This is a genomic window from Streptomyces sp. NPDC058086 (genome assembly GCF_042885015.1).
In the GTDB taxonomy this organism is placed as follows: Bacteria; Actinomycetota; Actinomycetes; order Streptomycetales; family Streptomycetaceae; genus Streptomyces.
On record NZ_JBHVST010000011.1, the window covers coordinates 122701 to 173971 of the forward strand.

General features: G+C 71.1%; 42 protein-coding genes. 26 read left to right on the plus strand and 16 right to left on the minus strand.

Annotated elements, in window-relative coordinates:
* Window positions 1-173 precede the first annotated feature (173 nt).
* From ACFVWD_RS11605 to ACFVWD_RS11640, 8 genes are all read left to right on the plus strand, one after another.
* On the plus strand, window positions 174-1262 hold the full coding sequence (locus ACFVWD_RS11605) for a nitronate monooxygenase (protein WP_389595339.1): 1089 nt from the start codon (window positions 174-176) through the stop codon (window positions 1260-1262).
* Window positions 1259-1999: a 16S rRNA (uracil(1498)-N(3))-methyltransferase gene (locus ACFVWD_RS11610; protein WP_168508607.1), complete on the plus strand. Its 741-nt coding sequence runs from the start codon at window positions 1259-1261 to the stop codon at window positions 1997-1999. The genes ACFVWD_RS11605 and ACFVWD_RS11610 overlap by 4 nt, the downstream gene beginning before the upstream one ends.
* 112 nt (window positions 2000-2111) lie before the next feature.
* Complete coding sequence (locus ACFVWD_RS11615) at window positions 2112-2504, plus strand: VOC family protein (RefSeq protein WP_389595341.1); 393 nt, start codon at window positions 2112-2114, stop codon at window positions 2502-2504.
* Between the two features lie 111 nt (window positions 2505-2615).
* The gene (locus ACFVWD_RS11620) at window positions 2616-3197 is read left to right on the plus strand and encodes a hypothetical protein (RefSeq protein ID WP_389595343.1); all 582 of its coding nucleotides are present in this window, start codon (window positions 2616-2618) and stop codon (window positions 3195-3197) included.
* 45 nt (window positions 3198-3242) lie between these two features.
* The gene (locus ACFVWD_RS11625) at window positions 3243-6524 is read left to right on the plus strand and encodes a S41 family peptidase (RefSeq protein ID WP_389595344.1); all 3282 of its coding nucleotides are present in this window, start codon (window positions 3243-3245) and stop codon (window positions 6522-6524) included.
* A 77-nt stretch (window positions 6525-6601) separates the two neighbouring features.
* Window positions 6602-6955, plus strand: coding sequence for a histidine triad nucleotide-binding protein (locus ACFVWD_RS11630; protein ID WP_389595345.1), 354 nt, complete (start codon window positions 6602-6604; stop codon window positions 6953-6955).
* Window positions 6956-6961: 6 nt separating this feature from the next.
* Entirely contained in the window at window positions 6962-7867 is a 906-nt protein-coding gene (locus tag ACFVWD_RS11635) for a ribonuclease Z (RefSeq protein WP_389595347.1), read from the plus strand.
* 69 nt (window positions 7868-7936) lie between these two features.
* Window positions 7937-8929 carry an adenosine deaminase gene (locus ACFVWD_RS11640; RefSeq protein WP_389595349.1) on the plus strand — a complete coding sequence of 331 codons (993 nt, stop codon included), beginning with the start codon at window positions 7937-7939 and terminating at the stop codon, window positions 8927-8929.
* A 16-nt stretch (window positions 8930-8945) separates the two neighbouring features.
* Here ACFVWD_RS11640 and ACFVWD_RS11645 read toward each other — a convergent pair whose 3' ends face one another.
* Window positions 8946-10259 carry an MFS transporter gene (locus ACFVWD_RS11645; protein WP_389595351.1) on the minus strand — a complete coding sequence of 438 codons (1314 nt, stop codon included), beginning with the start codon at window positions 10257-10259 and terminating at the stop codon, window positions 8946-8948.
* 277 nt (window positions 10260-10536) lie between these two features.
* Here ACFVWD_RS11645 and ACFVWD_RS11650 point away from each other — a divergent pair, with 277 nt between their 5' ends.
* The 10 genes from ACFVWD_RS11650 (at window position 10537) to ACFVWD_RS11695 (ending at window position 24625) form a co-directional block, all read left to right on the plus strand.
* Complete coding sequence (locus ACFVWD_RS11650) at window positions 10537-11646, plus strand: carbohydrate kinase family protein (protein ID WP_389595353.1); 1110 nt, start codon at window positions 10537-10539, stop codon at window positions 11644-11646.
* Window positions 11647-11900: 254 nt separating this feature from the next.
* A complete protein-coding gene (locus ACFVWD_RS11655) occupies window positions 11901-13613 on the plus strand; it encodes a glycoside hydrolase family 31 protein (protein WP_389595355.1) in 1713 nt (570 codons plus the stop codon).
* A gap of 66 nt (window positions 13614-13679) precedes the next feature.
* On the plus strand, window positions 13680-14903 hold the full coding sequence (locus ACFVWD_RS11660) for an NEW3 domain-containing protein (protein ID WP_389595356.1): 1224 nt from the start codon (window positions 13680-13682) through the stop codon (window positions 14901-14903).
* Between the two features lie 113 nt (window positions 14904-15016).
* Window positions 15017-16876: a glycoside hydrolase domain-containing protein gene (locus tag ACFVWD_RS11665; protein ID WP_389595358.1), complete on the plus strand. Its 1860-nt coding sequence runs from the start codon at window positions 15017-15019 to the stop codon at window positions 16874-16876.
* A 30-nt stretch (window positions 16877-16906) separates the two neighbouring features.
* Window positions 16907-17767, plus strand: a complete 861-nt coding sequence (locus ACFVWD_RS11670; RefSeq protein WP_389595359.1) for a beta-galactosidase — start codon at window positions 16907-16909, stop codon at window positions 17765-17767.
* Between the two features lie 285 nt (window positions 17768-18052).
* Window positions 18053-21151 carry an alpha-N-acetylglucosaminidase TIM-barrel domain-containing protein gene (locus tag ACFVWD_RS11675; RefSeq protein ID WP_389595361.1) on the plus strand — a complete coding sequence of 1033 codons (3099 nt, stop codon included), beginning with the start codon at window positions 18053-18055 and terminating at the stop codon, window positions 21149-21151.
* 185 nt (window positions 21152-21336) lie between these two features.
* Window positions 21337-22404, plus strand: coding sequence for a PhoH family protein (locus ACFVWD_RS11680; protein ID WP_099941289.1), 1068 nt, complete (start codon window positions 21337-21339; stop codon window positions 22402-22404).
* 13 nt (window positions 22405-22417) lie between these two features.
* On the plus strand, window positions 22418-22915 hold the full coding sequence (gene ybeY, locus ACFVWD_RS11685) for an rRNA maturation RNase YbeY (RefSeq protein WP_054235448.1): 498 nt from the start codon (window positions 22418-22420) through the stop codon (window positions 22913-22915).
* Window positions 22912-24225 (plus strand): hemolysin family protein, encoded by a 1314-nt coding sequence (locus tag ACFVWD_RS11690; RefSeq protein ID WP_389595363.1) that lies wholly within the window; start codon window positions 22912-22914, stop codon window positions 24223-24225. The genes ybeY and ACFVWD_RS11690 overlap by 4 nt, the downstream gene beginning before the upstream one ends.
* Before the next feature lie 40 nt (window positions 24226-24265).
* Complete coding sequence (locus ACFVWD_RS11695; protein ID WP_168517257.1) at window positions 24266-24625, plus strand: MmcQ/YjbR family DNA-binding protein; 360 nt, start codon at window positions 24266-24268, stop codon at window positions 24623-24625.
* Here the strand turns inward: ACFVWD_RS11695 and ACFVWD_RS11700 are convergent.
* Window positions 24587-26071, minus strand: a complete 1485-nt coding sequence (locus tag ACFVWD_RS11700; protein ID WP_389595365.1) for an MFS transporter — start codon at window positions 26069-26071, stop codon at window positions 24587-24589. The two genes, ACFVWD_RS11695 and ACFVWD_RS11700, sit on opposite strands and share 39 nt — an antisense overlap.
* Before the next feature lie 144 nt (window positions 26072-26215).
* Between ACFVWD_RS11700 and ACFVWD_RS11705 the strand changes: the two genes are divergently transcribed.
* Both ACFVWD_RS11705 and ACFVWD_RS11710 read left to right on the plus strand, forming a co-directional pair.
* Window positions 26216-27037: a helix-turn-helix transcriptional regulator gene (locus ACFVWD_RS11705; RefSeq protein WP_389595399.1), complete on the plus strand. Its 822-nt coding sequence runs from the start codon at window positions 26216-26218 to the stop codon at window positions 27035-27037.
* Window positions 27038-27124: 87 nt separating this feature from the next.
* Complete coding sequence (locus ACFVWD_RS11710; RefSeq protein WP_389595367.1) at window positions 27125-27478, plus strand: cytidine deaminase; 354 nt, start codon at window positions 27125-27127, stop codon at window positions 27476-27478.
* A 526-nt stretch (window positions 27479-28004) separates the two neighbouring features.
* Here the strand turns inward: ACFVWD_RS11710 and era are convergent.
* On the minus strand, window positions 28005-28964 hold the full coding sequence (gene era, locus ACFVWD_RS11715; protein ID WP_180293975.1) for a GTPase Era: 960 nt from the start codon (window positions 28962-28964) through the stop codon (window positions 28005-28007).
* A 188-nt stretch (window positions 28965-29152) separates the two neighbouring features.
* Between era and ACFVWD_RS11720 the strand changes: the two genes are divergently transcribed.
* The gene (locus tag ACFVWD_RS11720; protein ID WP_389595369.1) at window positions 29153-30499 is read left to right on the plus strand and encodes an ammonium transporter; all 1347 of its coding nucleotides are present in this window, start codon (window positions 29153-29155) and stop codon (window positions 30497-30499) included.
* The gene (locus ACFVWD_RS11725) at window positions 30496-30834 is read left to right on the plus strand and encodes a P-II family nitrogen regulator (protein ID WP_101405245.1); all 339 of its coding nucleotides are present in this window, start codon (window positions 30496-30498) and stop codon (window positions 30832-30834) included. The genes ACFVWD_RS11720 and ACFVWD_RS11725 overlap by 4 nt, the downstream gene beginning before the upstream one ends.
* Here ACFVWD_RS11725 and ACFVWD_RS11730 read toward each other — a convergent pair.
* From ACFVWD_RS11730 to ACFVWD_RS11765, 8 genes are all read right to left on the minus strand, one after another.
* Window positions 30728-31813, minus strand: coding sequence for a WxL protein peptidoglycan domain-containing protein (locus ACFVWD_RS11730; RefSeq protein ID WP_389595370.1), 1086 nt, complete (start codon window positions 31811-31813; stop codon window positions 30728-30730). The genes ACFVWD_RS11725 and ACFVWD_RS11730 overlap by 107 nt on opposite strands.
* Before the next feature lie 86 nt (window positions 31814-31899).
* Window positions 31900-33249, minus strand: a complete 1350-nt coding sequence (locus ACFVWD_RS11735; protein WP_389595372.1) for a beta-xylosidase — start codon at window positions 33247-33249, stop codon at window positions 31900-31902.
* A gap of 277 nt (window positions 33250-33526) precedes the next feature.
* Window positions 33527-34003, minus strand: coding sequence for a hypothetical protein (locus tag ACFVWD_RS11740; RefSeq protein WP_389595374.1), 477 nt, complete (start codon window positions 34001-34003; stop codon window positions 33527-33529).
* Between the two features lie 309 nt (window positions 34004-34312).
* Window positions 34313-35122, minus strand: a complete 810-nt coding sequence (locus tag ACFVWD_RS11745) for a GNAT family N-acetyltransferase (protein ID WP_389595376.1) — start codon at window positions 35120-35122, stop codon at window positions 34313-34315.
* Between the two features lie 42 nt (window positions 35123-35164).
* Window positions 35165-36427: an MFS transporter gene (locus tag ACFVWD_RS11750; RefSeq protein ID WP_389595378.1), complete on the minus strand. Its 1263-nt coding sequence runs from the start codon at window positions 36425-36427 to the stop codon at window positions 35165-35167.
* Entirely contained in the window at window positions 36424-37752 is a 1329-nt protein-coding gene (locus ACFVWD_RS11755; RefSeq protein WP_389595380.1) for a GH1 family beta-glucosidase, read from the minus strand. Before ACFVWD_RS11755 ends, ACFVWD_RS11750 begins: the two co-directional genes overlap by 4 nt.
* 172 nt (window positions 37753-37924) lie before the next feature.
* Complete coding sequence (locus ACFVWD_RS11760; RefSeq protein WP_389595381.1) at window positions 37925-38191, minus strand: protealysin inhibitor emfourin; 267 nt, start codon at window positions 38189-38191, stop codon at window positions 37925-37927.
* 32 nt (window positions 38192-38223) lie between these two features.
* Complete coding sequence (locus ACFVWD_RS11765) at window positions 38224-39297, minus strand: M4 family metallopeptidase (protein WP_384905537.1); 1074 nt, start codon at window positions 39295-39297, stop codon at window positions 38224-38226.
* 353 nt (window positions 39298-39650) lie between these two features.
* Between ACFVWD_RS11765 and leuA the strand changes: the two genes are divergently transcribed.
* The 3 genes from leuA (at window position 39651) to ACFVWD_RS11780 (ending at window position 43559) form a co-directional block, all read left to right on the plus strand.
* Complete coding sequence (leuA, locus tag ACFVWD_RS11770) at window positions 39651-41372, plus strand: 2-isopropylmalate synthase (RefSeq protein ID WP_389595382.1); 1722 nt, start codon at window positions 39651-39653, stop codon at window positions 41370-41372.
* Window positions 41373-41558: 186 nt separating this feature from the next.
* Window positions 41559-42254, plus strand: a complete 696-nt coding sequence (locus ACFVWD_RS11775; RefSeq protein ID WP_389595383.1) for a TerB family tellurite resistance protein — start codon at window positions 41559-41561, stop codon at window positions 42252-42254.
* 147 nt (window positions 42255-42401) lie between these two features.
* Complete coding sequence (locus ACFVWD_RS11780) at window positions 42402-43559, plus strand: exo-alpha-sialidase (protein WP_389595400.1); 1158 nt, start codon at window positions 42402-42404, stop codon at window positions 43557-43559.
* A 63-nt stretch (window positions 43560-43622) separates the two neighbouring features.
* Here ACFVWD_RS11780 and ACFVWD_RS11785 read toward each other — a convergent pair whose 3' ends face one another.
* From ACFVWD_RS11785 to ACFVWD_RS11805, 5 genes are read right to left on the minus strand one after another with little or no spacing between them, the layout of a single operon-like run.
* Window positions 43623-44558 carry a dihydrodipicolinate synthase family protein gene (locus ACFVWD_RS11785; protein WP_389595385.1) on the minus strand — a complete coding sequence of 312 codons (936 nt, stop codon included), beginning with the start codon at window positions 44556-44558 and terminating at the stop codon, window positions 43623-43625.
* Window positions 44559-44577: 19 nt separating this feature from the next.
* Window positions 44578-45627, minus strand: a complete 1050-nt coding sequence (locus ACFVWD_RS11790) for an oligopeptide/dipeptide ABC transporter ATP-binding protein (protein WP_389595387.1) — start codon at window positions 45625-45627, stop codon at window positions 44578-44580.
* On the minus strand, window positions 45624-47600 hold the full coding sequence (locus tag ACFVWD_RS11795) for a dipeptide/oligopeptide/nickel ABC transporter permease/ATP-binding protein (protein ID WP_389595402.1): 1977 nt from the start codon (window positions 47598-47600) through the stop codon (window positions 45624-45626). The genes ACFVWD_RS11790 and ACFVWD_RS11795 overlap by 4 nt, the downstream gene beginning before the upstream one ends.
* Complete coding sequence (locus ACFVWD_RS11800) at window positions 47600-48559, minus strand: ABC transporter permease (protein WP_389595389.1); 960 nt, start codon at window positions 48557-48559, stop codon at window positions 47600-47602. The genes ACFVWD_RS11795 and ACFVWD_RS11800 overlap by 1 nt, the downstream gene beginning before the upstream one ends.
* Window positions 48560-48564: 5 nt before the next feature.
* Window positions 48565-50193: an ABC transporter substrate-binding protein gene (locus tag ACFVWD_RS11805; RefSeq protein ID WP_389595391.1), complete on the minus strand. Its 1629-nt coding sequence runs from the start codon at window positions 50191-50193 to the stop codon at window positions 48565-48567.
* 210 nt (window positions 50194-50403) lie between these two features.
* On the opposite strand from ACFVWD_RS11805, the gene ACFVWD_RS11810 reads away from it, so the two are divergent.
* Entirely contained in the window at window positions 50404-51153 is a 750-nt protein-coding gene (locus ACFVWD_RS11810; RefSeq protein ID WP_389595393.1) for a FadR/GntR family transcriptional regulator, read from the plus strand.
* Window positions 51154-51271: the final 118 nt, after the last annotated feature.

Here is a 51271-nt window from a genome sequence, read left to right on the forward strand (position 1 = left end):
CCGTGGGGGTTCTGGGGCGGGGGGTGGGGGGGGCTGGGGCGCGCCCCGGGGGCGTAGCCGAATATGACCCGGCCCCGCCCCCCTCCGGGGGCGCTCGACCGGCCATCCCGGTGGCCTATGCCAGGCGGAAGGCCCGATTCGGACTTGTTCGGAGGACGTGACAACATGCCGTCATGTCCACCGCACTGACCGATCTCTTCCCTCACCCGATCGTGCAGGCCCCCATGGCGGGCGGCATCTCCGTCCCGGATCTCGCGGCCGCCGTGTCCGAGGCGGGCGGGCTCGGGTTCCTCGCCGCCGGGTACAAGACCGCCGACGGCATGTACCAGGAGATCAAGCAGTTGCGCGGGCTCACGGGCCGCCCCTTCGGGGTCAATCTGTTCATGCCGCAGCCCGAGTACGCGGACCCCGCCGCGGTCGAGGTCTACGCCCACCAGCTCGCGGGCGAGTCCTCCTGGTACGAGACCGAACTCGGTGAACCGGACAGCGGCCGTGACGACGGCTACGACGCCAAGCTCGCCGTCCTCCACGACAACCCGGTGCCGGTGGTCTCGTTCCACTTCGGCATCCCGAGCCCCGACGTCCTGGACTCCCTGCGCCGCGCCGGCACACTCACCGTGATCACCGCGACCACGGCCGAGGAGGCCCTCGCCGTCCAGCGGGCCGGTGCCGACGCGGTCATCGCGCAGGGTGTGGAGGCGGGCGGCCACCAGGGCACCCACCGCGACAACCCGGAGACGGACGGTACGGGTATCGGGCTGCTGTCGCTGATCGCGCAGGTCCGCGAGACCGTGGACATCCCGATCATCGCCGCCGGCGGCATCATGCGCGGCAGCCAGATCGCCGCGGTGCTCGCCGCGGGCGCGAACGCGGCACAGCTCGGTACCGCGTTCCTCGCCACCCCGGAGTCCGGTGCCAACGCCGTGCACAAGCAGGCGCTGACCAACCCGCTGTTCGTGCGGACGGAGCTGACGCGCGCGTTCTCCGGGCGGCCGGCGCGCGGCCTGGTGAACCGCTTCATGCGCGAGCACGGCCCGTACGCTCCCGCCGCGTACCCCGAGGTCCACCACCTCACCTCCCCGCTGCGCAAGGCGGCCGCCAAGGCGGGCGACGCGCAGGGCATGGCGCTGTGGGCGGGGCAGGGGCACCGCATGGCGCGCGAGCTGCCCGCCGGGCAGCTGGTGGAGGTGCTGAGCGCGGAGCTCGAGGCGGCCAGGACAGCGTTGTCGGCCGCCGGGGAAGCGGGGGGTGAGGTCCGATGACGGCACCGGTGTTCGTGGTCGAGCACTTCGACGCGGACGGCGCCGGACGGCATGTCCTCGACGGCTCGGAGGGGCGGCACGCCGTCTCCGTGAAGCGGCTGAACCCCGGCGAGGACGTCGTCCTCACGGACGGGGCCGGGCGCTGGGCCCAGTGCGTGGTCGTCGCCACCGAGGGCAAGGACCGTCTGATCGTCCAGATGGACTCCGTGGCCGAGGAGCCGGTGGAGGAGCCCCGTGTCACCGTCGTCCAGGCGCTTCCCAAGGGCGACCGGGGCGAGCTGGCCGTCGAGACCATGACCGAGACCGGCGTCGACGCGATCGTCCCCTGGGCTGCCTCCCGCTGCATCACCCAGTGGAAGGGCGAGCGGGGTCTGAAGGCGCTCGCCAAGTGGCGGGCCACGGCCCGGGAGGCCGGCAAGCAGTCGCGCCGGGTGCGTTTCCCGGAGGTCGCGGACGCGGCGACGACCAAGCAGGTTGCGGCACTTCTCGCCAAAGCCGACTTCGCGGCCGTTCTGCACGAGAGCGGCGCCGAACCCCTGGCCACGGCCGAACTGCCCGAGCGGGGCGAGATCGTGCTCGTGATCGGCCCGGAAGGAGGCGTCTCTCCCGAGGAGCTGGCGCTCTTCGCGGAGTCGGGTGCCAAGGCGTACCGGCTCGGGCGTAGCGTGCTGCGTACCTCGACCGCCGGGACCGCGGCGACCGCGCTGCTGCTCGGGCGCACCGGCCGCTGGTCCTGAATCCACGCCGACCACGCCAACCACGACACGCGTGCCGACCACGACAAGTACGACACGCGCGCCGACCACGACACGCACGCCCGCAAGCCACGCCCACCCACGGGGGGACGCCTTGGAACTCGCCCAAGTACGGTTGCTCGTCTCGGACTTCCCGGTCTGCTACCGCTTCTACGCGGAGGTTCTCGGCCTCAAGCCCCAGTCGGGCGCGACCGAAGGGCCGTACGAGAAGTTCAGTCCCACCGTCGGTTCGGCGGGCATCGCGCTCCAGGACCGCGCGATGATGGCCCGGATACTGGGTGAACTGGGCGATTTGGCGAGCGGCCACCGCTCCCTGGTGGTCCTGCGCGTCGATGACCTGGACTCCTACTGCGAGGCCATCACCTCGCGCGGTGCCGTCCTCGTGCACGGCCCGGACTTCATGACGGACCGGATGCGGGTCGCCCACCTCAAGGACCCCGAGGGCAACCTGGTGGAACTTCAGGAGTGGCTCCTCCTGCGGACCTGACACAGTTTCACGCATATGTGTTCGACGGGGACGCACGCGGGTGTGTAGTGGCCGTATGGGGTCTACCGCGACGCCCGGGACAGTGGCACTCTGCCGTCTATGGGGGCATTGATGCGTATTCGACGAGTGGTGACGCGACTGGTGACGGGTCGTCGGGGACCGATGGTCGCCGGGCTCGCCGTGGTGAGCGCCTTCGGGGTGGCCGCGTGCGAACCGGTCGGTGGCCTGAGCGCCTCCGCGGTGGCATACACGACCGACCGGGCCGGAACCGCGGAGCTCCAGCGGCAGCATGTCGACGTGCAGTACCTGAGCTGCACCGGGTCGTACGGCGGCGGGAACAAGGCCTACACCCCGGGGCACACACCGTCGGCCTCGAGTTCCACGCCCTCCGTGGTGGAGGTGGACTGCCGGGGGCAGACCAAGGACCGGCGGGAGATCACCATCACCGGGAAGGTCACCCGTGAGGTCGAGGGCAAGTGTGTCCGCGGGGACCTGACGGCCAAGGTCGGCGGCAAGCAGTGGTTCCACGTGAACGTACTGGGCAACTGCAACGCCCCGAGCACGCCCTCGTACACGCCCCCCACCTACAACGCGCCCACCTACCGGCGCCCGGGCCCCACCACCACCGTCACCGTGACGAAGACCATGTGGTGCAAGGGCGATCCCACCTGCTGGCCCGCCCAGGGCAAGTGATCCAAACCCCTGTCGGTCGGAGCCGTCGCTGCATAGGGTGATCGGGTGACTCAGTCTGCATCGTCCGCGTCATCGGCATTGCCCGCGTATCTCCGGTTTCCGCATCTGCACGGCGAGCTGGTCGCCTTCACCGCCGAGGACGACGTCTGGGTCGCCCCGCTCGACGGCGGCGGTCGCGCCTGGCGGGTCAGCGCCGACAACATGCCGGTGAACCACCCCCGCATCTCCCCGGACGGTACGACCGTCGCCTGGACGTCGACGCGCGACGGAGCGCCCGAGGTGTACGCCGCGCCCCTGGAGGGCGGACCGGCCACGCGGCTGACGTACTGGGGGAGTTCGAAGACCCAGGTGCGCGGCTGGACCCCGGACGGGCGCGTGCTCGCGCTCAGCACCCAGGGCCAGGCCAGCCTGCGCCGCAGCTGGGCCCGGGCCGTCCCGCTCGACGGCGGACCCGCGACCACCCTCCCGTACGGGCCGGTCGGCGATGTGGTGTACGGCGATCCGGGTGTGCTGCTGCTGTCCGCTCCCATGGGGCGCGAGGCCGCTTGGTGGAAGCGGTACCGGGGCGGTACGGCCGGCAAGTTGTGGATCGACAGGGACGGCGGCGACGGGGCGGGGACCGGCGAGTTCGTACGGCTGCACGAGGACCTGGACGGGAACCTCGAATACCCCCTGTGGGTGGGGGAACGCGTCGCCTTCCTGTCCGACCACGAGGGTGTCGGAGCGCTCTACTCCTCCCTCGCCGACGGATCCGATCTGCGCCGCCACACGCCGGGTGGGGGCACCTCCCGCTCGAGCGAAGCCGAGAGTGGGGGAGGCTTCTACGCCCGGCACGCGGCGACCGACGGCGCCCGGGTCGTGTACGCGTCCGCCGGTGAACTGTGGCTCCTCGACGACCTGGACGGCGCCGAGCCGCGCCGGCTCGACCTGCGGCTCGGCGGACAGCGCGTCGACCAGCAGCCGCACCTCGTGAGCGCCTCCCGCTGGTTCTCGGCCGCCGCCCCCGACCACACCGGACGCGGCAGCGCGGTCTCCGTGCGCGGCGCCGTCCACTGGGTCACCCACCGCTCCGGACCGGCCCGCGCGCTCGCCGCCCGGCCCGGTGTGCGCGCCCGGCTGCCCCGTGCCTTCCGGGTGGAGGGCGAGGAGTACGTGGTGTGGGTGACGGACGCGGCGGGCGACGACGCGCTGGAGTTCGCCCCGGCGACCGGTCTGGCGCCCGGAGCGACCCCGCGCCGGCTCGCCGCCGGACAGCTGGGACGGGTCCTCGGGCTCGCCATGGCACCCGACGGCAGCCGCGCCGCCGTCGCCTCGCACGACGGACGGGTGCTGCTCGTCGAGCGGGAGACCGGAGAGGTGCGGGAGGTCGACCGGAGCGAGGACGGCGAGGTATCCGGGCTCGTCTTCTCGCCGGACTCCGCCTGGCTCGCCTGGTCGCACCCCGGCCCGCGCCCGCTGCGTCAGCTCAAGCTGGCCAACACCGCCGACCTGTCGGTGACCGAGGCCACCCCGCTTCGCTTCCGCGACTACGCGCCCGCGTTCACCCTCGACGGCAAGCACCTCGGCTTCCTCTCGGCCCGCTCCTTCGACCCCGTCTACGACGAACACGTCTTCGACCTCGCGTTCGTCGGGGGCTCCCGGCCGCATCTGATCACCCTGGCCGCGACCACCCCGTCCCCCTTCGGACCGCAGCGCCACGGCCGCCCCTTCGAGGCACCGGACAAGGACGAGACGCCCGACAGCGAGGGCGCCCCCACCACCCGTATCGACCTCGACGGACTCGCCGACCGGATCGTCCCGTTCCCCGTCGAGGCGGCCCGCTACTCGACCCTGCGCGCCGCCAAGGACGGGCTGCTGTGGCTGCGCCACCCGGTCGTCGGAGTCCTCGGCGCCTCCCGCGCCACCCCGGACGACCCGGACCCGAAGACCGAACTGGAGCGGTACGACCTCGCCCAGCAGCGCGTCGAACACCTTGCCGCCGACGCCGAGCACTTCGCCGTCAGCGGCGACGGCAAACGCGTCCTGCTGTGGACCGACGGCAAGCTCAAGGTCGTCCCCAGCGACCGCCGCGCCTCGAACGACGACGAGAGCGACACGAACATCACCGTCGACCTCTCCCGGGTCCGCCAGACCGTCGACCCGGCCGCCGAGTGGCGGCAGATGTACGACGAGACCGGCCGCCTCATGCGCGACAACTTCTGGCGGCCCGACCTGGGCGGGGTCGACTGGGAAGGCGTGCTGGACCGCTACCGGCCGGTGCTCGAACGGGTCGCCACCCACGACGACCTCGTCGACCTGCTGTGGGAGGTGCAGGGCGAGCTCGGCACCTCGCACGCGTACGTCACCCCGCGCGGCGGCTGGGGCGGCGGCGACCGGGCGCAGGGTCTGCTCGGGGCGGACATCTCCCGTCACGAGGACGGCAGTTGGCGCATCGACCGGATCCTCCCCTCGGAGACCTCCGACCCGGACGCCCGGGCGCCGCTCGCCGCGCCCGGCGTCGCGGTGCGCGCGGGGGACGCGATCGTCGCGGTCGCCGGGCAGCCGGTGGACCCGGTGGCCGGACCCGGGCCGCTGCTCGTCGGCACCGCGGGCAAGCCGGTCGAGCTGACCGTCTCCCCGTCGGGCGGCGGCGATCCGCGGCACGCCGTCGTCGTCCCGCTCGCAGACGAGGAGCCGCTGCGCTACCACGCCTGGGTGGCGGACCGGCGCGCCTATGTCCATGAACAGTCGGGCGGCAGACTCGGCTATCTCCACGTGCCCGACATGCAGGCGCCCGGCTGGGCCCAGATCCACCGCGACCTGCGGATCGAGGTGGCCAGGGAGGGGCTGGTCGTGGACGTCCGGGAGAACCGCGGCGGCCACACCTCCCAGTTGGTCGTGGAGAAGCTCGCGCGGCGGATCGTGGGCTGGGACCTGCCGCGCGGGATGCGGCCCTACAGCTATCCGGAGGACGCGCCGCGCGGACCGGTCGTCGCCGTCGCCAACGAGTTCTCCGGCTCGGACGGCGACATCGTCAACGCGGCGATCAAGGCGCTGGGCATCGGGCCGGTCGTCGGGACACGGACGTGGGGCGGGGTCGTCGGCATCGACAGCCGGTACCGGCTCGTCGACGGCACCCTCGTCACCCAGCCCAAGTACGCGTTCTGGCTGGACGGTTACGGGTGGGGCGTGGAGAACCACGGTGTCGACCCGGACGTCGAGGTCGTCCAGACGCCGCAGGACCACGCGGCCGGGCGCGACGCGCAGCTCGACGAGGCGATCCGCATCGCGCTGGCCGCGCTCGCGGAGAACCCGGCGAAGGCGGCACCGGAGCTGCCCGAGCTCTGATCCGCGCGCCCACCCGCGCCCACCGAGGCCGATACGATGCAGGACGTAATGATCAGACGGCGTGAGGAGGCACACGTATGTCGGGAGAACCGCAGGACGATTGTCTGTTCTGCAAGATCGTCGCGGGGCACGTTCCCGCGAACGTCGTCCGGGAGACCGACACGACCGTCGCCTTCCGCGACATAAACCCCCAGGCGCCCACGCACATCCTGGTCATCCCCAAGGTGCACCACCCGGACGTGGCCTCCCTCGCGGCAGCCGAGCCCGCCATCGCCGCGGACGTACTGCGCGAGTCCGGCGAGGTGGCGTCCGAGGAGAAGCTGGAGAGCTACCGCATCGTGTTCAACACGGGCGGCGGCGCGGGCCAGACCGTCTTCCACGCGCACGCCCACCTCCTGGGCGGTCGTGGCATGCAGTGGCCGCCGGGGTAACCGACCTTGTCCGTACGTGAACTGGTGGTCCTCGGCACCGCCAGCCAGGTCCCCACCCGGCACCGTAACCACAACGGCTATCTGCTGCGCTGGGACGGGGAGGGCCTGCTCTTCGACCCCGGTGAGGGCACCCAGCGGCAGATGCTGCGGGCCGGGGTCGCCGCGCACGACCTGCACCGCATCTGCGTCACCCACTTCCACGGCGATCACTCACTCGGCCTCGCCGGGGTGATCCAGCGCATCAACCTCGACCGTGTCCCGCACGAGGTGACCGCGCACTACCCGCGCTCCGGGCAGCGCTTCTTCGACCGGCTGCGATACGCCACGGCCTACCGCGAGACCGTCGAGCTGACCGAGGCACCGGTCGAGGCGGACGGGGTGCTCGTGACCACCCCCTCGTACACCCTGGAGGCCCGCAGGCTCTCCCACCCCGTGGAGTCCTTCGGCTACCGGCTGGTCGAGCCGGACGGCCGGCGGATACTGCCCGAGCTGCTCGCGGAGCACGGGATCAAGGGGCCGGACGTCGGACGGATCCAGCGTGAGGGCGCGCTCGGCGGGGTCTCGCTCGACGACGTGAGCGAGGTGCGGCGCGGACAGCGGTTCGCGTTCGTCATGGACACACGGCTGTGCGAAGGCGTGGACGCCCTCGCCGAGGGCTGCGACCTCCTCGTCATCGAGTCGACGTTCCTGGACGGGGATCACCAGCTCGCCGTGGACCACGGCCACCTGACGGCCGGTCAGGCGGGCCGGGTGGCGCGGGACGCGGGCGTACGGCATCTCGTGCTCACGCACTTCAGCCAGCGGTACTCCGAACCGGGAGAGTTCGAGCGGCAGGCCCGGGCCGCCGGGTTCGAGGGGGAGCTGACCGTGGCGCACGACCTGGTGCGGGTGCCGGTGCCGAAGCGGCGATGAGCCGTCGTCGCGCGAGTCGATGAGGCGTCGTCGCGCGAGATCGTCGGTACACACCCGTACGATATTTCGATGCCCCTCCCCAAAGCAGAACTGCACCTCCACATCGAAGGCACCCTCGAACCCGAGCTGGCCTTCGAGCTCGCCGCGCGCAACGGCGTCACGCTCCCGTACGCGGACACCGAGGAGCTGCGCAAGGCGTATCTCTTCGACGACCTCCAGTCGTTCCTGAACCTGTACTACGAGCTCATGGCCGTCCTGCGGACCGAGCAGGACTTCGCCGACCTCGCCGACGCCTACCTCGCACGGGCTGCCGCGCAGGGCGTACGGCACGCGGAGATCTTCTTCGACCCGCAGGCCCACATCGCCCGGGGCGTCGGCATGGGGACGGTCGTCGAGGGGCTGCACGGCGCGCTCTCCCGCAGCGAGGAGACACATGGGGTCTCCACCCAGCTGATCATGTGCTTCCTGCGCGACGAGTCCGCCGAGTCGGCGCTCGCGACCCTGGAGGCCGCGAAGCCCTACCTCGACCGGATCGTCGGCATCGGCCTCGACTCCGCCGAGGTCGGGCACCCGCCGGTCAAGTTCCGCGAGGTCTACGAGGCCGCCGCCGCGCTCGGCCTGCGGCGCGTCGCCCACGCGGGCGAGGAGGGGCCGCCGGCGTACATCACCGAGGCGCTGGACGTACTCGGCGTCGAGCGCATCGACCACGGGCTGCGCTGTATGGAGGACCCCGAGCTGGTCGAGCGGCTCGTACGGGACCGGGTACCGCTGACGCTCTGCCCGCTGTCGAACGTACGGCTGCGCGCCGTGGACGTCCTGGAGGACCACCCGCTGCCCGCGATGCTGGACGCCGGGCTGCTGTGCACGGTCAACTCCGACGACCCCGCGTACTTCGGCGGGTACATCGGCGACACCTTCCACGCCGTGCACGCGGCGCTCGGACTGGACCGGGAGCGGATGCGGGAGCTGGCCCGCAACTCGTTCGTGGCGTCCTTCCTGGAGCACGACGAGGAGCGGCGGGCGCGCTACCTCGCCGAGGTCGAGGCGTACGAGTTCGGCTAGGGCCTGTCCGGCGGGACTACCTGCTTGCGGACCCCGGTCCGGCCGCCGCTCCCGCGGTCGCCTGCCGGGGTCCTGCCGTGTCGTACGCCGTCCGGGGCGCCGGGACGGCGTCGAGCGGGATCTCCACGACCGGGATCTCCTGGGCCGGGATCTCCACGACCGGGTGCTCCTGTGGGAGCGGGGCGGTGCGCCGGGTGCGCAGGGCCACGGCGGTCATCGGGGCGGTGATCAGGAGCAGGCCGAGGGCCAGGATCACACCCATCCCCGGGTAACCCACCCGTGCGGAGAGCAGGCTGCCCGCGAGCGGGCCGCACGCAGTGCCGAGCGAGGAGGCGGAACCGACCAGGACCGCCCACCGGCCGCGCCGGTCCAGGGACGCGGCGAGGCCGATGACGTAGGAGAGCACGACCGGGTGGACCGTGTTCCAGGCGATCTCGCCCGTCGCGAAGGACGTCAGGTCGGTGGCCGCCGCGCTCAGTGCGATGCATCCGGCGATCAGGGCCGTGCCCGCGCCGATGGGCAGCGCCCGGCCCAGGCGCTGGCCGAGTGCGCCCGCGCCGATCACCCCGAGCAGCCCCGCGCCGAGGGCCACCGCGAAGACCGCGCCGACGGTCACCTCCGTCAACCCCGCCTGCTGCAGACCGATCCGGCCGCTGACACCCCAGAGTGAATTCTGGGCGAGGGACCAGCAGAGCATCGCGGCGGCGAGGACGAGACCGGCGCGGCGATGGGGGAGGGGAGCGGCGGTGGCGCGGAGGGCGCGGGCGGCGGGGGTGTGGAGGGCCTCGGGGGTCCCGGCCGTCGGGAGGCGTCGGGTCACGGGCAGTACGAGCAGCGCGGTGACGGCGATCGCGGCGAGGGGGTGGCCGTGGCCCGGGCCCAAGTGGGGGATCGTCAGATACAGCGCGCCCGCGAGGGCGGAGACGCCCAGCAGACCCAGGGTGGTGGTGCGGTGGGGGTCGCGCTGGCCGGCGATCCCGGTGGCGGCGACGGTGGTGATCGTGCCGGAACCGAGGCCGCCGGCGATCGCACCCAGGACGACCAGGGGGATGGTCGTCGTGAGGGCGGCGGTGCCGTAGCCGGCGGCGGCCAGGAGCAGGCCGACGCGGGCGAGCCCGCGGGGGCCGAAGCGGTCCACGCGGGACGCGAGCAGGAAGCCCGCCGTCGCCGAACTCAGCAGCAGGGCGCTGCCGATGGAACCGGCCTCGGTGGCGGAGAGGGGGAGGCCCGCGCTCAGCCGGCCGACGGTGGTCGGGAGCAGGTACGGGGCGAGGTACCCGGCCGTGAAAAGGGCGACGAGGGGCCAGGGTGTGGTGGTGCGGGCGGACACGGGCGTTCCCAGGGCATGCGAAAGAGCGGCTCGATAAGGGGGGTTGGGCGGCTGTCGACGGACAGGAACGCGCGGGCAATTTGTATCAAGCGGGTGGGGGCGCGACGTAGGCGGGGCGGTGTGATCCGGGTCACGTTCTGTTTGCGGTGGGAGGGTCGGGGTAGGCGAGTCGGCTTCACCCGGCCGTCGACCGGTCCGTTCCGGCCCCGACCGGCGCCGTGCCGTGTGCCGTTTGGTGCACACTGGCCTGAATCCGCACCACCTCAGGGAGCGCACCGTGATCGAGACCAACGGAGAGCGACCGTACTGCCAGGCACACGTCGACCCGCTCGCCGGTCTGCGCACCCCTCAGGACCCGCCCTGGGATGTCTACCTCACCGGCACCGTCTTCCTCGACATCATCTTCACCGGGCTCGACACCGCCCCGGTGCGCGGCACCGAGTCCTGGGCCCGCGGGATGGGGTCGAGCCCCGGCGGCGTCGCCAACATGGCGACCGCGCTCGCCCGCCTCGGCCTCAAGACCTCCCTGGCGGCGGCCTTCGGGGACGACCACTACGGGGAGTACTGCTGGGACGCCCTGGAACAGGGCGAGGGCATCGACCTCGCCCCGTCGCGCACCGTGCCCGACTGGCACTCGCCGGTCACCGTGTCGATGGCGTACGAGGGCGAGCGGACGATGGTCAGCCACGGGCACGAGCCGCCGCCGGAGGAGCCGGCGCCGGAACACGCCCCCCGCGCGCGGGCCGCCGTCGCCTCGCTGACGCCCGGCACACGCGCGCACTGGATCGCCGAGTCCGCGCGTGCGGGCACCCGGATCTTCGCGGACGTCGGCTGGGACGACACCGGGCGCTGGGACCTGGCAGGGCTCGCGGACCTGGAGTACTGCGAGGCGTTCCTGCCGAACGCGGACGAGGCGATGCGGTACACGGGGGCGGACTGCCCGCGGGCCGCCGCGCACGCGCTGACCGAGCACGTGCCACTGGCCGTCGTCACCCTCGGTGCCGAGGGCGCGTACGCCGTGGACGGCCGTACCGGGGAGACCGCCGAGGTCCCCGCGATCGCCGTGGAGGCCCTCGATCCCACCGGTGCCGGTGACGTCTTCGTCGCCGGGTTCGTGATGGGCACCCTCGCCGACTGGCCGCTCGCCGACCGGCTCGCCTTCGCCGGGCTGACCGCCGCGCTCTCCGTCCAGGAGTTCGGCGGCTCCCTCTCGGCGCCCGGCTGGGCCGAGATCGCGGCGTGGTGGCGCCGGGTCCAGTCGGTCGACGACCAGGAACCGGCCGCGCTGCGCCGGTACGCCTTCCTGGAGAGCCTGCTCCCGGAGGTGACCCGCCCGTGGCCGCTGCGGCGGGCGGTCCCGACCATCGGCTTCCGCCGGTCGGCCTGATCCACCTCAACTTCCCTGCGCGGCAACGTGGTTGACCGCCTTGCTTCACCCTGCCCAAAACCCCCACGTCACGCCTCCGAACGGAACCCGTCCTGTCGGAAGTCGTTGACAGGATGACGTTTCGTGCTCGATTATCGGCTGAATCGAGCATGATTTTGCATCTCACCTTCACCGTCTCTCGTACGCGCGCCATCTCTCGCACCGCACCCGCACCCCCGGACCCATGAGTTCCTCCTCGCCGAAGGACATGCGTCGTGCGCACACCATCACGAAGACTCAGGGTGCTTCTCGCCGTCTTCTCGACGGCGCTCGCCCTGCCCGCAGCCCTGCTCGCCCCTCAGACCGCCACCGCCGCCGACCCGAGCGGCGGCGGCCCCAAGGTGACCTCGTCGGCCGACGGGATCGCACTGACCGTCCCCTCCGCCGGGAACGCCCCCGGCTACACCCTCGCCATCGCCACCGGCCAACTCACCCTCGTCACCCGCCGGTCCGGCACCGACGTCCTGTCCACCGCCGACGGTGGCACCGGCGGTCTGCGCTTCCGTACGGGGGACACCTGGCAGCACGCCACCAAGGTGACCGGCTGGTCCTGGAAGAGCGGCGTCCTCACCCTCACCGCCGCGACCACGGCCGACGGCGCCACCGTCGCGGCCCGGATCACCCCAGCCTCGGACCGCTACCAGCTCGACTGGGACGTCGAGGGAGTCGAGCCCGACCGGTTAGGACTCGCCTATGACCTGGCATCGGCCGGGCACTGGTACGGACACGGCGAGGCCGAGACCGCACAGGGCGGCCCCGGCACCGACCAGCCCTGGCCGCTCGACAGCGGAGAGGTCGTCCATCCGTCCTTCGGCCCGGCCTCGTACAACATGGTCGACCCCTTCTGGTACACGTCCCGTTCGACCGGGCTGCGCGTGGACACCGGGCATGTCATGGATGTCGCGATCAACGAGGGCAAGGACGGTCTCGGCCGCTTCGACGTGGATTCCGCGGACACCTACAAGGCCACCGTCTTCGTCGAGTCCGCACCACTGGAGGTCTACCGCGACTACGTCGGCATCGTCGGCAAACCCGCCAAGAGCGATGCCACGTACGAGCAGTACGCCAAACCCGTCTGGAACTCCTGGGCGCAGTTCTACACCAACGTCGACCAGGCGAAAGTCCTCGACTACGCCACCGATCTGCACGACGCCGGGCTTGAGGGCCACACCGTCCAGCTCGACGACAAGTGGGAGTCGAACTACGGGAACCTGACCTTCGACAGCAAGGCCTACCCCGACCCGAAGGCCATGGCGCGGAAGATCCACGACCTGGGCTTCGACTTCGGCCTCTGGGTGACCCTGTGGATCAACCTCGACTCCGACAACTACCAGTTCGCCGTCGACCACGGCTACTTGCTGAAGGACGCGGCGGACACCTCCAAGCCCTGCACCGTCACCTGGTGGAACGGCACCGCCGGGATCATCGACCTCGCCAACCCGGACGCCAAGGCCTGGTACACGGGCCGGGTCAAGGCTCTGATGAGCGACTACGGCATCGACGGGCTGAAGTTCGACACCAGGTTCTTCGACGACAAGTGCGCCCCGCACGACGGGTACAAGCCCACGGACTACCAGCGGCTCGGCACCGAACTCGCCGACGAGTTCGACCTCCAGGGCGTAGGTATCCGCGTGCACTGGAACTCCACCGCCCACCAGGCCGGGTTCGTCACCCGCCAGGTCGACAAGGGCACCGGCTGGGAGTCCCTGCGCGCCTCGGTCTCGCAGAACCTCGCGATCTCCACGATCGGCTACCCCTTCGTCACCACCGACATGATCGGCGGCTCCGGCGGCCAGCCCGCCCCCACCAAGGACGTGCTGGTCCGCTGGGCGCAGTCCGCGTCCCTGATGCCGCTGATGTACTCCTCCACCTCACCCGTCGACACCATCGATGTGACGACCGGTCAGAAGGTCACCTATGACCAGTAGACCGTCGACCTCTACCGCGCGGCGATCAAGCAGCACGAACGCCTCGCGCCCTACATCTGGGACCAGGTGCGGCAGACCCTGAAGACCGGTGACCCGATCATGCGGCCGCTGTTCTTCGACTTCCCGAAGGACCAGGAGAGTTACACCGTCTCCGACGAGTGGATGCTCGGCCCCGCCGTCCTCGCCGCCCCGCAGCTCGGCGACCGGGCGACCCGGACCGTGCACCTCCCGGCCGGTGTCTGGTACGACGTCAACCACGACACCGTGATCCGCGGCCCGAAGAATCTGACGGGTTACGGCGCCCCGCTCGGCGTCACCCCCGCCTTCGTGAACCTGAAGGCGAAGGGCGCGGACAAGGCACTGCGCGCCCTGCGCGGCAGCGATGCCCCGGCCGCCTCCGTGCTGCTCGCCCCGGACGCGCCGGAGACCGGCTCCGGCACGCCCTTCGAGATGACCACGACGGCCGTCAACTGGAGTTCCCGGCCGCTGAAGCACGTCACGGCCGCGCTGGACGTACCGGACGGCTGGCACGCCGAGGCGACCGCCGCCTCGCGCGCCAAGTCGCTCGCCGGGGGTGCCGCACTCACCACGAAGTGGACCGTCACCCCGCCCGCCGACGCCCGCTGGGGCAGCCACACCCTCACCGGGACGGTGACGTACGACGGCGGTCCGAAGGTCTCCGACAGCCTCCCGGTGAAGGTGAAGCCGGTGCCGGGCACGGTCTCGGCGCCGTACCGCACCGCCGATACGGCGGGCGACGCCCAGTTCGCCCAGGCCGGCGACCAGCTGGCCATCTGGGCGGGTGGCCAGGACCTGTCCGGCTGGAAGGACGAGAAGGGCGCCGTGTACGAGAGCGGGGTCCTCGGCGAGCAGTCCACCGTGCGGGCACGGATCGTGTCCCAGGACGCGGTCACACCGGCCGGGAAGGCCGGGATCGCCGTCGCCAACGATCTGTCCGCGCCCGAGAAGGGCGGCTACGCGGTCCTGGTCATGACGGACAAGTACGGCCTCGAATTCATGGCCGACAGCGACGGCGACGGCGGGCTCGACACCTGGGCGGGCGGCGGAGCGACCTACCACCCGGCGTATCTGCGGCTGGTGCGCGACGGCACCACGTACACCGCGTACGCGAGCAAGGACGGTACCGCCTGGTCGACGGTCGGCTCGGCCACGGTCCCGTCGGCCTCGGGAACCGGTGACGCGGGCGTGATCGCCTCCGCCGTCAACGCCTACTACCCGGGCGAGCGGATCCAGGCCGTCTTCGACGGCTTCTCGGTCACGGGTTCCTGACCCGGCCCACGCACTCGAAGCACACCTGGCGTGACGCACCGTCAACCGTAAACCCCGGAGGGAACCTCGCCTCCCCTCCGGGGCCCCTCTCCCCGCAGAAGGGTCACCGACCCATGCCCCGTACCCGACGCATGCCCTCGCTCATCGCCTCCTTCGTCGCGGGCGCGGTCGTCGCCGCGAGCACGACCGTCGTCGCGGCCACCGGCGACGAGCCGCACCAGAAACCCACCACCACCTGGCTGACCGTGAAGGTCGCGGACGCGATGGGCACCAGGGACACCATCACCTGGGTGCCCACCGGCTCCTTCGCCGGCTCGGCCGAAGTCCGCGTCCCGCGCTATCCGATCACCGCCATCGAGGGCAAGGACACCAAGGAACTGGCCCTGGACGCCGTACGCGGAGAACAGGTCTCCGCACAGCTCGCCATCGCCTCCGGAAAGCCCCTCGACGACGTCCAGGCGAAGGTCGGCGATCTGACCGGACCGGGCGGCGCGCGGATCGACGGCGACAGCACCCAGGTGCGGTTCGTGAAGTACATCCCCGTGCAGCGCTCCAAGAGCGAGATGGACTGGTCCGCCACCATCGACCAGGTCAGCTCCGCCAAGGAGGTCTCCGGCGACCGCGATCCGGACGTCGTCGGGGACCCCTTGGAGGAGCGCGCATCGGTCGACGTCCCCGCCTACGCGGCCCAGCCGCTCTGGTTCACCTTCCACATCCCGCGGGGCGCCAAGCCCGGCACGTACAAGGGCACCGTCCGCGTCGACGTGGGCAAGGCCACGCAGGCCACCTATCCGCTGACGATCGACGTCGCCGACGCGAGCGTGCCCGCCCCCTCCGGCTACCGCTTCTTCCTCGACGTCTGGGCGCAGCCGGAAGCCATCGCGCGGGCGCACCACGTCAAGCTGTGGTCGCGGGAGCACTGGAAACTCATCGAGAAGTACAACCGCGACCTGGCGAGCCGTGGCCAGAAGGTCATCAACACGACGATCGTCGACAACCCCTGGCACCACCAGTGGTCGCTCGGAACCCGGCAGTCGCAGACCGCGACGCCGTACTCCAGCATGGTGGGCTGGAGCTGGGACGGCAGCCGGTTCTCCTTCGACTTCACCCGCTGGGACCGCTACGTCGACTCGGCCCTGCGCGACGGGCTCGGCCCGGACATCGGCGCGTACTCAATGCTGGCGTTCCAGGACCAGGAGCACCTCACCTACCGCGACACCCGCACCGGCAGCGCGGTCACCGAGAACGTCGACCTCGGCGGGGAGCGGTGGCGCACGGCATGGGGGCAGTTCCTGCGCGCCTTCGCAAAGCACCTGACAGACACGGGGCGGCTCGACCACACCTGTCTGTCCTTCGACGAGCGGCCCGCCGACACGATGAAGGTGGTCAAAGACTTCGTCCACGAGGTCGCACCCGCCTTCGACGACCGCATCGCCGTTGCCGGCTCCGTCAACACCGAGCCGATGGCCTCGAACCTCTCCGTCGACTGGGGCGGCATCGACGCCATGACACCCGAGAAGGCGGAGGAGCGGCGCAAGGCCGGCAAGAAGACGACGTTCTACGTGTACGGCTGGCCGCCGCACCCCAACACGCTCAGCTACTCGCCGGCGGTGGAGTCGCGGATGCTGCCGTGGATCGCCGCCCAGCGGAACCTCGACGGCTTTCTGCGCTGGTCGTACAACAGTTGGACCGCCGACCCCTTCTCCCAGCCTGTCTACATCTTCACGCAGGGCGACGAGTACCTCGTCTACCCGGGCGCCGACGGGCCGATGTCCAGCATCCGCTGGGAGCAGCTGAAGGAAGGCATCGAGGACTTCGAGCTGGTCGCGCAGGCCAGGGACAAGTCCGGTGGGGACAGCGACGCCCTGAAGCAGGCGCTGTCGCTCGCCACCCGTGACCTCGACGGGCGCACCAAGAACCTCACCGACATCGAGCAGGCCCGCAAGGCCGTGGTGAAGGAGCTGACGTCATGAGACGGGCGAGACTGCGGACCCCACTGTGCGGTGGCGCTCGCCGCCGGGTGCCTGTCGGCCGTGCCCGCCCAGGCCGCGCAGGCCCCCCAACAGGTCCCCCCGCAAGCCGTGGCGCAGGCCCACACGGTCACCTACGACCAGTACGCCGTGAAGGTCGACGGGAAGCCGCTGTACCTGTGGGGCGCCGAACTCCACTACTTCCGGCTCCCCAGCCCGGACGCCTGGCGCGACGTACTGCAGAAGGTGAAAGCCGCCGGGTTCAACTCGGTCTCCCTCTACTTCGACTGGGGATACCACTCCACGAGCGCCGGCTCGTACGACTTCAAGGGCATCCGCAATGTCGACCGGCTCCTCGACGAGGCCGAGCGCGCGGGCCTGTACGTGATCGCCCGCCCCGGCCCGTACATCAACGCCGAGGTGTCCGGCGGCGGCTTCCCGGCCTGGCACAAGACGCACGCGGGCGTGAACCGCACGTCCGAGGAGGCGTATCTGAAGGACGCCCGGGAGTGGATGAGCCGGATCAACCCGATCTCGGCCGGTGACGGACACCCCCTGACCATCGGCGGCACCACCTACGCCAAGGGGCTCGGCGTGCACGCCGACAGCCAGGTCCGCGTCTACCTCGGCGGCGCCTGCACCTGGTTCACGGCCACCGCCCGCGTGGACGACGAGGTCGGCGACGGCGGCAGCGTGTCCTTCCGTGCCGTCGCCGACGGCCGCATCCTCTTCACCAGCCCCGTGCTGTACGGCTCCGACGGCAGCACCCCCGTCGACGTCGACGTGACGGGCGCGCGCTGGCTCGACCTGACCGTGGACGGCGGCGGCGACGTCTCCGCCGACCACGCGGACTGGGCCGACGCCCGTCTGACCTGCGCGGGAGGTACGTCATGAGGGGGCTCCGCGCCCTGGCGGCCGTCGTGCCGCTCATCCTCCCGGCCGCTGCGCGGCGCCTTCGACAACGCGGGGATCGCCTCCGACGACGCCCTCACGGTCGCGAACATCGACGGATCCAACCCCAGCCTGTCCGCCGAGGCGCCGGCGTCGGTGGGACTGACCCCGGGCGCCACCGTCACCTACGGCGGGGTGACGTTCACCTTCGCGATGACGATCGACTGAGAGTCGCCGACAGCAGCCGATGACTTCTGGCAGTCACTGAGAGTTTCCGGAAGGATTTCCATGCAGGACAACCGAGGCGACCTCGGCAGCACGGGCGTCACCCGCAGACGGATCCTCGCGGGCGCGGTCGCGCTGGGCGGAGCCGCGCTCCCGGCCCGCCCACAGGGCGCGTACGCGGCCGACGGCGCCCTCTTCGACACCGCTCCCGCCGCGGCGGCGCTCAAGCGTCTGCTTCCCGACCACCACCGGCAGATCACCCTGCGGGCGGTCGCGGACGCGACCGACCGCTTCCGGGTCACCGGCCGGGTCGGCCGCATCACGGTGGAGGGCACCAGCCCCGCCGTGCTGCTCGCCGGTTTCCACACGTACCTACGGCGGACCGCGCACGCCTGCGTCTCCTGGACCGGCGAGCAGCTCGACCTGCCGCGCTCCCTGCCCGCGCCCGCGAAGGAGATCACGGGGACGGCGAACGTGCCCCACCGGTTCGCCTTCAACGACACCAACGAGGGCTACACCGGCCCCTACCGCGACTGGGACGCCTGGAGCCACGAACTGGACATACTGGCGCTGCACGGCGTCAACGACGTCCTCGTCTACGTGGGCGGTGACGCGGTCTACTACGACACGTTCCGTCGGTTCGGCTACTCCGACGCGGAACTGCGCGCCTGGATCCCGGCCCCGGCCCACCAGCCCTGGTGGCTGCTGCAGAACATGTCGGGCTTCGGCGGCCCGGTCTCCCGGCGGCTGCTCGAACGGCGGGCCGAACTCGCCCGGAAGATCGTCGACCGGGTGCGGGAGCTGGGCATGACCCCGGTGCTGCCGGGCTACTTCGGCACCGTCCCGGACGGCTTCGTGGCGAAGCACGGCGGCGACGCGGCCGTGGTCGCGCAGGGCACCTGGGGCGGCTTCGAACGCCCCGACTGGCTCGACCCGCGCACCTCGGCCTTCAGAGAGGTCGCCGACGCCTTCTACCGGGCCCAGACGGAGCGGTTCGGCGCGAGCACGATGTACAAGATGGACCTGCTGCACGAGGGCGGCAACCCCGGTGACGTACCGGTGGGCGAGGCCGCGAAGGCCGTCGAGACGGCGCTGCGCAGGGCCCACCCGGGGGCGGTCTGGGCGATCCTGGGCTGGCAGACCAACCCGTCCACCGCCCTGCTGGACGCCGTCGACAAGAGCCGCATGCTGATCGTGGACGGCCTCTCGGACCGCTACACCACCGTCACGGACCGGGAGAGCGACTGGGGCGGCACCCCCTACGCCTTCGGCAGCATCTGGAACTTCGGCGGCCACACCCCGATCGGCGCCAACGCCCCGGACTGGGTGGAGCAGTACCCGAGGTGGCGGGACCGGGAGGGCAGCTCCCTGGCCGGGATCGCGGCGATGCCGGAGGCCGCCGACAACAACGCGCCGGCGCTGGCACTCCTCACCGACCTGGCGTGGACACCCGGCACCGTCGACCTGGACGACTGGTTCGCCGCGTACGCCGTCTCCCGGTACGGCGGCGCGGACCCGCACGCCGCCGCGGCCTGGCAGGCGATCCGCGACACCGCCTACGGCATGTCCCGGGCCGACTCCTGGAGCGAGGCACCCGACGGTCTGTTCGGCGCCCGGCCGAGCCTGACCGCGAACAAGGCGGCGGCCTGGGGCCCGGAGGCCGACCGCTACGACACCACGACCTTCGACCGCGCCCTCACCGAACTCCTCGTCGTACCGAAGCGGTTGAGGGCGAGCTCGGCGTACCGCTACGACGTCGTGGACGTGGCACGGCAGGTCCTGTCCAACCGCACCCGGGTGCTGCTGCCGCAGATCAAGGGCGCGTACGAGACAGGGGAGCACGCCCTGTTCGGGGAGCTGACCCGGACCTGGCTGGGCTGGATGGACCTGCTCGACGACCTGCTGGCCACCTCGCGCCCGCATCTGCTCGGACGGTGGCTCGCCGACGCGCGCGCCTGGGGCGCCGACGCGGCCGAGCGGGACCGCCTGGAGTACGACGCGCGCTCGCTCATCACCACCTGGGGCGGACGCGCCGGCAGCGAGGAGGGCCTGCACGACTACGCGAACCGGGAGTGGGCCGGGCTGGTCGGCGGCCTGTACCGCACCCGCTGGAAGACGTACTTCGACGCGCTGTCCGCGGGGAGGGACCCCGCGGCCGTCGACTGGTTCGCCCTGGAGGACCGCTGGGCGCACGGCCACGAGAGGTACCCGGCCGAGCCGAAGGGCTCCCCGTACGAGCGGGCCCGCCGGGTGCGCGACCTGCTCGCCGCCACCCCGCACCAGTCCGCCGTCACCGCCGCGGCCGACCGGGGCGCGGTGGCCGAGGGCGTGCCCGCGACGGTGACGGTCACCTTCACCCACCGCAACGGCTTCGCGCCCGCCACCGCGGTGACGCTCTTCGCCGAGACGCCCGAAGGCCTGACGGCCGGCGCGCTCGACCCCGTGAGCACGGCGTCCGTCGCCCCCGGCGAGACGTTCACCGCGCGCTTCGGGATCAGCCTGACGGGCGACGCCCGGGAGCTCGTCAGCCGGCTGGTCGTCGGGGCGACGTACGCGGGCGGAGGCAGGACGGTCGCGCCGGTACGGCTGCTGGCCGCGTCCGGGGTCCGCGACCCCTACCGCACGGCCTCCTTCAACGACGCCGTGTTCGGGCAGCTCGGCGACGAGCTCGCGATCGAGGGCGCCGGGGCCGACCTGTGGGGCGGGACGAACGAGTTCGGCGCGGTGTACCGGGCCGGGGCCTACCGTGACGGGACGACGGCCACGGTCCGGGTCCTCTCGCAGGACGCCACCGGCGGCTGGGCACGGGCCGGGCTGATCGTCCGCGACGACCTCGCCACGCCGGGCGGGGGCGGCTATGTGAACCTCGCCGTCACCCCGTCCAACGGCTGTGTACTGACCTGGGACGCCGACGGCGACGGCCGTTTCGACTCGATCGCCATGGCCGGGTCGGCGACGGCTCCGGCGCATCTGCGGCTGCGCCGCGACGACGGTGCGTACACGGGTGAATACAGCATGGACGGCACGGCCTGGGTCACGGTCGGGACGGCCACGCCGGGCGGGGCCGGGGCCGCGCAGGACGTGGGCGTGTTCATGACGGCGGCCGACGGGTGGACGGGCCGAAGGGGAGCGGCCACGTTCAAGGGGCTCGCGCTTGAGTAGTCGCCGGACCAGTGCGTGGGCCGCACCGGTCGACCAGCGCGTCGACCGGTGCGGCCCACGCCGACAAGCGGCGCCGAAAAGCCCTACGGCACTGTCACCCCACCGTCGTACCCTTGGAGGCGCAAGGCTGCCCCCGTGGCAAGCGTGCCGATCAAGGAGGAAAAGCAGGCCTACAGAGCCGGCCCATGACTCAGACACCCACAGCTCACAGCCCCGCTCAGGGGCAGGCACGAGCGCACTTCACCGTCCCGGCCAAGCACCCCATGGTGACCGTTCTGGGTTCCGGAGACGCGCTGCTACGCGTGATCGAGAAGGCCTTCCCGGCGGCCGACATCCACGTCCGGGGCAATGAGATCAGTGCGGTCGGCGACGCCGGTGAAGTCGCTCTCGTCCAGCGCCTGTTCGACGAGATGATGCTGGTGCTCCGCACGGGGCAGCCGATGACGGAGGACGCAGTGGAACGCTCGATCGCCATGCTCAGGGCGAGCGAGAACGGGGAGGGCGACGGTCAGGAAACCCCTGCCGAAGTGCTCACGCAGAACATCCTGTCCTCGCGCGGCCGCACCATCCGACCCAAGACGCTCAACCAGAAGCGGTACGTCGACGCCATCGACAAGCACACCATCGTCTTCGGCATCGGCCCCGCCGGCACCGGCAAGACGTACCTCGCCATGGCGAAGGCCGTACAGGCGCTCCAGTCCAAGCAGGTCAACCGGATCATCCTCACCCGCCCCGCGGTGGAGGCGGGCGAGCGGCTCGGCTTCCTGCCCGGCACGCTCTACGAGAAGATCGACCCCTACCTGCGGCCCCTCTACGACGCGCTGCACGACATGCTCGACCCCGATTCCATCCCGCGGCTCATGGCGGCGGGAACCATCGAGGTCGCGCCGCTCGCCTACATGCGTGGTCGCACCCTCAACGACGCCTTCATCATCCTGGACGAGGCCCAGAACACGAGCGCCGAGCAGATGAAGATGTTCCTCACCCGCCTCGGCTTCGAGTCGAAGATCGTGGTCACGGGCGACGTGACACAGGTCGACCTCCCGAGCGGGACGAAGTCGGGTCTGCGCCAGGTCCAGGACATCCTGGAGGGCCTCGACGACGTCCACTTCTCGCGGCTCACGTCCCACGATGTCGTACGGCACAAGCTGGTCGGCCGTATCGTCGACGCGTACGAGAAGTACGACAGCGAGAACGGCACCGAGAACGGCTCCCACAAGAGCCGCGGCAAAGCCGGCCACAAGGGGAAGTAGACAAGCGAGCACCATGTCGATCGACGTCAACAACGAGTCCGGAACCGAGGTCGACGAGCAGGCGATCCTCGACATCGCCCGCTACGCACTCGCGCGGATGCGCATCCACCCGCTCTCCGAACTCTCGGTGATCGTCGTGGACGCCGACGCCATGGAACAGCTCCACATCCAGTGGATGGACCTTCCGGGGCCCACCGACGTGATGTCGTTCCCCATGGACGAGCTGCGGCCGCCGTCCAAGGACGACGACGAGCCCCCGCAGGGACTCCTCGGTGACATCGTGCTCTGCCCGGAGGTCGCCGAGCGGCAGGGCAAGGAAGCTCCCACGCAGCACTCCATGGACGAGGAACTGCACCTCCTCACCGTCCATGGAGTGCTGCACCTGCTCGGCTACGACCACGAGGAGGCGGACGAGAAGGCCGAGATGTTCGGTCTCCAGGCCGCCATCGTGGACGGCTGGCGCGCGGAGAAGGGCATGACGGGTCCCTCGCCGGCCCCGACCGTTTCATGAGTCCTCAGCTCGTCATCGGCGCCATCGCCCTGGTCGTGGTCGCCTGGCTCGCCGCCTGTGCGGAGGCGGGCCTCGCACGTGTCTCCAGCTTCCGCGCGGAGGAGGCCGTACGGTCCGGGCGGCGCGGCAGTGCCAAGCTCGCCCAGGTCGCCGCCGATCCGACCCGCTATCTGAACGTGGCACTGCTGGTGCGCGTGGCCTGCGAGATGGCCGCCGCCGCGCTCGTCACCTACGCCTGCCTGAAGGAGTTCGACGAGACCTGGGAGGCCCTCGTCGTCGCCATCGGGGTCATGGTCCTCGTCTCGTACGTCGCCGTCGGCGTCTCGCCGCGCACCATCGGCCGCCAGCACCCGCTGAACACGGCCACGGCGGCCTCGTACGTCCTGCTGCCGCTGGCCAGGATCATGGGCCCGATCCCGCCCCTCCTCATCCTCATCGGCAACGCGCTGACGCCCGGCAAGGGCTTCAGGCGCGGTCCGTTCGCCTCCGAGGCCGAGCTGCGCGCGCTGGTCGACCTCGCCGAGAAGGAGTCCCTGATCGAGGACGAGGAGCGCCGCATGGTGCACTCCGTCTTCGAGCTGGGCGACACCCTCGTGCGAGAGGTGATGGTGCCGAGGACCGACCTCGTCGTCATCGAGCGGTTCAAGACCATCCGTCAGGCCCTCACCCTGGCGCTGAGGTCCGGCTTCTCGCGCATCCCCGTCACGGGGGAGAGCGAGGACGACGTCGTCGGGATCGTGTACCTGAAGGACCTGGCCCGCAAGACGCACATCAGCCGCGACGCCGAGTCCGAGCTCGTGTCCACGGCCATGCGGCCCGCGACCTTCGTGCCCGACACCAAGAACGCGGGCGACCTGCTGCGCGAGATGCAGCAGGAGCGCAACCACGTCGCCGTCGTCATCGACGAGTACGGCGGTACGGCCGGCATCGTCACCATCGAGGACATCCTCGAGGAGATCGTCGGGGAGATCACCGACGAGTACGACCGGGAGCTGCCGCCCGTCCAGGAGCTCGGCGACGACCGCTACCGGGTGACCGCCCGTCTCGACATCGGCGACCTCGGCGAGCTGTACGGCTTCGAGGCGTACGACGACGAGGACGTGGAGACGGTCGGCGGACTGCTGGCGAAGGCACTCGGTCGGGTTCCGATCGCCGGTGCCTCCTCGGTGGTCGAGCTGCCCGACGGGCGCGAGCTGCGGCTGACGGCGGAGGCCGCGGCCGGGCGCCGGAACAAGATCGTCACGGTGCTCGTCGAGCCGGTCGGCCCGGTGGACCCGGAGCCGTCCGAGGAGGAGAAGAAGTCCGAGTGACGCCGTCGGCGAAGGCAACGTGGGCGAAGGAGACGTGGGAGTGAAACCGCAGCAGTTGCGTGCGTTCTGTCTGTCCTTCAACGCGGCCGTCGAGGACTTCCCCTTCGCCCCGGACATCTCCGTCTTCAAGGTGCTGGGCAAGCTCTTCGCGCTGACATGGCTGGACGCGCGCCCGCTCACGGTCAACCTCAAGTGCGACCCGGAGGACGCGGTCCGGCTGCGCGCCGAGCACCCGGGGCTGATCATCCCGGGCTATCACATGAACAAGCGGCACTGGAACACGGTGACGGTCGACGGCGAACTCCCGGACCGTCTGGTCCGGGAGCTCATCGAGGACTCGTACGATCTCGTCGTCGCCGGTCTACCGAAGGCCGAGCGCCTCCGTCTCGACCGGGCGTGAGCGGTCGCGGCCCAGTCCGGTCGCGACCAGCACCGCCGCCGCCAGGACGATCGCCGCGTCCAGGGCGAGGACCGTGTGGACACCGGCCAGCAGGTCGCCCGACGTCGTCGCCAGGACACCCAGCAGCGGGATGCCGATCGTCAGGCCGACCTGCTGGGTGGAGGTCACCAGGCCCGTGGCCAGGCCCTGCTCCTCGTCGGGAACGCCCGAGGTCACGGTCAGGCCGTACGAGATGATCGCGCCCAGGTGGCACATGCTGGCCAGCGAGACCGCGGCGGTGGCGAGCCAGACGGACCAGGTGTGGGCGTTCAGCAGCACCAGCCCCGCCACGAACAGGCCCTGACCGGCGAGCGAGCCGACCAGCGTACGGCGGGCGCCGAAGCGGCCGATGACCTTCGGGGCGTACACCCCGGCGAAGGCCGACATGACGCCCTGGACCCCGAAGACCAGTCCCGTCTCGAAGGCGGACAGGCCGAGGGTCTCCTGCAGGTAGAGCGTCAGCGCGAAGATGACCGTCGACATCATCGAGAAGGTGACCAGACCGCCCAGGTTGCCCCACGCCACCGTGCGGCGGCGCAGCATGGGGAGGCTGACGAGCGGGGCGTGGGCGCGGGACTCGACGTACACGAAGGCGGCGAGCAGGAGCACACCCGCGGCGAGGGTCACGATGACGTCCGTGCCGCCGAAACCGCGCTCGGCGGCCGTCGACAGGGCGTAGATCAGGGCCAGCAGGCCGCCGGTGACGGTGACCGCGCCGGGGATGTCCAGGCGCGGGCGGTCGGGGACGGGGGTACCTCCCATGCCTTTGAGGCTGTGGGGGAGGGACTCGGGCAGCAGGCCCGGGGCCAGCGGTAGCACGATCAGCGCGAAGACCGACAGCAGGCCCATCGTCGAACGCCAGCTCAGTACGTCGGTCAGGACGCCGCCGGCCACCATGCCGACCGTGAAGCCGAGGGAGAGGAGCGTGCCGGAGATGCCGAGCGCACGGTCGCGCGCCGGGCCCTCCGGGAACGTCGTCGTCAGCAGCGACATGCCCGTCGGTACGATCGCCGCCGCGGCGAGGCCCTGCAACGCCCGGCCCGTCAGGAACGACGCCGGGTCCCAGGCGAAGGTCGCCAGCAGCGAGGCCGCACCGAAGAGGGCGAGGCCGGTCAGGAAGAGCCTGCGGCGGCCGTACAGGTCACCGATACGGCCGAAGAGGAGAAGGAAGCCGCCGGACGGCAGCGCGAAGGCGGTGACCGCCCACTGCAGCGCGGACTGGCTCATGCCCAGGTCCTTGCCGAGCACGGGCAGTGCCACGTTCAGTACGGAGAAGTCGAGCGCGACCATGAACTGCGCGGCGCACAGCACGAAGAGGACGAGCTTGTCGCGGGTCGACAGCCGGGTGCCGAGCGGGGAGTGGACAGTTGGGGAAGCGGATGTGGTTTCGGTGGTGTCGATCGCCATGGCAAGAGCGTGCGGCCGTCGGAATATCCGTGGGGAGCGCCAACTTATGCTGGTGGTCGCACCACCAGTCACCAACAGGGGGATTCACACGTGACGGAGGACGTGCTCAGGACCCAACGACGGCGTGAGCTGCGGGACTTCCTGATGAGCCGCCGGGCGAGGGTGTCACCGGCCCAGGCCGGACTGCCGGACGGCGGGGCCCGCCGCCGCACGCCCGGGCTGCGCCGCGAGGAGGTCGCCGTGCTCGCGGGCGTCGGCGCGTCCTGGTACCAGTGGCTGGAGCAGGGGCGGGACATCTCCGTCTCGCCCCAGGTACTCGACGCGGTCGCCCGCGTCCTGCGGCTCAGCAACGCCGAACGACGCCATCTGTACCTGCTCGCCGGGCTGAACCCGCCCGCGCCGGAGGTCGCGCCCGAGGTCCGGGACATGTGCGACGGGCTGCGGCGGCTGATCGACACGTGGATGCCGTATCCGGCGCACATCATGGACCCCTACTACAACTGCGTCATGTACAACGACGCAGCCGGGATGGTCCTCGGCATGCGGCCCGACAACACGCAGAACTGCATCATCGACTTCTTCACCGACCCGCTGTACCGGGGGCAGTCCCGGACCTGGGAGAAGAACGCGCGCACGGTCGTCGCCCAGTTCCGCGCGTCGTGCGCGGCGGCGCCGGACGACGAGGGGTACCAGGAGGTACTGGACCAACTCCGGTCCGTCTCACCGGAGTTCGCCGCGCTGTGGGAGGAGCGGGACATCGAGGACGCCGGGCAGATCCGCAAGGAGCTCGACCACCCGCTCGTCGGGCTGCTCGCCGTCGAGTCCACCGCGATGAAGGTGCCGGCGCGGCCCGACCTCACGATCGTGCTGCACACGCCGTTGCCGGAGGCGAACACGGCGGCGAAGCTGGAGTGGCTGGCCTCGCCGGAGGGCCGCCGGGGCTCGATGTATCCCGTGGCCGGGTAGGCGGCGGCCGGTGGGTGTGTGCGGGTGGGGTGGTGCGTGCGGGTGGGCGCGTGCCTGCGCCTCCCGATCCCTTCGTATGCTCTGAACATGACCGACAGCAGCGCGCTTGACCCCGAGGACCGCAAGATCGTCACCCTGGCCCGTTCCGCGCGGGCGCGCAACGGGGTGCCGGAGGGGGCGGCCGTACGTGATGAGACCGGCCGTACGTATGTCGCGGGGACGGTCGATCTTCCCTCCCTGCGGTTGAGCGCGTTGCGTACCGCGGTGGCGATGGCGGTGGCGTCCGGGGCGAAGTCTCTTGAGGCGGCGGCAGTGGTGTCCGAGGCGGGGGAGGTCTCTTCGGAGGACCGGGCGGCGGTCCGTGACCTCGGTGGTCCGGCGACGCGGGTGCTGTTGGCGGGCCTCGACGGCACGGTTCACCTGACGGTGACCGCGGGCTGAGACCGCGCGCAGTTCCCCGCGCCCCCGGGCGGGGCTTCGCCCCGGACCCCTGCCTGCCCCTGGTCGCTCGGCTGCGGGCCGGTGGGGGCGGGTCGCGCAGTTCCCCGCGCCCCTGAGGCGGGGGCTTCGCCCCGCATCCCGCGTCTGTCTGGATTCGTTTGGCTGCGGGTTGGTGGGGGCTGGTCGCGCAGTTCCCCGCGCCCCTGGGGTGGGGCTTCGCCCCGGGTTCCAGGTCGTCTGGATTCGTTTGGCTGCGGGTTGGTGGGGGCTGGTCGCGCAGTTCCCCGCGCCCCTGAGGCGGGGCTTCGCCCCGGATCCCGCGCCCAGCCCTCTCCGTCGGCTGGGGGCCGCCTCGGGCCGGCCGGTGTTTGTGGGGCGAGGTCGGAGGCCGCACCCCACCCACCCCGGCCCGCGTCTTCAGCCTGTCCGGCGTTTGAGGACGAGGCCGTTCAGGTCGATCGGGGGGTCTGGGGGCGGAGCCCCCTGGGATGGGACGGGTAGGGGCGGCGGGGGCGAGGGAAAGGCGTCAGAAGCCGAGTTTGCGGAGTTGGCGGGGGTCGCGTTGCCAGTCCTTCGCGACCTTCACATGGAGGTCGAGGAAGACCGGCGTACCCAGCAGCGCCTCGATCTGCTTGCGGGACTTGATGCCGACCTGCTTCAGGCGGGCGCCCTTCGGGCCGATGATGATGCCCTTCTGGCTGGGGCGCTCGATGTAGACGAAGGCGTGGATGTCGAGGAGGGGCTTGTCGGCGGGGCGGTCCTCGCGGGGAAGCATCTCCTCGACGACGACGGCGATGGAGTGGGGGAGCTCGTCGCGCACACCCTCCAGCGCCGCCTCGCGGATCAGCTCCGCGATCATGACCTGCTCGGGCTCGTCGGTGAGGTCACCCTCCGGGTAGAGGGCCGGGCCCTCGGGAAGGAGCGGGACGATCAGGTCGGCCAGCAGGTCCACCTGCTTGTCGCCGACCGCAGAGACCGGCACGATCTCCGCCCACTCGAACCCCAGCTCCCGCCCGAGCTGATCGATCGCGATGAGCTGCTCGGCGAGCGTCTTGCTGTCGACGAGGTCGGTCTTCGTGACGATCGCGATCTTCGGCGTCTTCTTGATGGACGCCAGTTCCTTCGCGATGAAACGGTCACCCGGACCGAGCTTCTCGTTCGCGGGGAGGCAGAAACCGATGACGTCGACCTCGGCCCACGTCGTGCGCACGATGTCGTTCAGGCGCTCGCCCAGCAGCGTGCGCGGCTTGTGCAGACCAGGGGTGTCGACCAGGATCAGCTGGGCGTCGGGGCGGTGCACGATGCCCCGTACCGTGTGCCGCGTGGTCTGCGGCTGGTTCGCGGTGATCGCCACCTTCTGGCCGACCAGAGCATTCGTGAGGGTGGACTTGCCCGCGTTGGGGCGGCCCACGAAGCAGGCGAAGCCGGCGCGGTGGGGTGCCTCGGACGGCTCGGATGACTGGGTACGAACGCTCATGGCGCCCATTGTCCCTGATCCACAGGGCCGCGCCGTACGCCATATGCCTTTGACCGCTCCCGCGCGGCCCCGTGAGGTTTCGGAAACCCCCACGCAATACGAAACACGCCGGAAACGCACACGTGCACAACCGGAAACGCGAGCCCGTGACTCTCTGACGACGCCCCCGCACCCAGGAGAACCGAGGAGAGCCGTCCGTGGAGTTCGTGCAGACCGTGGAGACCCTGGACACCGTCAACCTGGCCGCCGCACCTCACCTCGACACCGGCGACACCGCCTGGCTGCTCGCCGCCACCGCCCTCGTTCTCCTGATGACGCCGGGCCTGGCCCTCTTCTACGGCGGCATGGTCCGCACGAAGAGCGTCCTCAACATGCTGATGATGAGTTTTGTGTCGATCGCCCTGGTCACCGTCGTATGGCTGGCGGTCGGGTACTCGCTCGCCTTCGGGGACGACGCCTTCGGGGGGCTCGTCGGCGGGCTGAAGCACGTGGGGATGGACGGGATCGGGCCGGACAGTGTGCACGGGACCGTGCCCACCCTGCTCTTCGCCACCTTCCAGCTCACCTTCGCGATCATCACCGCCGCGCTGATCAGCGGGGCGGTCGCCGACCGGGCGAAGTTCGCGGCGTGGCTGGTGTTCGTGCCGGTCTGGGCGCTGCTCGTATACGTTCCCGTCGCGCACTGGGTGTGGGGTCCGGGGGGCTGGGTCCAGGCGAAGCTGGGTGCGCTGGACTTCGCGGGCGGACTGCCGGTCGAGATCACCTCCGGCGCCTCCGGCCTGGCCCTCTGTCTCGTCCTCGGCCCCCGTCTCGGCTTCAAGAAGGACGCCATGCGGCCGCACAACCTGCCGATGGTGATGCTCGGCGCGGGGTTGTTGTGGTTCGGCTGGTTCGGCTTCAACGCCGGGTCCGCGCTGGGCGCCAACGGACTCGCCGCCGCCGCCTTCCTCAACACCCTCGCCGCCGGCTGCACCGGTCTGCTCGGCTGGCTCTTCGTCGAGCAGAAGCGCGACGGCCACCCCACCACCCTCGGCGCCGCCTCCGGCGCGGTCGCGGGCCTGGTGGCCATCACCCCGTCCTGCGGATCCGTGTCGCTGCTGGGCGCGCTGGTCGTCGGTCTCGCCGCCGGTGTCGTCTGCTCGTACGCCGTGGGCTGGAAGTTCAGGCTGAACTACGACGACTCGCTGGACGTCGTCGGCGTTCACCTGGTCGGCGGCATCATCGGCACGGTCCTCATCGGGTTCTTCGCCGACGCGACGATGACGGGTGGCGCCGAGGGGCTGCTGTACGGCGGTGGGTTCGGGCAGCTCGGCAAGCAGCTGGTGGCGGTCGTGGCCGTGGGGGCGTACGCCTTCACCGCCACGTACGGCATCGGGAAGGTGCTCGACAAGGTCATGGGGCTGCGGGCGGACGAGGAGCACGAGCACACCGGCCTGGACCTTACGGTGCACGCCGAGACCGCTTACGATCACGGGGTCCTGGGCCACGGCGCCCCGGTCTCGTCATCCCTCCCCACCGCTCAGAAGGCCAAGGCCCAGGCATGAAGCTCATCACCGCCATCGTCAAGCCGTACCGTCTCGACGAGGTCAAGACCGCTCTCCAGGAGCTCGGCGTGCACGGGCTGACCGTCAGCGAGGCCAGCGGGTACGGGCGCCAGCGCGGCCACACGGAGGTCTACCGCGGCGCCGAGTACCAGGTCGACCTGGTTCCCAAGGTCCGTATCGAGGTCGTCGTCGAGGACGCGGACTCGGAGGCGGCGATCGACGCGATCGTCAACGCCGCGCAGACGGGGAAGATCGGCGACGGGAAGGTGTGGGCCGTACCGGTCGAGACGGTCGTACGGGTACGGACGGGCGAGCGCGGCCCCGACGCACTCTGAGCCACCACGGGCGGGTACCGCCCCCGCGCGCTCCGAGCCACCAAGGGCGGCTGCCGCTCCTGCGTGCCCTGATCACCACCACGGCGGCGGCGATCAGGGCGCCCACCACCACCGCCATCAGCCACGGCAGCGCGAAGAACGACGTGCTCGCCGACTCCCGGGTGCCGGGCGCGCTGGCCGTCAACATCACGTCGCCCCAGTCGAGTTGGGGCGCCCCGTGCCAGGGCTCGGTCAGCCGGACCCGTTGCCCCGGCAGCAGCTCCGAGGGGATCTTCGTGAGCTCCCGGGACAGCAACGTACGCCCGAAAAGGCCCTCGGCCCTGAGCCGCACCTTCGGGTTCAGGGTGACGTTCCCGGCGTTGCGGAGGGTGTACGAGATGGTGGCGCCGCTCTCGCCGAGGCCGGGGACCAGGGGCTGGTGGTGGCTGATGTGGACCTTCTCGACGGCGAGGGCGGGGACGGTGGGCCCGCCGACCCGGAGGTAGATCCGGGCGCCGACCGCCCGTTGCACCGCCACCGCGGACGTCGCCGCGTCTGAGCGGTCGAGGCGCTCGTCGAGTGCGACCAGCGCGCCCGGATGGTCACCGGGTTCGGCCTTCTCGGGCACCCGGAGGGTGAACGGCACGGTCACCGAACCGTGCGCGGGCACCGTCACCCGGGAGCGGGCGGGGTGCGCCCACGCGCCGACCCCGAGCTGCTTCTCCTTCACCGTCCGCACCGCGAACCCGCCGTCACGCGCGGTGTTGTACGCGTCGGCGGCGTACAGCCGGAAGGTCAGCGGGGCGCCGGTCTTGTTGGCGACGGTGACCTTGTCCCGGAGGGTCTGTCCGGGGTCGGCGGAGAGATAGAAGTACGGGCGGGCCGCGATCTGCGTGGAGACGGGGTAGACGGACCAGCTGCCGTTGTCGGCGCCGTACGAGGCGGGCGTGGTGAGCGCGAGAAGGAACACGGACAGGATGAGGACGTACAGCTTGCGCATGGGTGCGGACCCCCGCGGATGTGGGTGGACAGGCCCTGGGCGGACGGGCGGGTGCGCGCCCGGCCACCGGGGTGCGGAGGGGTGGATCAGGTGAGCGTCAGCGTGAGCACGCCGGAGTAGGAACCCGGCGGGGTGAACGCCGGTACGTCCAGTGACAGCCCGGCGTCGACGGTGAACTCACCACCGGTGAGCGCCCCGTTGGGGGTGGACGCCAGCGTCGCTCCCGCACCGCCCACCGTGCCGGACGAACCGGCCTGGCAGGTGCTCGGGCTGCCCGCCTTGGTCGCGCAGGCGGGGGTCCAGCTCAGCTTCCCGGCATCGATCTTGGCGCCGGGACCGGTGAAGTCGGTGACCTTGCCGGTCAGGGACCAGCCCGCGGGTCCGCCGCGGAAGTCCTTGACGGTCACCGTCCGCAGGGCCCCGGTCGAGGCCCCGCCCTTGCCGAAGTCCACCGCCGACAGCTGGACGGCGTCCCCGGCCTGGGACATCGACAGGGTTCCCGCCTTCACCGTGGTGGTGAGTTTCTGGGAGCCCGCGGGGATCGGAGTGTCGTCGACGACCACGTACGCCGCCGGCCCCGCTCCCTTGGTGTCGCTCCAGCTCGCGCCCTCGTACGCCACCACACCGGTTGTCGTCTTGTCGTTGACGGCCAGCGTGCCGCTGATCGAGCCCTGCGCGTCGGCGGTCGTGGTGGCGGTGTCGGCGGTCTGGGTGGCTCCCGACCGTCCGGCGAGGGTCACGCTCGCGCCCGGGGTGAAGTTGCTGCCGGTGACGGTCACGCTGTCACCGGGCTTCCCGGAGGCCGAACCGAGCGAGATGGCACGGTTGTTGGTCTGGGTTCCGTCCGTCGCGGTGATCGTCCCGGAGACCGGGGCGGGCGGGTTGGTGACCGTGCAGGGGGTGTCCAGCTCCAGGATGTAGCTGGTGTGGATGTTGTAGTCGCCGGGCGCGAGGGTGATGGCGCCCGGGCTGGTGACGGTGAAGGTGCCCGTCATGCTGAACCCCGGGAAGGGCGCGTTGCCCGCCACCGGGTCGTTCTTCCTGGGGCCCGCGACCGTGACGTCCCCCGTCTGCGCGCCGCCGAGGGCGACCTTGCCGGTGGGCGTCATGATGTCGGCGGGCAGGGCGAGGGCGGTCGGGTTGTTCGCGGCGGGCGTGACCACCTTGTACGTCACGGTGACGGTGTCACCGACCTTGGGACTGGGGTTGTCCACCGTGATGATCGCGGTGGTGGTGCCGTCGATCGGCGGGATGCCCGCGATCGCCGGCGGGATGCAGTGCGTGGCGAAGTCCACGTTCTGGGAGTCCGCGGCCGCGGCGCCCGCCGGGGCCGCCAGCGCTCCTCCCGCGGTGACCGCCAGCGCGGTCACCCCGAGCAGTGCCGCCCAGCGGCGTCTTCGGGCGTGTGAACCCCTGGTTCCCCTGTGCGTTGCCATGTGCCCCCTCCTGAGGGATGCGGGCGCAGCGGCTCGTCTGCGCCGACAGGGGGCCATTGATGTGCGGGTTGTGTGAGAAGTCAATGGAGGGCCCGGACGGCAACTGATGGGCCATCAGGTTGTGTCAATATCACCAACTGGGCACCCCTGTAGGCCAGTTGGACGTGATCAGGCGGTTGTTCAGGCAGTTGTTCAGGCAGTTGTTCTGGCAGTGCGAGGACCGGTGCCGCCGCGCGCGCCGGCGACACCGGTCTTCACGTATGTGCTGTGGCGGGGCTCAGCTGAAGACGAACGGGCCCGGTGACTGCGCCGCGCTCGCGGTGCACGTGATGGTGATGCCGAAGACGACCATCTTCAGCGAGCCCCCGTATGCGTCGAGGCTGTCGCCGGAGGCGACGGTGCCGCTGAGCGGGCCCACCGTCACCCCGCCGCCCAGCGGAATGGCGGGATTCTTCGTGCCGGTGAACGCGACGGTGCCGCCGCCGGACTTCGCCATGGTCAAGGTGGAGGCGATGGAGTCCTGCGCCAGCGCGATCGGCGCGGTGATCGAGGTGGAGCTGAGGGTGATGGTCGCGGCCGTGCCGGTCTGGGTGGCGGTGAGGGTGGCCGCGCCACCGCCGCCGATCGTGCAGGTGGCGTTGATGGTCGCGGTGAGCGGGGTGACGGCCGCGGCGGTCGGCGCGAGGGCCAGGCCGGTCGCGGCGAGGGTGCCGGCGGCTAACGCCGCGGCGATTCCGAGTTGCTTGCGTCTCATCGGGTTCCCTTCCCTTGTACGGGAATTGCCATGTGGGGATGGAGGGACGGAACCGTCTGCTCAGAGGCCGGGGGCCGGGCCGGGCACACGGACGCGTCACCGGTGAACGCCGGTGCGGGTGCGGAGAGATGTGTACGCGGACCGTCCGCGAGCGGGGTGCGGGACGCCAGCGGAGGCGTTTCTGACGGTCCGTCGGAACTTGCGGTTCCATTGATGCGCGAGCGGCTTGGGATTGCAAGGCATGCCGGGTGGTTTCTTCAGGGGTTGTTGAAAGTGGCCGAAGTTCGTCCCTGATGCCCGGCGGGCCCGCTACTCCGCGAGTTCCGCGATCAGCGCCGTCGCCACCGTCCGGAACCCCAGACGGCCGTACATCCGCGCCACGTCCTCGTCCCCGGCCGACAGGAACAGCGTCTCGACGCCCCGCTCCCGCGCGTCGGTCACGAGGGCCGCGGTCACGGCGTACGCCAGTCCACGGCGCCGTTCGGCGGGCAGGGTGCCGACGCCCGTGATCTCGCTCACGGAGCCGACGGGCAGGTGCATCCCGGAGCAGACCACGACCCCGTTCTCGACCGCCGCGGCCAGTACGGTGCGGCCCACGCGGATGCGGTCCGCGGCGGCGGGCACCTCGGCGGCGCGGGCGGTGATCTCGGTGGCGAGTTCGCTGTGTCCGGCCTCCCCCACCGCCGTGCCCGGCGCCGCGAACGCCACGTGCGGCACCGCCAACGCGCCCGCCAGGAACGGGTCTTCGGGGTCCAGGACGCGGACCAGGGGGTGCGGGTCGGGCAGCGGCGCGTCCTCGTCGCGGATCATCAGGGGATGCGCGTGCACCCGTAGCCCCGTCGCCTCGACCGCCTCCCGCAGGCCCGGCGTCACCTCCGCCACCCACTCGAAGGCCTCCGGCACACACAGCTCCCGCTGTCGCGCCCGCACCCGCTCGACGTCCTCGACGGTGGCCGCCGGGCCCGTCCAGCCCAGGGTGGGTCGCGCGTAGTACGGCCAGCCCGTGGCCTCCCGGACGAAGAGGGTCAGCGGGCCGAAGTCCTCGGCCCGCGCGGCGGCGCGCGGCACCGAGTCGTAGTAGCGCTCAAGACGGTCGAGGGACGCGTTCACAGTCGTCATGCCGCCATCCAAGAGGAACACGGATGCCGGTGGCACCCGAATTCACTCCACGCCCCTGATCCGCCCCACCAGCAGCGCCCCCGCCAGTCCGATCACCGCCGCCACCAGGTACAGCACCCGGTAGCCGCCCAGATACGTCACGATCGGTGCCGCCAGGGCGGGGGCGGCGACCTGGGGGAGGGCGTTGGCGACGTTTATGACGCCGAGGTCCTTGCCGCGGTCCAAGGCCTTGGGCAGGACGTCCGTCATCAGGGCGAAGTCGACGGAGGTGAAGACACCGAAGCCGATGCCCAGCACCGCCGCCGCGACGATCGCGCCCGGCCAGGTCTGCCACCCGGAGAGGACCGCCGTCGCCACCGCCATGAGGACGCCCGACCAGATCACGAACGGCTTGCGGCGGCCCACCCGGTCCGACCACACCCCGCCGACCACGACCGTGGCGAGGAGGGTGACGCCGTTGACCGCCGTGAGGATCAGTACGCCGTTCTCGGGGTCGTCGTAGTGGAGCCGGTCGCGGAGGTAGTACAGGAGGTAGAGCAGGACCAGGGCATTGCTCAGGTTGATCAGGAAGCGGGTCAGCCAGGCCCAGGCCAGGTCCGGGTGGCGGCGCGGACTCAGCCAGAAGGAGGCCGCGAACGTGCGCCAGGACCAGGCGGGCCGGGCCGCGGCCGGCAGCCGCAGATCCTCGTAGCGCAGTACGTACGGCAGTACGCCCACCAGCGTGAACACCGCGCACGCCGCATAGCCGCCGCCCACACCCCCCGCCGCCGTCGCGAGGCCCGTCCCGCCGACCACGCCCAGGATCTGCGCGGCGCCCAGCCAGCCGCCAACGGAGCCTCGTTGGAGCCGTGGCACCCGGTCGGGGACGGCCGCGGTGACGGCGGCGAAGGCGGCGTTCAGGGTGAGCTGGACCAGGCACCAGCCGGCCGCCATCGTCCAGACCCCGCCCGCTCCCCCCAGGAGCAGCAGGGAGAGGGCGCCGCCCGCCGAACCCGCCACGATCCACGGCGTACGGCGGCCCCAGCGCGCCGTCGTCCGGTCGGACAGCGCGCCGAAGAGCGGGTTGGCGACCAGCGACACCGCCGCGCCCGCGCCCGTGACCCACGCCAGCATCGTCTCCTTCGACATGCCGGTGCCGGGTGCGAAGTCCTCCGCCTGGGAGGCCAGCAGGATCTGCAGCGGGCCGTACCAGCCCACCCAGATCGCCCCGTTGGCGAGCGAGAGCGCCGAGGTCCAGCCCCGGCCGACCCGCTCGACGGGCTCGGCCAGCGCCCCCACGTTCGCGACGGGGTCCGCCGCCGTCATCCCCGCGCCTGCAGCGCGTCGCGCAGCCAGGTGTACGACGCCTTCGGGGTCCGCTTCAGCGTGTCGTAGTCGACGTGGACCAGGCCGAAGCGCCGCGCGTACCCCTCCGCCCACTCGAAGTTGTCCAGCAACGACCACACGAAGTACCCGCGAACGTCCACGCCCTGTTCCAACGCCCGGTGCAGCGCCCGGACATGGCCGTCGAGGAACGTGATCCGTTCCTGGTCGTCGATGCCCTCGTAACTGCAGCCGTTCTCGGTGATGACGACCGGCGGGAGGCGGTCCCCGTAGCGCTCGCGGAAGCCCACGAGCAGCTCGGTCAGCGCCTCGGGGACCACCGGCCAGCCGAAGTCGGTGACCGGGTAGCCCTCCAGTTCCCGCACGGAGAAGGGAAGTTCGGCGGGCAGGGTCAGTCCGCTGAACTCGATCTCCGCGCCCTCGGGGGCGCCCACCTCGGTCGGCTGGTAGTAGTTGATCCCGTACCAGTCGATCGGCTCGGCGATGACCTTCAGATCCGCCTCTACGTCGCCCGGCATCAACTCTGCGATGCCGTCCGGGTATTGGCCCAACAAGAGCGGGTCCGCGAACAGGCGGTTGAGGAGGAGGTCGTAGAAGTCGGCGGCCTCCACGTCCTCAGGCTGCTCGGAGGCCGCCCAGGTCGGGCCGTGCGAGTTGGCGATGCCGATGTCCGTGACGCCGGCCGCGCGCAGGGACCGGACGGCGAGGCCGTGGGCGAGCAGTTGGTGGTGGGCGACCGGCAGCGAGTCGAACAGGAGCTGTTTGCCGGGGGCGTGGGCGCCGAGCGCGTGGCCGAGCAGGGTGTGTTCGGCAGGCTCGTTGAGGGTGATCCACTTCTTGACGCGGTCGCCCAGGCGGGCTGCCACGACACCGGCGTACTCGGCGAAGCGCTCCGCGGTGTCCCGGTTCAGCCAGCCGCCGGCCTCTTCGAGCTTCAGCGGGAGGTCCCAGTGGAAGAGGGTCGGTACGGGGCGGATGCCCGCCGCGACCAGCGCGTCCACCAGGCGGTCGTAGAAGTCGAGGCCGCCGGGGGAGTTCACGCGGGGCCAGGAGATCGAGAAGCGGTACGCGTCCACGCCGAGGTCGGCGAGGAGGGCCACGTCCTCGGGATAGCGGTGGTAGTGGTCGCAGGCCACGTCGGCCGTGGAGCCGTCCTTGATGTGGCCGGGCTCGGCCGTGAAGGCGTCCCATACCGACGGGTCGCGTTCGGCCGCGGCTCCCTCGATCTGGTGGGCCGAGGTGGACACGCCCCAGAGGAAGCCGGGCGGGAACTGCGGTAGGGGGTTCGTCGCCATGCGCGCGATCATCCTTACCGGCAGTAAGGGAAGTCAACGGGTTGGTGTGAACTGGGAGTTACGGCTTTTGGGGGCGCCTGGACGGAGGGGTGGTGCGGTGGATTGCGACTGCGGCCCCGGTGGGGGCTGGTCGCGCCCACGCGGCGGAGCCGCATATGTCATAGCCCCGCGCCCCTGAAGGTCGCTACGCGCCCTCCTTCAGGACCCGCACGATCAGTTGGCGCTGCTCCTCCGTCAGTCTTGGATCGGCGGCGTAGACCGTCTTTCCGTCCACCGTGATCTCGTAGCTGAAGCCGTCGGGGACCCCCGCGGGGCGCGTGCCCTGGCCGGAGGCGATCGCCTGCTCGGCCAGGGCGTGCCACTCGGGGGCGTCGGTGCGCCCCGAGGTGTCCACCTCGGCATGGCGCTCGATGCCCGCGAATCCGCCCGTGCGCCTTACCTCAATACGCATGGGTCCTGTCTAGTACGAGTCGGACGCCGAAGCTACGACGTCGGCACCCCGACCTGTTCCCAGGCCTTGGTGACGGACTGGAGCTCCTCGCCCTCGCCGTACCGGCTCCTGGCCTGGGCGACCGTCAGCTTGGCGAAGTCGGAGAAGCTCGCCTGGGACTGGAGCTCACCGCCGGTGAGGACGTCGTACCAGATCTGCCCGGCGCGCTCCCAGGCGTGCCCGCCGAGGGCCTGGGCGACCAGGTAGAAGGCGTGGTTGGGGATGCCGGAGTTGATGTGGACACCGCCGTTGTCGCGGCCGGTCTTCACATAGCCGTCCATCGTCGCCGGCTGCGGGTCCTTGCCGAGCACGTCGTCGTCGTACGCCGTGCCGGGCTCCTTCATGGAGCGCAGCGCCTTGCCGGTGACGCGCGGCGCGAGCAGGCCCGCGCCGATCAGCCAGTCGGCGTCGGCGGCGGTCTGGCCGAGCGTGTACTGCTTGATCAGCGAGCCGAAGACGTCCGACATGGACTCGTTCAGGGCGCCCGGCTGGCCGAAGTAGGTGAGGTTCGCCGTGTACTGGGTGACGCCGTGGGTCAGCTCGTGGCCGATGACGTCGACCGGGATGGTGAAGTCGAGGAAGATCTCGCCGTCGCCGTCGCCGAACACCATCTGCTCGCCGTTCCAGAAGGCGTTGTTGTAGCCGACGTCGAAGTGGACGCTCGCGTCGAGGGGCAGACCCTCGCCGTTGATCGAGTTGCGGGCGTAGGCGTTCAGGTACAGGTCGAAGGTGGCGCCGAGCCCGGCGTAGGCGCGGTTGACCGTGGCGTCCTTGCCGGGCTTGTCGGCCTCGCCGCGGACCTTCTTGCCCGGCAGGTCCTGGTGGTGCTTGGCGTCGTAGATGGTGCGCTGCGGCTTGTCCGCGGGCGCGCCCTGGGGCGGGGCCACGGTGGGCGCGCCGATGACCGTGGTCAGCCGGCGGTGGGTGCGCTCGAAGGCGTCGCGCTCCAGGGTGCGGCGCGCGGGTCCGGCGAGCGTGGGGTCCTCGTGCTGGGCCAGCGTGTCGAGGATGTGGGGCGGCACGATGGTGCAGAAGACAGGCTCGAAGCCTGCCGGGTTCGCGGTCATGCTCGGCACACTTGCACTGAGTGACTCCGCTGTCACTACCGGCGACCAAGATTGTGTGAAATGCGGCGATAAGGAGCCCACCGGTCCGCTCTTCAGTGGTAAGAGGGCTCACTCTGAGTGGTATGCCGCACTTTTTGTCTGTTTTCTTCCTTATGTGGTCACGGTCCCGCATACTGATACAGCCCTCCGGAGAGAGTGAGGCTCGGCTAGGCTGCGGAGCATCATGCGTATCGGGCTGCTTCTCCTTAGCTGCCGCGGCGAGGGCCTGTAGTCGAGGCCGACCCCCTCCCCGCGGAGTTCGGCGTTGCGCCGTCGGCCGTCCTTCCGGACACCCTCTGAGGAGCCCACGCATCATGCCGAACTTCCAGCAGTCCACCTCCATGCCGGTCCACAAGTACGGCAAGTACGAGCAGGTGGACATCCCTGACCGCACCTGGCCGGACAACCGTGTCACCGTCGCCCCCCGCTGGCTGTCGACGGACCTGCGGGACGGCAACCAGGCGCTGATCGACCCGATGTCCCCGGCCCGCAAGCGCGAGATGTTCGACCTGCTCGTGAAGATGGGCTACAAGGAGATCGAGGTCGGTTTCCCGGCCTCCGGACAGACCGACTTCGACTTCGTCCGCTCGATCATCGAGGACGAGACCGCGATCCCGGACGACGTCACGATCTCCGTACTGACCCAGGCCCGCGAGGACCTGATCGAGCGCACGGTGGAGTCCCTGGTCGGCGCCAGGCGCGCCACGGTCCACCTGTACAACGCGACGGCCCCGGTCTTCCGCCGGGTCGTCTTCCGCGGCTCCAAGGACCAGATCAAGCAGATCGCCGTCGACGGCACGCGGCTGGTCATGGAGTACGCCGAGAAGCTGCTCGACGAGCGGACGACGTTCGGCTACCAGTACAGCCCCGAGATCTTCACCGACACCGAGCTGGACTTCGCCCTGGAGGTCTGCGAGGCGGTGATGGACGTCTACCAGCCCGGCCCGGGCCGCGAGATCATCCTCAACCTGCCCGCCACGGTGGAGCGTTCGACGCCGTCCACGCACGCGGACCGCTTCGAGTGGATGTCGCGCAACCTGTCCCGCCGCGAGTACGTCTGCCTGTCCGTCCACCCGCACAACGACCGCGGTACGGCCGTCGCCGCCGCCGAGCTGGCCCTGATGGCCGGCGCCGACCGCATCGAGGGCTGTCTGTTCGGCCAGGGCGAGCGCACCGGCAACGTCGACCTGGTCACCCTGGGCATGAACCTGTTCTCGCAGGGCGTCGACCCGCAGATCGACTTCTCGAACATCGACGAGGTCCGCCGCACCGCCGAGTACTGCAACCAGATGGAGGTCCACGCCCGCCACCCCTACGTCGGCGACCTCGTCTACACCTCCTTCTCCGGCTCCCACCAGGACGCCATCAAGAAGGGCTTCGACGCCATGGAGGCGGACGCCGCCGCGAAGGGCGTCACCGTCGACGACATCGAGTGGGCCGTCCCGTACCTGCCGATCGACCCGAAGGACGTCGGCCGTTCGTACGAGGCCGTGATCCGCGTCAACTCGCAGTCCGGCAAGGGCGGTATCGCCTACGTCCTGAAGAACGACCACAAGCTGGACCTGCCGCGCCGGATGCAGATCGAGTTCTCGAAGATCATCCAGGCGAAGACGGACGCCGAGGGCGGCGAGGTCACCCCGAAGGACATCTGGGCGATCTTCCAGGACGAGTACCTGCCGAACCCCGACAACGCGTGGGGCCGTATCCAGGTCAAGGCCGGCCAGACCACGACCGACCGCGAAGGCATCGACTCGCTGACCGTCGAGGCCTCGGTGGACGGCGCCGACACGGTCCTGACCGGTACCGGCAACGGTCCGATCTCCGCGTTCTTCGACGCCCTGCAGTCCGTCGGCATCGACGTACGCCTCCTGGACTACCAGGAGCACACGATGAGCGAGGGCGCCTCCGCGCAGGCCGCCTCGTACATCGAGTGCGCGATCGGCGACAAGGTCCTGTGGGGAATCGGCATCGACGCGAATACGACACGCGCGTCGCTGAAGGCCGTGGTCTCCGCGGTCAACCGCGCGTCCCGCTGAGGACTTTGACCGGCGCTTTCGGGGCCCCGTCCGCCTTTCGAGGCGGGCGGGGCCCCGTCGTATACCGGCCAATCGTCGTGGAGATCACGGAAAGGTCTCGTCCAAGGTACTGACTCCGCCTCAACAATGTGGCTAACATCACGCCAGCGCGGCGATGTTGCCGCGGGGTTACGGAGGTGTGCGAGCGTGCTGCCAGGATGGGGACGAAACGGTCGTGCAGTGCAGATTTCCCGCATCCTAGGCACCCGTACCGCGTGGACCACCATGGGGGACGGCGAGTTCTTCTGCCCGGGCTGCGGGGGCGACCGCAACTACCAGCGGCTCACCGGCCGCCGCCGCTTCACCCTCCTCGGCGTCCCCGTCCTGCCGCGCGGCGACACGGGACCCGTCGTCGAGTGCGCCGCCTGCGGCCGCCACTACGGCGCGGACGTCCTCGACCATCCGACCACCACCCGCTTCTCGGCGATGCTCCGCGACGCTGTCCACACCGTCGCGCTCGCCGTGCTCGCCGCCGGTGGCGCCTGCTCCCGTACGTCCCTGGCGACCGCGACGACCGCGGTGCGCTCGGCCGGCTTCGACGACTGCACGGAGGACCAGCTCGGCGCCCTCGTCGAGGCGCTCGCCGCGGACACGGGCCGGATCTTCGGGGAGCCGTGTGGGGCGGGCCTCGCCATAGAGCTGCACGAGGCCCTGGACCCGCTGGCGCCGCACCTCGCCGCGACGGGGCGCGAATCGATCTTGCTCCAGGGCGCCCGGATCGCCCTGGCGGACGGGCCGTACACCCCCGCCGAACGGGACGTCCTCGCCACCGTGGGCGCGGCGCTGACGATCTGCGCGGACGACGTGACGCGACTGCTGGCGGCGGCGCGCACGCCCTCGTAGTGACGCGCACGCCCTCGTAGTGAGGGGACGGGAGTGGCGACGGGTGACTCAGGGTACGGTGTGAGCGACACACCGTAACGGGACCCTCGTGTCGCGCGGGGGAGAGCGGGGACCACCCTGAGCCGCAGCCTCGTCGCCGCCCTGGCCATCGGCCTCCTCGCCGCCGGCGCCGGTGTCGCGTCCGCCGCCGCCCCCGGTCCCCGTACCGAGTGCGTCTCCTCCGTGCCGTACACCGCGGGCGAGGGCGGCTACGACACCTACCGCATCCCGGCGGTCGTCACCACCCGCGCGGGCGCGGTGCTCGCCTTCGCCGAGGGGCGGCACGACGGCGCGGGCGACAGCGGCCACATCGACGTCGTCCTCAGACGCTCCTTCGACGGTGGCTGTACGTGGGGTCCGCTGCGGGTCGTCGCGGCCGGGGGCGGGGACACCCGGGGCAATCCGGCGCCGGTCGTGGACCCGCGCACCGGCCGGATCGTCCTGCTCACCTCCTACAACAGCGGCGCGGTGACCGAGGCGCGGATCATGCGGGGCGAGGTCACGGCGCGCCAGGGCCGCCGCGTCTTCGTCCAGACCAGCCGCGACGACGGCGCGCTCTTCTCCGCTCCCCGGGACATCACGGCCGAGGTGAAGCCGCCGGGCTGGCGCTGGTACGCGACGGGCCCCGGCCATGCGATCGCCCTCGGCCACGGCCCGCACGCCGGCCGTCTGGTCGTCCCCGCCAACCACTCCGCCGCCCCGCCCGAGGGCTCGACCGACACCGGCCGGGAAGCCAAGTACTACGGGGCGCACGCGATCTACTCCGACGACGGCGGCCACACCTGGCACCTGGGCTTCACCGACCGCGCCTACGACGGCCGGGTCAACGCCAACGAGAGCGGCGCGGCCGAACTCCCCGACGGACGCCTGTACTTCAGCGCCCGCGACGAGGGCGGCACCGCCCCCGGCAACCGCCTCGACACCTACTCCAGCGACGGCGGCGAGACCCTGGACCGCCCCTACGCGATCCAGTCCACCCTGGACGACGTCCCCGTCGTCCAGGGCAGTGTCCTCCAACCCCACGGCCCCCAAGCCCCCTTGCTCTTCTCGGCCCCCTCCGTACCCACCGCCCGCCGCGCGATGACCCTCTGGCGCAGCACGAACGGCGGCACCACCTTCACCAGGGCGACGACCCTCTCCTCCGCACCGGCCGCCTACTCGGACCTGGTCGACCTCGGGCACGACCGGGTCGGCATCCTGTACGAGACGGGCTCGACGCGGCCGTACGACAGGATCGAGTTCCGGCGTCTGCGCCGGCCGGGGTAGGTGACGGCGGCGGCGATTCCGGTGGGGTGGGCGGCCGGACGGTTGAGCACCGTACGACGGGATCTAGAGCAGGCCCGCCCCCGCCAGGTACTTCCCCACCCGTTCCACCTCCGCCTCCGACAGCGGCACCTGCGGCTCCGCCGTGGCCGGACAGGCGATGACGCCTCGTAGGTGCAGCGCCGCCTTGAACGCCCCGAGCGCCGACGAACCCCCGCCCATCCGGGCCGGATCCCCCACCCCGACCATCCCGAACAGCCCGCACAGCCGCTCCTGTTCGGCCCGCGCCCGCTCCCAGTCGCCCCCTCGGCAGAGCCGGTCGAGCCGTACGTACCCGTGCGGGTCGACGTTGGCGAGACCCGGCACGGCCCCGTCCGCCCCGAGTGCGAGCGCGGAGTCGACGACGAGTTCGGACCCGGTGAGGGCGGTGAAGCCGGTGATGTCGGGGTGGGCGCGGGCGCCCGTGACGACGGCGCGGAAGGCGGCGAGGTCGCCGCTGGAGTCCTTGAGGCCGCTCAGCACGCCCTCCGCGGCGAGGGACAGGACCAGCTCCGCGCCCAGCCTGGTGTGGACGGACACCGGGATGTCGTAGGCGAAGACGGGCACGGACGAGCGGGCGGCGACCAGGCGGAAGTGGCGCGCGATCTCCGCCGGATGGGTGCGGGCGTAGAAGGGGGCGGTCGCCACGATCGCGTCCGCGCCCGCCGCCGTCACATACGCCACATGGTCCAGCACCCTCGGCGTGGTCATGTCGATCACCCCGGCCAGCACGGGGAGCCGGCCTCTCACATGGGTGACCACCGTCTCCACCACGAGCCGCCGCTGGGCGTCCGTCAGGAACGCCGCCTCCGAGGACGAGCCAAGGACGAACAGGCCGTCGACGCCCCCCTCCACCAGATGGTCCACGAGCCTGACGAGCGAGGGGACGTCCACCTCGCGGTCCGGTGTCAGGGGCGTGCAGACGGGCGGAACGACACCGGTCAGCGGGGTGGGGATCGGCATGAAGACTCCCTCGGGGCGATCAAGGCTGCTGCTGGGCGGGGATGTCGGCCACGGCGGGCGCGGCGGACCCGGCCTGGGCCACCAGGTCGCGCGTCGACTGGTCCTCCTTCACAGGATGGTGGCACCGGAAGCGGTGGTCCGGCGTCGACGCGGCCGTGAAGTCCGGCATCACGCTCACGCACTCCTCGTCGGCCTTCCAGCAGCGGGTGCGGAACGGGCAGCCGGTGGGCGGGTGCGTGGCCGAGGGCACCGGGCCCACCAGCGGGATCGGGTCGATCGGGTCCAGGAGGCCGGGCGTCGCGGAGAAGAGGGCCCGGGTGTACGGGTGCCGGGCCCGGTCGGTGACCTCGGCGGCCGGGGACTCCTCCACGATCCGGCCCAGGTACATCGTGATCACCCGGTCGCTCATCCTCCGTACCGTCTGGATGTCGTGCGAGACGAAGACCAGGGCCAGGTCCAGGCGCTCCTTCAGGTCCAGCAGGAGGTTGAGGATCTGGGCGCGGACCGAGACGTCCAGCGCGCTCGTCGGCTCGTCGGCCACCACCAGGTCCGGGTCCAGGGCCAGGGCGCGCGCGATGGCCACCCGCTGGCGCTGACCGCCGGACAGCTGACCTGGCAGGACGTCCGCCAGGGCGCGGGGGAGGCCCACCAGGGACATCAGCTCCCGCACCCGGTCGTCCCGTTCCCGTGCCGTGCCGCGCCGGTGCACGTCGAGGGGGTCCCGCAGGATCCGGCGTACGGGCAGGCGGCGGTTCAGGGCCGTCGACGGGTCCTGGAAGACCATGCCCGTGCTGCCGCCGACGGACGCCCGTCGTTCGGCGGGCCGCATCGACCACAGGTCACGGTCACGGAAGCGCACGGTGCCGGACGTCGGCCGCTGGACGCCCACCAGCACCTTCGCCAGCGTCGACTTCCCGCACCCGGACTCGCCGACGACGCCGACCGTCTCGCCGGGCGCGATGGTGAGGTCGGCGCCGGTCAGGGCGTACACCCGGTCGCGGGTGAACAGGCCGCCGGAGCGGGCCTTGTGGACGACATGGGTGTCGGAGAGGGTGATGAGCGCGTTCACTGGACGGCCTCGCTCTGCGTGGTGATCAGATCGACCGCGGGGTGATGGCACGCGGCCGTGTGTGCCCGGGTGCCCAGCAGGCCGGGCGCCGTCGTCCGACACACCTCGCTCGCCGACGGACAGCGGTCGGCGAACCGGCAGCCCGCCGGGAAGTCGGCCGGGGCGGGCACGACCCCCTTGATCTGCGTCATCCGCTCGGCCGCCGACTCCAGGGACAGGACGCTGCCGAGCAGGCCGCGTGTGTAGTGGTGGGCCGGTGCCTCCACCAGGTCCGCCGTCACGCCCGTCTCCACGATCTGCCCGCCGTACATCACCACGACCCGGTCCGTGACGTCCGCGACGAGTGCCAGGTCGTGCGAGACGAGGATCAGCGCGAAGCCCAGCTCTTCCCGCAGCTTCAGCAGCAGGGTGATGATCTGCGCCTGGACCGTCACGTCCAGGGCCGTGGTCGGCTCGTCCGCCACGATCAGCTTCGGGCCCCGGGACAGGGCCATCGCGATCAGGACCCGCTGGCGCTGGCCGCCGGAGAGCTCGTGGGGGTAGCTGCGCAGGGTGCGTTCGGGGTCGAGACCGACCAGCGTGAGGAGCTCTGCGGGCGTCTGTCTCCCGCCCCGTCGCACCAGCTGCTTCAGCTGCGCCCTGATCGTCATCGCCGGGTTCAGGGACGACAGCGCGTCCTGGTAGACCATCGCCATCTCGTGGCCCAGCAGACGGCGTCGTACGCGCATCGGCTCGCCCACCAGCTGGCGCTGGTCGAAGCGGACATGGCCCCGGACCCTGGCCCCCTTCGGTTCCAGGCCCATCACGGCGAGCGCCGTCAGCGACTTGCCGCAGCCCGACTCGCCGACCAGGCCCAGGACCTCACCGGGGCGCACGTCGAAGCTGATGCCGTCGACGATGTCCACACCGCCGTGCCGGGTGTCGAAGCCGATGGCGAGGTTCTCCACGGAGAGGACCGGCCGGCCGGTGGGCAGGGGGCGGGCCCGGGAGCGCAGGCGGGCGGCGGCCTGCGTCAGACCGGGGAGTTCGAGGACCTCTCCGCTGCCGGGCTCGGGCGCCTCCAGCCGGTCACCGGCGGTCGCCGTCGCCGACACTTCCCGCGCCGCGGGCGCGGCCCACGCGTCCGAGACGCCCTCGGAGAGGATGTTCAGCGACAGTACGGTGATCAGCATCAGCAGGCCCGGGAAGACCGTCGCCCACCAACCGCCGGTCAGCACCATGTTCTTGCCGTCCGCGATGACACTGCCCCAGGACGGGTCGGGCGGCCGGACGCCCGCGCCGATGAAGGACAGCGAGGCCTCGAAGACGATGGCCTCGGCGACCTGGACCGTGCAGAACACCAGCACGGGGGCGGCGCAGTTGACGGCCACATGGCGCAGCACGATGTGCGGGGTGCGGGCGCCGATCACCCGTTCCGCCGTCACGTAGTCCTCGCCGTACTGGTCGAGGACGTTCGCGCGGACCACCCTGGCCACCGACGGGGTGAACAGGAAGGCGATCGCGCAGATCAGCACCGTGATGCCGCCGCCGAAGACGGCGACCAGGACGGCGGCCAGCGCGATGCCGGGGAACGCCATCACGACGTCCAGGCAGCGCATCAGTGTCTCGTCGACGGCCCCCCGCGAGGTCGCGGCGATCGCGCCGAGGAGCGCGCCGACGACGAGGGCGAGCGCGGTGGCGCCCAGGCCGATCGCGAGAGACCAGCGGGCGCCGTACATCAGTCGGCTCAGGATGTCCCGGCCGAGGCTGTCCTGCCCCATCCAGTGACCGCCGGAGGGGGCGCCGGTGCCGCCGGCCTGCGGTTGCTGGTCGAGCGGGTCGTGCGGGGCGAGCAGGGGCGCGAACACGGCCAGCAGGACCACGAGCGTGAGGAAGCCGAGGGCGATCCGGGAGAGGACGGGCAGGCGTCGCAGCCGGATGCCGGGCCGGGCGAGGCCCTCGGTGAGGCGTCGGCGGGAGAGCGGGGGGATCATCACGTGGCATCCCTCAGTCGCGGATTGACCAGCAGATACAGGATGTCGATGACGAGGTTCACGACCACGAATCCGGTGGCCGTGGTCAGGACGACGCCCTGGACGACCGCCGGGTCGCCGTTCTTCACGGCGTCGATCATCAGCTTGCCCATCCCGGGAAGCGAGAAGATCGTCTCGATGACGACCGCGCCACCGAGCAGATAGCCGACGCGCAGGCCGAGCACGGTCAGCGGGTTGATCAGCGCGTTGCGGAGCACATTGCGGCCGACCACGACCACCGGCGGCAGTCCGCTGCCGATCGCCGTCCGTACGTAGTCCTTGTCCAGCTCCTCGACCACGGCCGTGCGCACGATCCGGGTGAGCTGGGCGGCGACCGGGAGGGAGAGCGCGAAGGCGGGGAGCGTCATCGTCTTCAGCCAGCCGATCGGCGAGTCACCGGGGTTGATGTATCCGCCGGTCGGGAACCAGCCCCGGTCCACGGCCAGGTACTGGATCATCAGCAGCGCCAGCCAGAAGCCGGGCGCCGCGACCCCGGTCAGCGACACGACCCGGATGACCTGGTCGGGCAGCCGGTCGCGGTGGATCGCGGCGGTGACCCCGCCGAGCAGCGCGAGCACCACCGCGATGGCGAGGCCCAGGAAGGTGAGCTGGAGGGTGAGCGGCAGCGCGGTGGTGACCTGGTCGACGACCGGCGCCCGGGTCAGCGCGCTGGTGCCCAGGTCGCCGTGGAGCAGATCGCCGATGAAGTGGACGTAACGCACCGGGAGGGGGTCGAGCAGGCCGTTCTGCTGCCGGAAGTCGTGCAGTTGCCGAGGGGTCGGGTTGGCGCCCTGGAAGAACGCGGACGCCGGATCGACGTCCGAGAACCGCATCACCAGGAACACGAACAGCACGATGCCGAGCATCAGCGGCACGAGCAGGGCGACACGGCGGGCCAGGATGCGGACGATGGCCGTCATCTACGTCAGGCCCACTTGGCCTGAAGGAGGTTGACGCCCGGATAGGGCTGGGCCCTGAGCCCCGTGAGCTTCCTGGGGTCCCAGGCCGTCATCAGCTCGTTGTGCACGACCGGGTAGAGCACGGCCTGTTCGGCGACGACGTCGATGTAGTCCTGGATCATCGTCTTCTTCTTGTCGGCGTCCGGCTCCCGTGTCGCCAGGTCCATGTCCTTGAAGAGCTGCTTCGCGACCGGGTCGCCCGCCCACCGGGCGTACTGCATCCACAGGTTCTCGGGGCCGTAGTTGTAGTGCATGATCAGGTCGGCGTCGAGGCCGAACTGGTTGGGGTTCGAGGCGGCGGCCACCACCTGGTAGTCCTGCTTCTGGTCCATCTTCGTGAAGACGGCCGTCGTCTCCTGCGGCGAGAGCGTGGTCTCGACGCCGATCGCGTCCCAGGACGCCTTGATGGTCGGCAGACAGTCGACGATCCAACTGACGTTCACGGACAGGATCTCGATCTTCAGCCCGGAGACCCCGGCGGCCTTCAGGAGCTGCTTGGCCTTCTGCGGGTCGTACCCGTACACGGTCTTCGCCGGCCGGTAGGCCGGGTTCCCCTCGTTGAGGAACGAGCTCGACGGCTTGCCGTGTCCGTGCAGGGCGACCTCGACCATCTTGCCGGTGTCGATGGCGTAGTGCAGGGCCTGGCGCACCCGTACGTCGTCGAAGGGCTTGTGCTTGGTGTTGAACATCAGGAAGAGGTTGTTCATCCCCGCGCCGCCCTCGACGGTCATGCCGCCCTTCCTCAGCTGCTCGATGTTGGCGTACGGGATGTTGTCGGCGATCTGGGCCCCGGCGCTCGCGCCCGAGATCTTCGCGACGCGCGGGGCCGCGTCCACGATCGTCAGCCAGTTCATCTTCTTGAAGGCCGGTTCGCGCGGGCCGTTGTAGGCGGCGAACGCTTCGAAGGTGGTGTTCGACTTGGGGTGGTGGGCGGTCTGCCGGTACGGCCCCGAGCCCACCGCCTTCCCCTTGATCGCGTCGTCCCAGGCACCGGGCCGGGAGAAGACGTGCTTGGGCATGATCTTGGCGAGGGTGAGCCGTGCGATGCCTTCCGGGAAGGGGAACTTCAGCACCAGTTCGACGTTCGAGGCGTCGATCTTCCGGGCCTCCTTCAGCCAGCTCGCGAAGAAGCCCTTGCCGAGGGTCTGCGTCTTCGGGTCGAGGATCCGGTCGAAGACGAAGACCACGTCGTCGGCGGTGACGGGCTTCCCGTCGTGGAAGGTGGCCCCGGCCCGCAGCGTGAACTTCCAGGACGTACCGCTGAGATCGCCCGGCACCTGGGTCGCGAGCGCCGCGTACGGCTCCCGCGAGATCGGGTCCGTGTCCAGCAGGCCTTCGTAGATGTGGTTGTTGGCCGCCATGGCGAAGGCGGACGCGGTCTGTGTCGGATCCCAGCTGCCGTCGTTCCCGTAGCCGATGACGGCGGTGAGCGTCGCGTCCTTGCCGCCCTTCCCGCCGCCGGTGTCATTGGTGGACTGCGGCCCGGACGAGCAGGCCGCCAGCGAGGAGGAGAGGGCCCCGGCCGCGCCGAGGGCGCCGGAGTACTTCAGGAAACGTCGGCGGTGCAGCGCCGAGTGGTCGGTCACGTCGCGCACGGTTCCTCCAGAGAGAGGCGGGAGATACGACGTCCTACGTCATGGTGGGCAGCGTGACCATAAGAGGGCCCGTGAGGGCGGTCAAGGGATCGCACACGAATGGCGTATCTTCCAGAGGTGCGACCAATGAAGCCCTGAAACACGGGTAGTTGGTGCTGAATCCGCCCGGAGGTGGGACGTCGGATGTCCAGTGAGCGTACGATGCGGCGCATGTCTGAGGAGACCGGGAACCGGCGCGGGTCCGAGCGCAGGTCCGAGCGCCGGGTGAGCAGCCAGATCCAGCGCGAGGTCATGCAGCTGATCCTCGACCGCAGACTCCAGGCGGGCGCCCCGCTGCCCACCGAGACCGAGCTGATGCAGGACCTCGGCGTCAGCCGAAACTCCGTCCGCGAGGCCCTCAAGGCCCTGCAGGCCCTCGACATAGTCGACATCCGGCACGGTTACGGCACCTACGTCGGCGAGGCCTCGCTGACCCCCTTCGTCGACGGCCTCACCTTCCGCACGCTCGCCCAGCCCGACGACAAGAACGAGACCGGGGCGCTCGCGGAGATCCTCCAGGTACGGGAGGTGCTGGAGGAGGGGCTGATACGCCGGGTGGCGGCTGTGCTCACCGAGCCGGAGCTCGACCGCCTCGAAGCGGTCGTGGCCGAGATGGAGGAGACGGGCCGCTCAGGCCGCCCCTTCCCCGAACTCGACCGCGAATTCCACGAGTTGCTGTACGCCTCACTCGGCAACGCACTCGTGCCGCAGCTCCTGGGCGCCTTCTGGACCGTCTTCAGCCGGGTCGCCGGCATACGCGGCTGGACCGACGACCCGGCGCCCGAACTGACCGTCCGCCGCCACCGCGACATCGTCACCGCCCTGCGCGCCCGAGACGTGGAGGCCGCCCAACGCGCGATGGCCGACCACTTCCGCGGCATCGAGGCGAGGGCGGCCCAGGAGTCCAGGGGAGTGGGCTGAACCCGCCCACCCCTGCCACAGGCCCTAGGCCCTGTCGTCAAATTCCCGTCTGCCCTGCGACGCCATGCACGCCCTCTCGCCGCACCGGGCACAGACCCAAGTACGTCCAGTACGAGGG

Coding starts and splice junctions, on each gene's coding strand:
- ACFVWD_RS11605 (WP_389595339.1), top strand. CDS start 174: ATGTCCACCGCACTGACCGATCTCTTCCCTCACCCGATCGTGCAGGCC.
- ACFVWD_RS11610 (WP_168508607.1), top strand. CDS start 1,259: ATGACGGCACCGGTGTTCGTGGTCGAGCACTTCGACGCGGACGGCGCC.
- ACFVWD_RS11620 (WP_389595343.1), top strand. CDS start 2,616: ATGCGTATTCGACGAGTGGTGACGCGACTGGTGACGGGTCGTCGGGGA.
- ACFVWD_RS11630 (WP_389595345.1), top strand. CDS start 6,602: ATGTCGGGAGAACCGCAGGACGATTGTCTGTTCTGCAAGATCGTCGCG.
- ACFVWD_RS11640 (WP_389595349.1), top strand. CDS start 7,937: ATGCCCCTCCCCAAAGCAGAACTGCACCTCCACATCGAAGGCACCCTC.
- ACFVWD_RS11665 (WP_389595358.1), top strand. CDS start 15,017: ATGCCCCGTACCCGACGCATGCCCTCGCTCATCGCCTCCTTCGTCGCG.
- ACFVWD_RS11675 (WP_389595361.1), top strand. CDS start 18,053: ATGCAGGACAACCGAGGCGACCTCGGCAGCACGGGCGTCACCCGCAGA.
- ACFVWD_RS11680 (WP_099941289.1), top strand. CDS start 21,337: ATGACTCAGACACCCACAGCTCACAGCCCCGCTCAGGGGCAGGCACGA.
- ybeY (WP_054235448.1), top strand. CDS start 22,418: ATGTCGATCGACGTCAACAACGAGTCCGGAACCGAGGTCGACGAGCAG.
- ACFVWD_RS11690 (WP_389595363.1), top strand. CDS start 22,912: ATGAGTCCTCAGCTCGTCATCGGCGCCATCGCCCTGGTCGTGGTCGCC.
- ACFVWD_RS11700 (WP_389595365.1), bottom strand. CDS start 26,071: ATGGCGATCGACACCACCGAAACCACATCCGCTTCCCCAACTGTCCAC.
- ACFVWD_RS11705 (WP_389595399.1), top strand. CDS start 26,216: ATGAGCCGCCGGGCGAGGGTGTCACCGGCCCAGGCCGGACTGCCGGAC.
- ACFVWD_RS11710 (WP_389595367.1), top strand. CDS start 27,125: ATGACCGACAGCAGCGCGCTTGACCCCGAGGACCGCAAGATCGTCACC.
- era (WP_180293975.1), bottom strand. CDS start 28,964: ATGGGCGCCATGAGCGTTCGTACCCAGTCATCCGAGCCGTCCGAGGCA.
- ACFVWD_RS11725 (WP_101405245.1), top strand. CDS start 30,496: ATGAAGCTCATCACCGCCATCGTCAAGCCGTACCGTCTCGACGAGGTC.
- ACFVWD_RS11730 (WP_389595370.1), bottom strand. CDS start 31,813: ATGCGCAAGCTGTACGTCCTCATCCTGTCCGTGTTCCTTCTCGCGCTC.
- ACFVWD_RS11735 (WP_389595372.1), bottom strand. CDS start 33,249: ATGGCAACGCACAGGGGAACCAGGGGTTCACACGCCCGAAGACGCCGC.
- ACFVWD_RS11740 (WP_389595374.1), bottom strand. CDS start 34,003: ATGAGACGCAAGCAACTCGGAATCGCCGCGGCGTTAGCCGCCGGCACC.
- ACFVWD_RS11745 (WP_389595376.1), bottom strand. CDS start 35,122: ATGACGACTGTGAACGCGTCCCTCGACCGTCTTGAGCGCTACTACGAC.
- ACFVWD_RS11750 (WP_389595378.1), bottom strand. CDS start 36,427: ATGACGGCGGCGGACCCCGTCGCGAACGTGGGGGCGCTGGCCGAGCCC.
- ACFVWD_RS11755 (WP_389595380.1), bottom strand. CDS start 37,752: ATGATCGCGCGCATGGCGACGAACCCCCTACCGCAGTTCCCGCCCGGC.
- ACFVWD_RS11760 (WP_389595381.1), bottom strand. CDS start 38,191: ATGCGTATTGAGGTAAGGCGCACGGGCGGATTCGCGGGCATCGAGCGC.
- ACFVWD_RS11765 (WP_384905537.1), bottom strand. CDS start 39,297: ATGACCGCGAACCCGGCAGGCTTCGAGCCTGTCTTCTGCACCATCGTG.
- leuA (WP_389595382.1), top strand. CDS start 39,651: ATGCCGAACTTCCAGCAGTCCACCTCCATGCCGGTCCACAAGTACGGC.
- ACFVWD_RS11785 (WP_389595385.1), bottom strand. CDS start 44,558: ATGCCGATCCCCACCCCGCTGACCGGTGTCGTTCCGCCCGTCTGCACG.
- ACFVWD_RS11795 (WP_389595402.1), bottom strand. CDS start 47,600: ATGATCCCCCCGCTCTCCCGCCGACGCCTCACCGAGGGCCTCGCCCGG.
- ACFVWD_RS11800 (WP_389595389.1), bottom strand. CDS start 48,559: ATGACGGCCATCGTCCGCATCCTGGCCCGCCGTGTCGCCCTGCTCGTG.
- ACFVWD_RS11810 (WP_389595393.1), top strand. CDS start 50,404: ATGTCTGAGGAGACCGGGAACCGGCGCGGGTCCGAGCGCAGGTCCGAG.